Origin of the sequence: Brevibacterium sp. FME37 (genome assembly GCF_014897485.1) — a bacterium.
GTDB lineage: Bacteria > Actinomycetota > Actinomycetes > Actinomycetales > Brevibacteriaceae > Brevibacterium.
In genome coordinates, this window is record NZ_JABUYE010000023.1 from 1 (window position 1) to 42,295 (window position 42,295).

Genomic DNA, 42,295 nt, shown 5'->3' on the forward strand with positions numbered 1-42,295 from the left:
ACCGGTGGTCCCCTGAGGCAATATCGAGTGGCCTTCAAACCTCAAAATACTCAGTAACTAAACCTGCGCAAGTCACGTCCGAGATGGTACCGCCCCGACCGTATAGGAGCGCGGGAATGGTACTCAACGAAACATGGAAATCTTTCCGTGCGCCCCAGCACTTATACAGGGCGGCAGCGCGATCCTTGAGTCTCCGCTGCAAAGGTCGTGAGCTCGAAACTATTCGGCAGTGGAATCGTCGCCGGATTCGGCATTGATGCTCTCTGAATGGAACTTCTCAAGTTCGACAGCGCGGTTGGCGATCAGCTTGGTTACGGCCGCGGTGAACAGCGCGGTGGAGCTTCCTTTCTCACCTTCTCCGAAATAGTGACGTCTGAGGTCGTATCTGCGCCCAGCTGAGCCGTCTTCCGTGAGCATCTCGTTCAGCATCGACTTCAAGCCATCGATCGTCGATTCGTTGATGATGGGCGTCGCGCGGCTGATGGGTGCTTCGGCACTTAGCGTTGCCCTGTCATTTCGGCGGTCTGTCAGAGCCAGCGGTTTGTTCGGCTGAAGATAGAGGAAATCGAGTCCGACACTGGAGATATCGGTGACGAGGAGATCGACGGTGTCGAACATGGCGAGAATGTCCCCCTGCATGAGCTTCTGGTGCTGCAGAGCTTCGTCGGCGATGGATGCGTTACCTGCCGCGATGAGTTCGAGAATCCTGGCGTTCGCCTCGGACATTGCAGGGTCCTTGGACGATTCGACTCGGGGGTGGGGCTTATAGATCAATCGTGTGCTCGGGATCTGAAGCGCAGCCTCAACGATCTGTGGTCCAAAGAGATCGACCGAAGTGTAATTGTTCGACTCGTTCTCGCCCTCCCAGGTGGGCGCATACATGATGGTTCGCGCCGTCGAAGGTTCGAGTTCCAATGGCTTTTCGATGTCCAGCTGCGGCCGACCGATCTTGACCAGAGCCGCCTCGTCGAAATCGATGAGTGCTTTACGGTACCTTTCAACCGCAGCATCGCCGGCGACGAAAACCCTGTCATAGGATTTGGCTTGGTTGGACACCATGCTCAACTTGTCCGACTCACCATGATTGACATGAACATGAACCATCGGAGCGAAGGCCAGCGACTGGAAATTCGTCACTCCATTGTTGACATATAGAGCCAGTTTGAGGTCGTTGGCATGATAGAAGCTGTGTAACGGGTCGAAGCGACGCTTGAACACCACGGGCAGGCGGGTAATCTCCAAAGCTCGCACTAGGGCAGAGCCCTTACGCAACACCAGTGCGACTCGGTGTGTCTTGTGAAGTTCCTCGAGCACCGGAATCCACTGTTCGAGTTGGTAGAACTTGGAAACCCGATCGCCGAAGTAGACCACGATCTCAGCCTGGACATAGCTGCCATCGAATTCGTCCTCGAGGCGATTCCAACGTTCAGTGCCTCTGATCCACTTGCTTGTTGTCTTCCAAGCAGACGATCGCACAGCCATCAGTGCTGTCTTCCGGATCAGGTTCTTCACGATGTCCCTTTCAACGAGGAATCCGACTCATCTACAACGCTCAGAGAAGCGTTTCCGAATCCAATATTACGGGCAAACGCGCAATCGAGTACTCAAGCGGCGTGTTCGCCAGTAGTGAAGTTGGTGTCGGTGCCTGGGCGAGCAGATGTATTCGCCGCTCCTGTCTTGGCTGAAATTCCCGTCAGCTCAGCCCACGTGGCTGTGACCCGTTGCCGGTTTGCTTGGGCGCCCTGTGCCGTTCCTCACGATTCGACAGCGCGCCCGTAGGAGCCTGAACCCGGGCGCTGAGATTCCCGTGGGCAGTCGAGTATAGAGTCAGATGGTCGGAAGAATTTTTGATGCGTGAATCGTCGCTAGAGATACGGATGCGCTGGAAATCTCGCACGTTGACGAGATCAACTGAAATATCGATAAGACCCTGCGGAATCTCTGCGAAACGGGTGAGAGGTACTGTTGTGCTGAAGCGTGCCCCGTCGATTGAACCAGCGATTCTCCCGAAATGGCCCCCTTTGCGTGCCTTCCATACAAGATAGGCTGCCTCTGGACTGGGTAACAGAGGTGATTCAATTTTGATCTTAAAGTCGATGCTATCAGATGTTAAGGTCGCTTCGATTAACTCTGCCACTCCGCTGGAAATTGGTGTTAACGCATCAAAGGACTGTTCTGCGAACACGTTCCCCCAGCTCGACACAATTCTATGGGCAAAGAAGTCAGAAGCACGGCGAACCGCCGCCGCGCGCATAGTTCGTCGTTCGTTCTCCCTCATCGTTGTAAATCGAGAGATCGCTTCAGCTAAGGCATCCGTATCCCCGTCACGGATGAGGAAACCGTTGACGCCATCGGTGATAATGTCGGCCGGACCGTACGGAATTTCGTATGCGATCGGTATACAGCCTGCAGACATGCTTTCGAGAATGACAAGCCCTTGACCTTCCGAACGGCTTGTCAACAAGCTGAAGGAAGCATCTAAAAAATGTCGCCTAGCTCCCGGAGTATGGCCGTGGAAGGTAATCAGTCCCGCGGCACCGAGGTTTTCAGTCATAGTTTCTAGATCATCACGATTCTTACCATCTCCGTAAACGTCGAGGGTGATGCCCGGAACTATCTCTGATGCTTGATGTACTGCGCTGACGGCATCTGAGACCCGTTTGGCGTGCACGAGACGGGCGATCATCGCTCCCTTTCGGGGATCGCGTGGCGCATCCGGGCTTCCGTGGAGGTTAGAGGTGAAATTGGAGACTGTGCGCAAGTTGGAGGTGGCCAGTTGAGAGTGGGCCATGTCTTCGCGTTGCTGGTTCGTCAGACTTGCGACAAGGTCATATGAGTCTAAGTGGCTGAGGATCTCCAGCTTGTCCGGGGACAATTCGCCGTGAACGCCGCTAGCAGGGTCCCGCAGGAAATGACTATGTATGACCTGGCATAGAATCACATTGTCACGACGATAATCATGGACGAGCCCTCCGGCGAAAGACGAGTCGGAAATCAGGAAAGCCCTCTTGTCTGTAAACACGGAGTCGAACCATGAGTGGTAGAAGGCCCTCGCGGTTGACCACTGCCCAACGGGCTTTCGTTTTCTATTAAACAGTGTTATTCGTCGCCCACCGCGGCGACCACGTTTCCGCAGGTCCTGCCGGTCACTGACCAAGAGCGTTCCATCATCCCGGTATCGGTCAACTTGCAACACTGCACCGTCAGCGTCGGTCCTTGTTTCAGTCCAGGAATCGCTAGTACGTGGAAGCACATCGTCAAAAGGATTCTGGATTTCCTCGTGTTCGCCTATCAGGTCTGAGAGCTTGCGGTCTCTGCGGGTAAGGAGATCAGCCCAAACGTTGCGAATCTTGACTCGGCGATCGAGATGCCCCTTGGAACGCAGCTCTTTCTCGCGCGTCCCATCCTTCATTTCTGGGCTGAGGGTCAGAATCTCCACACGGCGATTGTCGACTTTGGCAAACGCCGAGCTACGTTCAAGAACGACAGTCGTCATTCCGCCAAATTCTTCGGCTATTCCCCAGGTGAAAGTGTAGTAATTTCCTTCTGGTAGTAATCCATTATGGGGGAGCCGATGCTGATAGATAGTTGGCGATGAGTAACGGCCGTGCGTCGCGTTCATATCCCCATACTATTGCTGTCGCGGTTGAAGGGGGGAAGCCCCGCGCCGGACAGGACTCATTTGTTCTCCCGGGACGATGCCTCACGCTCCGGGCGAGAAGCCACGTCGATGTGATCTCTGAACCTTGCGACAGCCCGATGGTGCGCGCGGAGGCATACCAATGCGTCTGCTGGGCAGGACGAGCTGGAACGAGGAGGCGAGTGCTGTCGTGGCTGATGTTGTCGGCATCAGCCTCTGCCCGGCCAGTACGTCTTGGCTTATCGTCATGCGTGCAGCGGCGTCTTTGCTTCGGGCATCGGGTGCATCAGTACAAATTACACAAACGAGCTCGCCTGTGAACCGCGACCGCAAGAGTTCTGAATAAGTCGTGGGGCATCCGGTCCAGATCACAATCGTGGTTCAGTCTTCTTTGCTGTCGCTTCACCTAAATCCAGTAAGGCATCGACAACGCGTTCGGTTGCGTGCCCGTCATCTGCGGAAGCGAAGCGATCGACGAAATCTGCAAGCGGAACAGAGCCCTCGAGTTGTCCTGTTTCGCGGGCAGTGTCGATTGCGTGGTATAGGTCCTCAGCGCTTTCCACGATGGGGCCGGGAAGCTCGGTGCTGTAGTCGAGATAGAATCCGCGCAACTCCTGCCTGTACTTCTCGAGGTCGTGAGCATAGAAGCAAATGGGCCTCTTCAGAAGGCTGTAGTCGAAGAACACAGAGGAATAGTCAGTAACGAGCATGTCGGAAGCGAGGTAGAGTTCCTGGATGTCGGGGAGCTTCGTGACATTGGTGATGGTCTCGGAGTCCTTTGGTACGCGAATCTTCGTGTTGATGAGTACGTGGGCTCTGACGAGCAACTTCACGTTCGTTGAGGCGAAGCGCGACTCGAATTCCTCGGGCGGGAACGGCCACTCGAAGGCGAAACGGCCACGAGTCGTGGGCTTATCATCTCTGAATGTCGGCGCGTAGAGAACGACGAAATCCGAATCGGCGAGTCCGAGCCGCTGTCGTACAGACTTCCGACGGTCGTCGGCGGCTTCATTGAGCAACACATCGTTTCGAGGATAGCCAAGTTCGACCGAGGGGCCACCGAAGGCATAGGCCGAACGCATGATGTCAGTGGTGTAGGGATTCGGTGAGACGAGTACTGTCCACTGCCGTGTGGCCTCGGTGACGCGGGCGACGTACCCTTCGTCACGACCGACGATCTGGTCGATGTCAAGGAACATCTTCTTCAGAGGTGTGCCGTGCCAGGTCTGAATGTAGACGCCTTGGCTGCGGCGATGGATGAAGTGGGGCATATTCTGATTGCTCACCCAGTACTTCGCTCGAGCGAGATACCAGAAGTACTCCGGGGAGTATTTTTTGACGATGATCGTTTGGTCGTCCCGGATGGGGAAGCGTTTGTTGTAGATCCAGACTTTCAGGCGGGTGTCGCCCCGATTGACAAGTTCGTCGTAGATGGCCCCGGGATTATCTCCGAGCTGCCGGCCCTGTCCACTCTCGAAGACGATGATGTTCGGATCAATAGGCAACATGCGAAAGAGCTTATAAATCTGCTTCATCACCGGTCGATACTGCTTGTGTTTGCGCAACAATCTACCCGCCGCAGAGATCTCCTCCGAGTGAATTGCCCGCGTCAATGGGGAATGCGATGATTGCACCGCGGTAATGGCCTCAAACGTTCGTGCGCTGGCACGGCGGTCCTGGTAGGTGATGAAGCGGCGTGATCTTTGTCTGTACTGGTCCGCGCTGTCGTCCCGACCCGTGAGCGCGTCCATCAGCCAGCTAGTTAGTTCGTCCTCGTCAACGAACGTCGGTCCGGGCAACTCTTCCTTTGCCGAAACATGCGGCTGGGCGAAGCGACGCGAGTCGAATTGGTAATATGCGACAGGCTTGTCGAGGAAGGAGAAGTCGAAAGCGACGCTCGAATAGTCAGTGATCATGACAGCGCTGCGTTTCATCAGGTATTGGACGTCGACCTCGCCCTGACTGACCACAGTGACCCCCGGACGGTCGAAATGACGAGTGAATTGCTGCATGTTGGGATGAAGGCAGAAGACCACTTCACACCCATGCTCCTCGACCAATCCGGTGATCACTTCGGCGGACAGAAGTGATGACCACCGCTCGAAGTACGCGGATTCCGTAAAAGTTTCGGGATCCTGTAGCCATGGGCGCCAGGTCGGAATTATGAGGATCTGACCTGGGCGGACGTCGACGTCGTCGGCTAGCAGTGCGTCGAAACGCGCTAGGCCTGTGACAGCCACCTCGTCGGCGGAATAGCCGAAGTCCTTGATAAAGATTTGTTTTTCCCGCTCGGAGCTGGTGATTACCAGGTCCGTCACGAAATCGCTGGACTTCTTTCCATAGTTGGGTACCATCCATTTGGCCCCCATAACTCCGTGCTGGAGGAAGATTTTCGGTACAGATGCGACTGCCGCGCCGAATCGAGGAGATCGGGTGGGGTAGAGATAGTCGGGATGGTGCGTACCGATGAATCGGTCTGCTGCCAAAGCGACGTCGACGTGCTGTTTGGAACGGAAGGCGATGACGTGGTCATATCCGGCAAGATTGGACTGTTCGGGGGAATCGGGCTCGATGACGTAGTAGGCATCGATTTCCGGATGGTTGTGCCGGAGGTACTTGAAGAAGTGGAGGCCGTTGTCCTGAGCCTTGTAAGGAAGCTCTCCGATGACCCACACGGGTTTGTCGACTCTTGGACGATGGTTGCGTGAACCTTTCCGCTCAGCGACCGATGAGCGCATATGTTCGAAGACCTGGGAATCGAAGACCTCAGAATAGATGGACGGGTTCTTCGCCTTGAACGTGTAATAGGGAGTGAGAAGGATCGTCTTCCCGCAATGGCCGACGCGGGTGGAGCGCGAATGACGACGGACCAGGTACCTCGAGCGTCCGAAGCGACGACGGACCGGCTCTTCGAGCTGAGGTCCATCGAACTCGACGTAGAGGTCGAGAGTGTCGTTGGGCAACTGGTCGGCGATCGCCTCAAGATCGCAATGAGCCGAGAACTTGTAAAGGCGTGAGCCAAATTTTCTCCGCGTCCTCGCATCATCGTAAGAGATGTCGGCAGGCACGTTCAGCTTAAACCCTGAGGTCCGTCCGACCACTGACAATTCCAGACGACTGATCGAGTTGCTGTGGACATTAATGCGGCCCTCCACGATCAGCTCGGCGTTCTCCAGAGTCATTCGTTCGTTAACCGGGCGCCCGCCGATCGAGGGGTTCCCGCCAACCACGAATGTGAGTATGCCGCGCCTGTTCGAGTACGGGGCGATGTAGGAGTTTCCGACGACGACGTTGCGTAACTCGTGGAGAAGAGTGTGCGAAGCCTTGCCCACTGGAAGGAGGAAGGTTGCGCCCACGCCGTCGTCTATAAAACCAAGATCGTCTGAGCCGTCGTTGTCATGGCCGGCAAACTCCGCTTCGCGAGCCATCGAAGGCACTTCGCTCGCCGAAGTAGCTCGAACGAACAGGGACGCCCGCTGTGGAGCAGTCGGTATAGTTGACTCCGCTCCGGTGAGACGCGCTTTTGACTGGATCATTCGTGCGAGTTTGGTCAGATCGATGGACGTAGCGTATACGCGTAGCTCGCCATTTGAGGGCAAATGGGACGGCACCTCGTGAAGCTCTTCCACAGGTGTCCATTCGCCGTCTATATTGATGACGATCTCGGTCAATGTCAGCAGTGGGTCGACTGCCAGCTCGACGTTCAGATTATGAGTTCGGTTGTCATCGTGTTCGACTGTGAGCTGTCGAATCGGTTTGGTTGTTGGCTCGTGGGCCCCTGACCCCCGGTTCTTCGCCAGTCGTCTGGTAGCTGACGCTGCGCGGCCAACCAATGAACTTGTGGAGAATCGTCTCACCGTGCTTGTCCTACTTCCCACGTCAATGCTTGCCGGAGTTCGCTGCTGTATTCGACTGCGTCCCGGATAGCGCGGGCGCGCGCTGGCGCAGTATCCTCTGCACCTACCGACACGATGTCGATGGTCTCGGGAAAATGGATGAGGGCCTCGCGAATCATCCTGTCGGGCAACTGTGGCGGCTGAATGATCAAGTCGAAGAGTCGCAATCGATTGTTGATCCATTCAAGGTTACGTAATGAGCCAACGTACACATGCCGCATCGTGTTGTGGCCCGCCTCCCGCAGATTTAGTTTCGCCTGGTCGAAATGAACGTCTAGCAGTGGTGCGAGCCCTGAATAGAAGGATTCAGTCACTGTGGCGTTGTTGCCGACAAGTATACGGAGGCGAGTACGTCGTCTGAGAAATCTGTATGCGTGGGGATTGCCGACAACGATCGTCACTCTCTCACTTCGGTTGGCGAGTTCGAGCGCAGGCAACCAATCCACCAATGGTGCTAGATCCTCGGGATTGCCCATTGCGGTAACGACGATCGGTGATTGCTGATGATACTCGGCAACGTTGGCTGAGCGGGCGACGAGCGACTGGGTGCGTGAGGTTAGTACCGTCGTCGTGAGAAGCCGACGGCCGACGCTTGAGACGCTCTTGATAACTGGCATTGTCTGGGCCTTTATCTGTTTGACTGCGGCTGTCAGTCTCGCTTTCGTTCCTCTCGTCCTGGACGGCGAGGCTGAGAAAGGGCGGGCAGGTGACACGCTGCTGAGTGCCCGATGCCTGCAGTCCCGAGTCGGCAAGCTTCGATCGTGTTCCTCGAGCACGTAGTCGATCGCGTCGGTGAATCTCTGCAACGAAGCTCCCGGACGGCGATCGCCGTAATAGTAGTCAGCCCCTTCGGAGAAGCTTTTGATCAAGACTTCGTCATGCAAAACGGATTCGATGATTGACACGATCGACGATGACGCACTGGCCTTGATTTTTGGGAGGATCGTCATTATTCCTTCGTGTGGCGTCGGAACTTGGGCCTCCAAGGGCTCGGTCACAAGAAGAGGCTTTCCGGTTGTCAACCAGTCATAGGCGACGGCAGAAATGTCTGTAATCATCAAATCGGCTGCAGTGAGTTGCCAGCCGAACGGCGTTTCGTCGACAAGGTGAGAGGCGTTTTCTTCGGTCTGATTGGCGGAAGCGATGATCCGGCGGATCTCAGCATCCGCGCTGAGGAAGTCGCCAGAATAGATTCCGGTTCTGGGGTGCGGGCGATAGATCACCCGCAGGTTCTTCTCGGATACCAGAGCCTGGACTATGGCGACACCGTGCGAGGCGACGGATCCGTACCGCATGGTCAGTCTCCCGCCTTCCCATGTGGGCGCATAGATGATGGTCGTACGCTCGTCGTCCCACAGGAACGGAGCAGGTTGGGGGATGTCGATCTGCGGTCGGCCGATCATGATGGTTCGATCGTCGACATCGTAGTTGCGCACATGACGAGTCAGTCGATCCCGTGAAGCCTGGCCAGCGATGAAGAAATAGTTGAAGATCTTGATCCAATTCGACGCCATATAGATCTTGTCGGACTCTCCGTGACAGATGAAGACATGCTCGGAGGACTCCAGTCCCAGAATTCGGTAGTTCGCGTAGTTCTGGTTCGGGTACAGGATCACTTTGGGCCGGAGCACATCCTCTACTTCGGACAGGTCTATATAGCCCGGGGTCAGAATGATTTTGAGACTGGTCTCTTCAGAGATCTGTCTGGCCGTTTCGGGGTGATAACAGAGAATCCCGACTTTCAACCGTTGTGCGAGATGTTCGAGGGGTCCGTACCATTGTCGAACCTGGTAGAGATTGATCGTGCTGTCAGGGAAGTTGAGTAAGACATCGAAAGGTCCGTCATACGGCGGAAGGAAGGCAGGTTCCTGACGGAGTTTCTTCCGGAGGGCCGCAATGTGCACCGCATCGTTCAGCTTCTGAGAGACGAACCGGCCGGTGCGTAACGGTGTGAGGAAAATGGACACAGTTACCTTTGCTCTTTGAACGTGTAAAACTCCGACGCCTGTGATCTTCTGGGTCGGTTATCGCCGACAATCCAGGTTACCGCAATCTTCATCAACTGTTCATCCGGGGTGGGGTCGAATGTGGGTGTCTGTCGGTTTGGGTGGAGTTCCTCGTCGAGAAATACTGCCCAAAGCCCCTGTAAGTCTTGCTGAAATCGCAACTTCTGTGCACACTGTAGTGGTGGTCACGACGAGCGAGGGTGCGCACAGCACACAGAGGGCCCTGGTGGCCCGTGTCCGCAGTGCCATCAAAGCGGCCGGGATCAACCACAGTGAGGTTGCCCGGCACATCGGGCTCGACGCGAGCAAACTCTCGAAATCCCTCGCCGGCATACGGAAGTTCCGGGTCGAAGAGATCTCACACATCGCGGAACTGACCGACGTCACCACCGATTGGCTCACGACCGGGCGAAAGACGCGGCCGCCTCGGCGAGATTTGGTCTCCGAAGCTCGACCGGCGGCAGCCAAAGCGGCGGAAGCTCTGACAGTGGACTCGGTGCCCGATGCCTGTGAGGAGACGTCTGCTCCCGCGGTCGAAAAGCCGTGGATGTCGAAGGGAACCCGCAACCGGGCGAAGATCATCGCAGCCGCATGGGAGCTCTACGCCGACCGTGGCATCGACAAGGTCCGTACCGAGGACGTCGCTCGCGCCAGCGGACTGACCGCCTCGGCGGTGAACTACCACTTCCGTGCGAAGAACCAGCTCCTGCAAGCGGCCCTGCGCCACTCGCTCGACGTCATCGGCCGGACCCGGGAACTCAACGAACCCTCCGACCCGGTCTCTGTGCTGCGCCGCTTCGCACGCATGCACGCGGGCGTCGATGTGCGCATCCGGCGTGTGTGGTCGATCTGGATGCAGAGCTGGGCGCTCGCCTCCACCGATGAGGACGCACGGGCCAACCTCGCCGGTGTCTACGGCGAATGGCTGGAGATGATGACCGGAGTCGTCTTCGCCGGCCAACGTGACGGCACGATCCGCACCGGCGACACCGCCCTCATCGTCAAATCCCTGTCGATCTTCATCGACGGACTCGGCGTGGCTCGCAGCACCGAGCAGATGCCGCTTACCGACGACGAAGCACTGTGCATGCTCGAGAACTACCTGAACGCCCACATCCTCGCCGATGACCTCCCACCCCAAACGCCAGGACGGGCCGCCGCAGTCGGACGTCCCGAAACGACACAGCAGGAAGAAGGCACATGAGCACACCGAATCGAAGACAAGCGTTGGGGGCTGGGCTGTCGATATCCGCACTGGCGGGCTTGAGCGCCTGTGGGGGCGGCAGCTCCGTCGGTGCCGCCGACGCAGGGAAACCAGTCAAGGGCGGAAGCCTGCGCGTGGGAGTCACCGGAGGCAACTCCGCGGACACCGTCGACGCCCACATCCCGGTCAACAACGGCGACATCGCCCGCGTGATCAACATGTACAACGCCCTCTATGGCTGGGACGACGATTCGAAGGTCGTCCCGCTGCTTGCCGAGTCCTTCGAATCCAACGGCGACGCCACCGTCTGGACCTGCACCCTCAAGAAGGGCGTCAAGTTCTCCAACGGCAATCCGATCACACCGGATGACGTGATCTTCACCTTCAAGAGGATCACTGACCCCGACGATCCCAAGACAGCAGCCGCGAACTTCACCATGCTCGACAAAGTCGTCGCCAAGGATGAACGGACCGTGGAATTCCACCTCTCCGAGCCCAACGGCCTATTCAACGACGCAGTAGCCGAATACACTGCGGCCATCGTGCCCGAAGGCTATGATCCTGCAGACCCGGTGTGCTCCGGTCCGTTCAAGCTCAAGTCGTTCACCGCGGCCCAGTCCTCGGTGCTCGTGCCCAACGAGCACTACTTCGACGCCGACAAGATCTACCTCGATGAGGTTCAGCTGCTGAACTTCAACGATTCGGACGCGCTCATCAACGCATTGCTCTCGTCCCAGGTCGACGCGATCGCACAGATCCCGTTGGCCCTCGTCGAGGTCATCGACGCCGATGAGCGCATGGCCATCCTCAATTCTGAGACCGGCATGTGGCTGCCGTTTACGATGCGTGTCGACAAGGCACCATTCGACGATGTCAAGGTGCGTCAGGCATTCCGCCTCGTCGTCGACCGGGAGCAGATGATCGAACAGGTCCTGTCTGGCTTCGGGACCATCGGCAACGACATGTTCGGCCCGCTGAGCGAGAACTACCCCGAGTTCCCGCAGCGCAAGCAGGACATTCCCAAAGCCAAAAAGCTCCTCGCCGAGGCGGGCTACCCCGATGGAATCGATGTCGAGCTGGTCACCGCGCCCATCCAATCCGGTGCCGTCGAGTCGGCCCAGGTCTTCGCTCAGCAGGCTGCTGAGGCCGGCATCCGAGTCAAAATCCGTCGAGTCGACGCAACGACGTTCTTCGGCGACGAATACCTCCAATGGGATTTCGCTCAGGATTTCTGGTACACCAGAGACTTCCTGCCGCAGGTCATCTCCTCCTGCATCGAGGAATCACCATTCAACGAGACCCACTGGGATCAGCCGGCCTTCAACAAGATCTTCGACAAGGTCCGCGCCATTCCCAAGGTCGAGAAGAGACGCGACCTCGAACACGAATTGCAGAAGATCCTCTACGACGAAGGCGGCTATATCATCTGGGGATTCGCCAACCAGGTCGATGCCTTCCAGAAGTACGTCGGCGGGCTGGTCAAGAACGCCACAGGACGTCCGCTGGGCGGCTGGCGATTCGACCGCGTATGGATAGGACAGGTGTGACATGTTCGGAAAAGTCATCGGACGCAGGCTGATCTTCTCCGCCTTCATCCTCATTGCAGTCTCCCTACTCGTCTTCGGCGCCACACTACTGCTGCCCGGCGACGCCGCCCGAGCCATCCTCGGCCAGCAGGCCACTCCGGAGCGCATCGCCGCCCTCAACGAACAGCTGGGCCTCAACCAACCCGCTTGGCAACGTTACTTCTCCTGGTTGGGTGGCCTCTTCGTCGGTGACTTCGGCACCTCGACTGCCAGCGGCGGTTCCGTCGCAGCATTGCTGGGCGACCGCGTGTGGGCCTCCTTCATCCTCATGGCCGCCGCTGCCGTGATCTCCGTGCCCCTTGGCATCGGCCTCGGCGTGTACTCAGCACTGCACCGCGGTGGCCGCCGCGATCAGGCCCTGACCGGAGTCAGCCTCGTCCTCGCGGCCATGCCCGAGTTCGTCATCGGCATCGGGCTCATCGCAATCTTCGCCACCTCGGTGTTCCAGATCCTGCCCGCCGTGACCCTGGCCCCGCCGGGCGAACCCGTGTGGAACAGGCCCGAGCAGCTGATCCTGCCTACGCTGACTCTCATCCTCGTCGTCACTCCCTACATTGTGCGGATGATGCGCGCGACGATGATCGAAGTTCTCGACTCCGGTTTTGTGGAGATGGCCCGCCTCAAAGGTGTTCCCGAAACACGTGTCATCATGCGCCATGCTGTGCCCCACGCTTTGGGACCTGTCGCGCAGGTCGTGGCGATCCAGTTGGCGTGGCTGGCCGGTGGCGTGGTCGTCGTCGAGTTCCTGTTCCGCTACCCAGGGCTCGGCCAAGCTCTCATCGACGCGGTGACCTACCGAGACGTGCAGGTCGTGCAGGCGATCTCCATGCTCGTCGCCGCTGTCTACGTCGTGGTGAACCTGGCGGCCGACGTCGTCGGCATCCTCACCAACCCGAAGCTGAGGAGTGCAGCATGAGCACGAACACGAATAACCTCGACGAGCTCAAAGGCAGCGTAGTCGACGGTGGTGAGGTGCCGAAGGAATCCCAGACCACCTACACCCCGTTCTTCAAACGCGTGTTGGCACAGAAGCAAGGCAAGATCGGTCTGACGCTGACCATCATCGTGCTGCTGCTGGCATTCTGCGGGCCGCTGTTGCTGCCCTGGGCGACGGGCAACACCGCGACCGAGTTCGTCGCCAAACCCTTCACCCCGCACGGGCTCTTCGGTTCGGACAACCTCGGTCGTGATGTGCTCTCCCGGTTCTTCGCCGGCGGGCTCACGCTCATCGTCTACTCGGTCCTCGCCACGGCACTGGGTATGATCGTTGGCGCGATCATCGGCATGCTCGCGGCCTACGTGGGTGGCGCCTTCGACGCGATCATCATGCGCCTCAACGATGTTATCCTCGCCATCCCGCAGCTCGTGTTCGCGCTGCTGGCGATCACAGTGCTGGGTCCACAGGGCTGGGTGCTCGTGACCGTCATCGGCATCACCCACGCCCCGCGCATCGCCCGCGTCGCGAGGTCGGCGACGCTGGGCGTCATCACCGAGGACTACATCCTCGCCGCAGAGATGTATGCGATGCCACGGTGGAAGGTCTTGCTGCGTGAGCTGTTGCCCAACATCACCGGTCCGCTCAGCGTTGAGGCCGGTCTGCGCCTGACCTATTCCATCGGCTACATCGCGTCCCTGTCATTCCTGGGGCTTGGTCTGCAGCCGCCCGCGGCTGACTGGGGGCTGATGATCAACGAAAACCGGATCGCGCTGAGCATCCAACCCTGGGGTGTGCTGCTGCCGGTGATTGCCATCGCGCTGCTGACCATCGGCACCAACCTGCTCGCGGACTCCTTCGCCAGGGCCACCGCATCGACTTCTGTGGAGGCATGATGACCACCGAGACAACCACCGTCCACCACGATGACGCCAACGTCCCCAACGAGAAGATCGTCCTGCGCGTCTCAGACCTGAAGATCGCCACGACTGCCGGCAGTGAGATCCTCCACGGAGTGAACTTCGCACTGAGCCGCGGCGAGATCCTGGGCCTCGTAGGGGAGTCGGGCTCGGGTAAGACCACAGCGGGCTTAGCCTGCATGGGACACTTCCGAGAAGGCCTGAAGTTCTCCTCCGGGTCCGTGAGCCTCTGGCCGCGCGGTGATGACACCGCCGTCGAGGTCGTCGAACTCGACGAGGTGGCCGTGCGGTCCCTGCGCGGGTCCCGAATCGCCTACATCCCACAGGATCCTGCGCTCTCATTGAACCCTGCAATGCGGGTGGGAGAGCAGATCCGTGAGGTCCTCGACATCCACGAGTTCGGTGCCAACGATGCCGAGCGCACAGAACGTGTGGCGGCGGTGCTCGTCGATGTCGGTCTCCCCGGTGACAAGGCCTATCAGAAGCGCTGGCCGCACCAGCTCTCCGGCGGTCAGCAGCAGCGCATCGGCATTGCCATGGCCTTTGCCATGTACCCCGATGTGCTCATCCTCGACGAACCCACGACCGGTCTCGACGTGTCCACGCAGGCCGTCGTCCTCGACACCATCCGCCAGATGACGGTGGCGAACAATGTCGCAGGCCTCTACATCACCCACGACCTCGCGGTGATCAAGGACATCTCCGATCGGGTGGCCGTGATGCTGCGCGGTGACCTCGTCGAAGAGGGCCCGGTGGCCGCTGTGCTGGAGAACCCTCAGCACGAGTACACGAAGATGCTCATGTCCGCTGTGCCAGACCTTGCCGGCCGCAAGACCATCGGCGAGGGTGCGGCAGCGGAACCAGAGCCCGATTCCAAAGCCACACATATTCTCGTTTCTCCAGGGAAGCCGGAATCGGAGGGCACAGCCACCTCGGCGACGGCACCGTTGCTGCAGACCACGGATGTGGCGCTGGCCTATGGGAAGGCGCAGATCCTCGACGGCATCAACCTCACCCTGGAACCAGGCGACTGTACGTTGCTGTTGGGCGAGTCAGGATCGGGCAAGACGACTCTGTCCCGCTGCATCGCCGGCCTCAACGATGACTACTCCGGTGCCGTGCGGCTGCGCGGCACGGAGCTGGCCAAGTCGACTCGGAAACGGACGAACGAGCAGCGAGTCGGCATCCAGTACGTGTTCCAGTCCCCGTTCTCCTCACTCAACCCACGCAGATCTATCGGCCAGTCACTGACCGTGCCGTTGGAGATGAGTGGTGAGGGCAGTGCTGCGACCCGGAAGGCACAAGTTGAAGAGGCCTTGGACTCGGTGCGTTTGGGGCGCAGCTTCTTCCACCGTCGACCCGGTGACCTGTCCGGCGGTGAGCGGCAGAGAGCCGCGATCGCCCGCGCACTGGTCAACCAGCCCTCGGTGCTGGTCTGTGACGAGATCACCTCAGCCCTCGACGTGAGTGTGCAGGCCTCGATCATCGGGCTGCTGCGAACCTTGCGGGAGGAACACCAGCTGGCGATGCTGTTCGTGACGCACAACATTGCGCTCTCACGCCATATCGCTGACAACCTAGCCGTACTCAACAAGGGCACAATTGTCGACTATGGGCCGACTGCTCAGGTCTTGGAGAACCCGAAGCATGAGTACACGCGGACGCTCATCGCCGACGTGCCGAAGTTCTGAGGGGGCTGCAGCCAACGGTATTCAGCTACGTCTGGGCGGCTTGGGCGAACGTGACTCGGAGCCCGTTCTTGTAAACTTCTCTCATGGTGAAAATTCTTACCCCAGAGCTAGTACACGACGGCGACGATGTCGTCGTAACAGCCCGTATCTCGGGGATCAGCCCTTCAGGAACTCTCCGCTTCCGGTTACCGGCAACCTACGCGCCCTCCCCAGAAGCGATGGCCGATGCGGTATTTCCTGTGGGCCTGTTGTTGGCTATGGCCAATGGACAGTCTCTCAAGCTTGAGGCACCAGTCTCCAGGCAGCTATTGGAAAATAGCACGGTCGTCCAGGACGTCTACTGTTCGTGGCATCCCAAGAAGATGCAGCGTGCCCAAATCCATGCCACAGCACGAGAATCGATACCACGACAAATTGAGCAACGCACGCTCTCTACTTTCACCGGTGGTGTCGACTCTTTCTACACTTTAGACAAACATGCCGACAAAATTTCCAGCATTCTCTTCGTTCATGGCTTTGACGTCCGTCTGAAAGATACTGAGCTCCGAGCCAGAATGAGTACCCACCTGGATTCGGCTTCGGCTGCTGCGGAAAAGACACTCATCGAAGGTGCGTCAAATATTCGACGTTTCCTCAACCCTCATCTCGTATGGTCAAAGATGTCCCACGGTGCGGCAATCACAGGCTTTGTGCTGTTGCTCAGCTCGCACCACAAGCGCTTCTACTTTCCTGCCTCATACTCCTATGCCGACCAGTATCCGTGGGGGAGTCATCCACTGATCGACCCGCTGTGGTCGACAGAATATTTGAAGGTAATTCATGACGGTGCGGAGGCCACACGGGTCGAGAAGACCCGAAAGATCTCCGATAACCCGTCGGCGCAAAAGCATCTCCGAATCTGTTTTCAGAAAAAAGGTGATTACAACTGCGGAGAATGCAGCAAATGCCTCCGCACCAAAATTGCTTTGGAACTGTCTGGAGTCCTGCACAAATTCGAGACGCTCGACAACACCATTGACCTCTCTCGTCTGGATTCACTGGGAATCAAGTCCCAGAGTGATCTCGTCTTCGCCACAGAGAATTTGAATTTCTCGCGCGAAAAGGGTCGAGAAGATATTGCCTCGACACTGGATAGCATGATCAGTCGGTATACAGCCAAGTAGAGAAGACCGGGTGATGCCGCCCTTGGGGCCAACGTAGCCGTCGGTGAGGTAACGCCCCAGGAATGGCCCGGTACTTCCGTGGGGAAAGTTCTCAGCGAGGTGCCGCGATCGTCAGCAGTGTGCCGGGAACGAGCGTGAGGTCATAGGCTTCGAGCTGCCTGGATTTGAGTCGACTGCCCGTGGCGAACTGTGGATCCAGGCTGATGGCCACCAGGTCAGTATTGGACAGCAGGATCGCGTCGGGACTGACGTCTTCGAGCAGCGATTCGATCTCTTCCTCAAGGCTGCGGACTGTCATGTCGATTCCTGCGACCCCGTAGAACTCGCCGGATATCTCCAAAGGGACGGTGAAGGTGAACGCGAACTGATCCGTGCACATGTAATCGACGAAGGGGCCAGTCATATGAGGGCGTCCCGTGGTTGCCGGTACCCGGTACCACTCGATGTCCTCGAGGCCGGCCTGATATGTGCCGAGCTCGGTCAGATCGGCATCAAGAGGCAGCGGTTCCACGCGACTGTTCTCGAGCTGCGTCACCCACCACAGCAGGGACCGTGAACGGGCCAGCACCGTGGGATGGACACTGACGATGCCGGCGCCGGCGAACTTACATGTGGAGTTGAGGACGTCGAAGACGACCTCCTCCACCTGTGCATCAAGTGACCGAGAATCGGTGGAGATTGCCGCGATTGCGACGCTTGAAATTCTCTCAATCGTCTCTGGAACTTGAGCATGCCAAGCGGTGATGACATCCATCAGCCTTGTCATTTCAGGTGTTTCAGCGATTGTTCTCACGTTCGTGCCTTTGTGCGTCATTGCGTCTGGACAACAGCCATCTCAGTGAGATGGTAACAGCTTCCCCACGGGCCGTTATCGCGGCGTCCGTGTGCCCTGAGATCATCTCATCAAGCATTGCCCTGTTGAGAGAGAAGATCGAACTGCGGAGGTCTGTGTCGTCCAATCCGACCCAGAGAAGTGCCCCGAAATCATTCTGGATTCGGATCTGTTCGTGAACCAAACGCACTGATTGGGACTCACCTGCCAAGCGAAGATCCAAACCACCTTGAACCGATCGAGCTTCAGCGCCGTCAGTAGGATCTGCACGCCGAAAGGTCTCGCGCACGGCGTCCAGATTCTGCTCGAGGCCCATGGCGGAAATCGTCCGCAACACACCATCGGCGATGGTTCGATAGTAGGTTGCCAGGTCGGTGATCTCTGCGCGTGACAGGGCTGCGATGCGTCGTTCAAGCAAAGCACTTGCATGGCTGGAATCGACTGCGACGAAGCTGCCGCCACCGCGTCCTTGCTTGGTGTAGAGCAGATTTGTGGCGCGCAGATGTTGGAGTGCTTCTCGGACGGTGACGAGTGAAACTCGAAACCGCGAGGCCAGAGCCGTCTCCCCGGGCAGTCGGTCACCTGGGGCGAGGACTCCCGTCGCAATGGCGTCTTCGAGGCGCTGCCGGATCCTGGAAACCAGCGCTTTCTCGCCGATCGGGGCGTAGATGGCCGCGGTGACCGCAGAGTGTGAACGGCTATCTTCCATATGTCCAGTATCCGAGTAGAAGCTGAAAAAACCTTGAAACATATGGTTTCATGTGTTTATATGATTCACGACACAATCACTTGGTTTGAGGAGCGAACGATGACAGCAACCGCGGCAGCCGCGATCTCCCTCCGGGGTGTTGAACGGCGGTTTGGTGATGTCGCCGCCGTCGACGGAGTCGATCTGGATATCGCAGAGGGAGAGTTCTTCTCGATGCTCGGTCCATCCGGTTCCGGAAAGACCACAGTGCTCAGGTTGATCGCCGGTTTCGATGAGCCGACAGCCGGCACGATTGAGCTTTCCGGCAAACCGGTTCAACGACTCGCCTCCTACGACCGAGACGTCAACACGGTGTTCCAGGACTATGCGCTCTTCCCACATCTCAACGTCATCGAAAACGTCGAGTTCGGTCTGCGCATCCGCAAGGTGGCCAAGTCTCGCCGCCGCAAACTGGCGCGAGAAGCGCTGGATCGGATGAGGCTGGGCGCGTTTGAACAGCGCAGGCCCAGTGAGCTCTCTGGCGGACAACGGCAGCGTGTTGCACTCGCCCGTGCCATTGTCGTGGATCCGAAGGTTCTCCTGCTGGATGAACCCTTGGGTGCACTCGATAAGAAGCTGCGCGAACAGATGCAGGTCGAACTCAAAGACCTGCAGCGTAACCTCGGCATCACTTTCGTCTTCGTCACCCACGATCAGGAAGAGGCACTGACCCTCTCTGACAGAATCGCCGTCTTCAGCGACGGACAGATCCAACAGATTGATACACCGGAGAATCTCTACCGTGCACCGGCGACGGAATTCGTCGCCTCATTCGTCGGAACATCCAACCTCTTCGACGAAGAGCACTCCCAGCGGTTGCTGGGACGAAGCGGAATGTTCACGATCCGACCAGAGAATCTACGCATCTCATCGGCAGGAAATGGACATGCCGGACGGCTGACGGGGACTGTTCGCAACCGGATGTTCATCGGTGCGAACCATCGGACGATCGTCGATATCGACGACATCGAAGTGTCCATTCTCGAACCTGCCGATTCACCCAGCCGCAGCCTCGGCGAGCAGGTGAACCTCGATTTCAACGACTCTGACGTTCGGAAACTCCGGACGGACGAACAATCAGCGGCACACGTCGCACTTGATTAAGGAGAACAGTGAAGATGGCACTGACAAAACGCGCCAAAGGAGGCGCGGCCCTCGTTACGGCGCTGGCCCTGACGTTCGCAATGAGCGGTTGCGGAACGTCCTCCGGGGACAAATCTGATGCCGAATCCACAGAGCTCAAAGAACTCGGCAAGGCCGAGGGAGAGGTCTCACTCCTGGCGTGGCCGGGATATGTGGAGGACGGATCGAATGACCCCGATGCGGATTGGGTGACTCCCTTCGAAAAGGAAACAGGCTGCAGTGTGAAAGCGCAGACCTACGGTACGAGTGATGAAGCGTTCAACCTCATGAAGCAGGGTGGGATCGATGTTGTCGCCGCCTCCGGTGACCTCTCTCTGCGACTCATCGCCGCAGGCGACGTGCAGCCGATCAACAACGAACTCGTTCCCAACTATGAGAATGTCTACGACTTCCTGAAGAACCGTGACTGGAACTCACTCGATGGCAAAAGTTACGGCGTTCCTCACGGTTATGGGGCGAACCTTCTGATGTACAACAAGAAGGAATTCAAGAAGGCCCCCACCTCGTGGGATGCCGTCTTCGATAAGGCGGACGAGAATAAGGGCAAGATCACGGCCTACGATTCGCCGATCTACATCGCCGATGCCGCGGTCTACCTGATGGATCACAATCCGGAGTTGGGGATCAAGAACCCGTATTCGCTCGATGAGAAGCAGCTGGATGCGGCCGTCGAACTGCTCAAGAAACAGAGCCCGAATGTGGCCGAGTACTGGTCGGATTATCTGAAGTCTCTGCAGGGCTTCGAAAACGGGTCGGTGGTGGCAGGCACCGGCTGGCAGGTGACGATGAACGAACTCGACCCGAAGAAGTTCGGTTCCGTCATCCCCGATGAGGGAACCACAGGCTGGAGCGATACCTGGATGGTCTCGTCGGATTCCGAGCACACCACCTGTTCGTACAAGTGGCTTGACTACATGTCGAGCCCTAAGGGTTCAGCAGCGGCAACAGAGTACTTCGGTGAAGCTCCGAACAACCCAGGTGCGTGCAAGGAAGCCGAAGATCCGGACTTCTGCGATACATACCATGCCGGAGACGAAAAGTACGCCGAAGGCATCTGGTACTGGACCACACCTATCACCGAGTGCCTTGACGGGCGCACCGACGTCGAATGCACCGATTACGCCGCGTGGACCAAAGCGTGGCAGCAGATCAAGGGGTGATCAAGAATGAGCCAGTCCAGTAGTACCGACAGCCGTATCCAACCTCCGCCGAGATCCGCCGGGCGACGTCTATCGAGCTTCTTCGGCTCGCATCGACGATTGTCGTTGACCGTGCTTCTCGCGGCGCCGCTGGCCTGGCTCATTCTCATCTACATCATTGCGCTGCTTTTACTGCTCGTCACAGCGTTCTGGTCGACCGACAGCTTCACCGGTCAGGTCGTTCAGGACTGGACGTTGGGCAACTTCAAAGAGGTATTCACCGAGGCCCTGTATCGGGCGGTGACCGTGCGGACCCTGATCATTGCCGTCTCGGTGACGGTCATCGATGTCCTCATCGCTCTTCCCGTCGGGTACTTCATGTCGAAGGTCGCCGGCCCACGGCTGCGAGGGGCGCTGGTTGTCGCATTCCTCATGCCGCTGTGGGCGGCGTACCTCGTCAAGGCCTACGCGTGGAGGACCATCGTCTCACCGCACGGTCTGCTCGACTCGATCGGAGTTTCGCCGGGGCTGGGAGTCATCGCGACAATCATTACGATGTCCTACATCTGGTTGCCCTACGTGGTGATGCCGGTCTATGCCGGTTTCGAAAAGATCCCTGACAGTCTCATCGAAGCGGCAGGCGACCTGGGGGCCAAGGGGTGGCGAACGTTCACTGCGGTGATCATCCCGCTCGTCTGGCCCTCGGTCATCGCCGGTTCCATATTCTCGTTCTCACTGACTCTGGGTGACTACATTGCGGTGCAGATCGTCGGTGGGTCGCAGCAGCTGTTGGGAACGTTGATCTACGCGAACGTCGGCACCGGTGGCAACATGCCATTGGCAGCGGCCACGGCATTCATTCCGATTGCGGTCATCCTGATCTATCTGACCGCTGTTCGCCGCACCGGCGCACTGAAGAACCTTTAGGACACACCATGAGAATTCCTCTACCGGTCAAAGCCGTTCTCAGCATCATCGTCTGTGCGGTCCTGGCCTTCGTCTACATTCCGTTGTTCATCGTCGTCATCAACTCGTTCAACTCCAGCCAGTCGCTGGGGTGGCCTCCGAAGTCCTTCACCTTCGAATGGTGGATCAGAGCATTCAGCGACAGCGGAGCGCTCTCGGCCTTGGGCACCAGCCTCCTGGTTGCCGCGTGTGCGACAGTCATCGCACTCATCCTCGGCACCCTGGCGTCCTTGGCCCTTGACCGGTTCGAGTTCTTCGGCAAGGAAGGCGTGAATCTCCTTGTCGTCTTGCCGATCGCTCTTCCTGGCATCATCACCGGTATCGCCTTGAACAATGCGTTCACGACGATGCTCGGCTGGAAATTGGGTCTTCTCACCGTGATCACGGCACATGCGACATTCTGTATCGTCACCATCTACAACAACGTGTTCGCTCGCATGCGCAGGCTCTCCGGAAACCTTCGGGATGCCGCAATGGATTTGGGGGCAGACGGCTTCACCACGTTCCGGCTGGTCACATTCCCGCAGTTGCGCAGTGCTCTGCTTGCCGGTGGTCTGCTGGCTTTCGGTCTGTCTTTCGACGAGATCATCGTCACACAGTTCACCGCCGGCACCGGGGTGCAGACACTGCCGATCTGGATCTTCGACAACATGTTCCGACCGAATCAGGCTCCGATCGTCAACGTCATCGCCACGTTCCTCGTGATCGTCTCGATCATCCCGATCATGTTGGCGAACAGGATTGGCGGAAAGACAGCGACAGGAGCCGCCTGAGCTCGAATCCATTCAGTGACGGCTCTCCACCGCCGCCGAGGTGGTGCTCTCGATATAGACAATGAACGGCCTTGCCCTATTTCACTAGGGCAAGGCCGTTCATTACTGTTCTACGCCGAGTTGCTCAGGAGTTGGACGAGTAGACCGCGCGTGAGCCTCCGGACACAGCTTGGCCCCGGTTGCGATTGCGAGTCTCAGGGCTCGTACCCCGATTCTCGGCGGCGCGACGGTTGCCACCGCCGGTGCGAGTGCTTTCATTGCGGTGACTGCCACGAGTGCTCTCGCTGCGACCACGAGGGCTCTCATTGCGACGTCCACCTTGGGTGCTCTCGGAAGAACGGCCGCCACGGGGACTCTGCCCATTGCGGGTGCTCTGTCCACCCTGGCCGCGCTGTCCACCGCGAGTGCTCTGCCCGCCACGGGTGCTGTCTCCGCCTCGGGTGCCCTCTCCACCTCGGCCGCCTTGACCGTTCGAACGCGAACGGCCTTCCTGGCTGCGGCCGCCGGTGCTGCCGCCGCCCGACTGGTTCGCGCTATTCGATTCGCCTCCGCGGCGGCTTCTGCCACTGCGACCTCCGCGACGACGCCCGGATGAGCGCTGACCGCCCTGTGTCTGCTCCGCCTTCTGCTTTTCTGCTGCGGCCTGGATGGCGATCTGTGGATCGACGAAGGCGGCTGCTTCACCCACCAGATCGGTCACGGCGGGGGAGTCCGAAGTGACCTTCTGCGGGCTGACCTTGATATCGGCCTTGCGCAGGAGCGTCTGAGTGTCTCTGCGCTGGTCTGGCAACATGATCGTCACGACCTCGCCTGAGCTGCCGGCGCGAGCCGTGCGACCGGAGCGGTGCAGGTAAGCCTTGTGTTCGGTCGGAGGATCCACGTGGACGACGAGTTCGACGGAGTCGACGTGGACACCGCGGGCGGCGACGTCTGTGGCCACGAGGACCTTCACGTCACCTTCACTGAAGGCCGCGAGGTTGCGGTCTCGTGCACCCTGGGACAGGTTGCCGTGCAGGTCGACGGCCGGAATTCCCTGGGCGGTGAGCTGACGGGCGAAGCGTTTTGCCCGGTGCTTGGTGCGGGTGAACATGATGCGTCGACCGGTGCCGGAAGCGAGGCGGTGAACCAGCTCGTTCTTGTTGTCATCGGGGACCTCGAACACGTGGTGTGTCATGTCGGAGACATGCGAGTTGGGGTCATCGACGGAGTGGAGCACCTCATTGTGAAGGAAGCGGCGCACCAACTTGTTCACATCGTTGTCCAGGGTGGCGGAGAAGAACATGCGCTGCCCGTTGGCCGGTGTCTTCTCAAGGATGCGGGTGACGGCGGGCAGGAAGCCCAGGTCCGCCATGTGATCGGCCTCGTCGAGGACGGTGACTTCGATCTGGTCCAAGGAGACCAGGCCCTGCTGGAGCAGGTCTTCGAGTCGGCCCGGGCAGGCGACGACGATATCGACTCCTGCATTCAGGGCGACTTCCTGACGCTTCTGCTTCACGCCGCCGAAGATGGTCGTGGTCGTCATGCCGTAGACGCGAGCCAGCGGATCGACCACGTTCGTGATCTGGGTGGCGAGCTCACGTGTGGGAGCCAAGATCAGGCCTCGAGGAGAGCGACCGCGTCGCGAGGCAGATGCCTCAGGGTCGGCCAGGCGCGTGACCATGGGGATTGCGAAGGCGAGAGTCTTGCCGGAGCCGGTCTTTCCGCGGCCCAGCACGTCGCGACCAGCGAGTGTGTCCGGAAGAGTGTCCTGCTGGATGGGGAAGGCGTTGGCCTTGCCCTCTGCACGCAGGCTTTCGGCCAGAACATCGGGAACGCCGAGTTCGGTGAAAGTCACTGGTGCGGTGTCTGTATGGGTGGAGCTGGAGTTCTGTGAGGGAGCTATGGGATTGGCCCTTCGACGTGCCGGAAGACGCACTGGCACCACAGAGTGGAGACAGGAGCCGCTTCCGGTCAAGGTGGGGGAACGCCGTTTGGCGTTCTCGTTCGCCGAGAGAAAACGGCTTCAGAATCATGCGACCGGAATTCTTCACGGTTGCAGAGACGAGGCGTCCTGACGACGCAGGGAACCCAGGATTCGGGTTCGCAGGTACTACCAGGATACATGTTGTCGAGCCTACGGCCGCATCGGCGGGTTTCAAGAGCGCCTGCGCACCGGTGGTTCAGCAGGTGATGTGACCCTGCTGGCCTCGTCGTATAGGCTTTGCGAGGTTTGCGGCCGGAACGGCGCAGCACCTAGTCGAAGAGCGGGGTTGAAAGTGATTATTCTGGGCGTAGCCCTGTTGTCGGGCAGCCTGCTGATCGGGACATGGATCGGCACCCTTCTGGGTGATCTGCTCGGAGTCGATGCGAATGTCGGCGGCGTCGGCATCGCCATGCTTCTGCTCATCCTGTCTACGAACCTCCTTGTTCGCAAAGGCCGGCTCAAGCCCGAGACATCCTCGGGGATCTCATTCTGGTCGGGGATGTACATTCCCATCGTCGTGGCGATGGCTGCCACGCAGAACGTCGTCGGTGCAGTCACGGCAGGACCCGTCGCCCTCGTGGCCGGCATCGCCGCCGTGATCGCCAGCTTCGCCCTGGTGCCGGTGCTCGCCCGTGTGAAGACGCCGGGCATTGATGAACCCGTCGAAGAGTTCGCCGAGGTGAAGTGATGGATTCCCTGCTCGCCACGCTGAAGGACAATGACCTCGTCGTTGCCTTCGCCCTTGTCGGACTTGTCATGGTCGTGGCCATCCTCATCTCCAAGGTGCTCACCCGCGGGAAGTTCCAGGCTTCTGCGATCGCCATCATCCTCGGCCTCGTCCTCGCCTACATCGGCGGTGTCGCCACCGGTGGTGAGAACGGTCTGGCCGACCTCAGTCTCTTCTCCGGGGTCGGACTCATGGGTGGCGGAATGCTCATCAACCTAGCGATTGTGGCCACCGGTTTCGGTGCCAGCTTCGATGAGATGAAGAAGTCGGGTCTGGGCGGAATCATCGCGCTTGTGCTCGGCGTTGTCCTGTCCTTCGTCATCGGTGCCGTGATCGCCTGGTTCTTCGGCTACCGCGACCCCGTTGACCTGACGACCATCGGCGCAGGCACGGCCACCTACATCGTGGGACCCGTCACCGGTGCAGCGCTTGGAGCCGGCAGCGGAGTGATTGCCCTCAGCGTCGGTGCGGGACTGGTGAAATCGGTTCTGACCATGGTCGCCACGCCCTTCGTAGCCAAGTACATCGGTCTGAACAATCCTCGTTCGGCCATCGTCTTCGGTGGCCTGCTCGGCACCACCAGCGGAGTCACCGCTGGTTTGGCCGCGACCGACAAGCGCCTGGTTCCTTACGGTGCCATGACCTCGACGTTCTACACCGGACTCGGCCTGCTCATGGCACCCTCGGTGCTGTTCTTCGCCGTCAAGGCTCTCGTAGGCTGAGCCGGTCGGCGGCGAATCGTGCGGCCTTAGTCAGCACGTCCGAGGTGTCGTCGAGGGTGCGGCCGAAATGCAGAAATGAATGCAGCACCTGCGAGTACTCCTCGTAGGCGACGTCATTGCCCGCTCGACGCAGTCGCGTTGCCAGGGCGCGACTGTCATCACGCAGCGGATCCAGTCCGGCCGCGACGACGAAGACCGGCGGCAGTCCTGAAAGATCGGCGTCGAGGTGGTGGTACAGGGGTGACTTCGCGTCCTTGGCTGAAGCGAAGTACTCGGACATTATGCTGCCGAGGTCGTCGGTGCCCATGCCGTCCCAGCTGCCGCCGAAATTCCGACGGCTGGCCGAATCGGTGAGTCCGTGGCCCCCATAGAACGACATCAGTGCCTTCACAGAGGAGAAGCTTTCAGGCTCTGCCCCAATGTCCTCGGGAACATCGCGCAGCAACAGCGCTGAACCTATCGTGAGCATGGCACCTGCCGAGTCCCCGGCAATCGCGAGGCGAGTGCCATCCACCCCAAAGTCCTTGCCGTTGCGAACAAGGTGATCGATGACACCGGCACTCTCATGAATCGCCTGTGGGAACTTCACTTCGGGGGAGAGCGAATAGTCGACGCCGACAACGGCTGCCCCGCTGGAGTCGGCGAGGACGCGCAAGATTCGATCGTGGGTGTCGAGGTCACCAACGGTGAACCCGCCACCGTGGAGAAACACGATTACCGGCAGGACCGCCTCGGCGCTGGGATAGTGGATCCGAACGGGCACGTCGACTCCGGCCGCGAGAATCGTGCTGTCGACGGTGCGGGCCATCGTCGGACCACCCACGTTCCAGTGGGAACGCTCGGCTCGGTACTCCGCCCGGGACTCAATGAAGCGGGTAGGTGTTGCCGATGTGTGCGTGATCGCACGCAGGGCATCCTCCCCAGCTCGGCGGCAAGCGTCGGCGCGCGTGGCTTGGACTGCGAGCACGGCCTTCATCTGGACGGACATCGCATCGACGATGTCCGAGGGGATCGTGGCCAGCATGGCCGCTGTAAGGTCGACGGCAGGGGTTGTACTTGAAATGGTCAGTGCCTTTCGTCGACAGAATCTCCCAGGTCCAGGCTACTCGGCGACGGCCCGGGCTGGATGGCCGTCTCGCCGGGAGGTGAGCAGACCTCGTTAGGATTGGCTCCATGACCGAGCACATGCGCCGACACGAATCCGACCATGAGATTCCGTGGTCCCTGCCGATCGTGGTCCGGCGCTCGAAGACGAACGTCGCCCGCCACATCGATGTCCTCGAAGCCGCTGCCCGAGCAGTCGTGACCTTCCTCGACGATCCGCGTTCACAGCCTGAAGGGCAGTGGCATGAAGCGGTCGAATACTGGCGTGACGGGGCGATCCGCAAGGTCGTCCGCCGAGGTGATGGGCAGAAGCTCGAGGACGCACGAGCCATGGGGTGCGTGGACGTGACCTTTGGAGGCACGGACGATTTCGGGCCAGCCGAAGCCCTCGTTTTCCCACCCGGGCCGGTCGAACCGTTGCCGAAGGAGCTGAAGAAGCTTCAGGTGGGTGGCACCGAGTTCCCCGACGAAGGTCACACCTCGATCCCCGCCGCCGAGGCGGTCGTGACGGTCGAGCTCTCTCCACTGGTGACGCTGACGACGGGGAAGGCTGCAGCTCAGTGCGGACATGGGGCACAGTTGGCCTACGAGCAGATGCCCGCTGAGGTTCGCGATCGGTGGCGAGCATCCGGTTTCAGCCTGCGCGTGGTGACTCCGACGAAGGCCGAGTGGGCAACAGCTCATCGGCCTGTGAGCGTCGTCGACGCGGGCTTCACCGAGGTGGACGGTCCCACAGAGACTGTTCGCGCCTGGTGGTGAGGGGCGGCTACTCCGCTGCTTCCTCTTTCTCGTCGTCGTAGAGGGGACGGGTCTTTGTGCCGTTTCCGAATTCGTCGAGGATGATCATGTGCTTGACCATCTCACCGGCCTCTTCATCCCAGACGTCGATGATGTCGCCCGGGTGCGTGCCGGGCTGATAGAAATCTTCGTTGACTCCAGTCACTGAACTCACCTCCTACTATGCTCATGATGCTACGCCACTGTGATGCAAGTCTCAAGGCTTTTCGGGGCGAACATCGGCCCCGGTCAGCCGCTATTATTGTCCAGGGTCGGTCGGCTGTGGGTCACTCAGCCGAGGCCCGCGGGGATGAGAGGATCGTGGTGCCCGGGTGACGTTCAAAGGCCAGATCGTCTGCATGTTCTACCCCGGGGCAATTCTCTTCATCCTCTGCGGAATGTTGCTCGACAATCTGCCCGGTCTCGCTCTGGGCGTGGGCATGCTCGGAGCGTTCCTGTTCATCGCGTGGCCGATCTTCACGATCGTCGTCCACGTTCGACACGAACGCAGGCTCAAAAGGTATCTGAAGGCGCTTGAGTCCGAGGCCGTGAGCATCACCGAGGCCCGCGACCCCTTGCACACCTTCGTCGCCAGCGTCGAGAGTTTCATCCTCACCATTGGCCTGCCGGTGCTCTTCCTCGGCGGACTCGGAATCTTCTGCCTGGTCACTGCCGATGACGACCCTGGCAAAGAGAGCTTCAAAGCCTTCGCCGGCGTCGGGTCGCTGGGCCTCCTCGGCGCCTATCTGCTCTTCCTTCTGTTCGGACGCAGCCAACGGACGCTGAGAATTGCCGGTGTGGCGCTCGCCGTCTTCGGTCTCGCCGGAGTATTCGCCGTCGCCTCGGTGCTGGGCAGCGAGGGCATCACCAATGTGGGCGACGTTGTCATGGCCGTCGCCAGCGTGGTCATGACCGTGCTGGGAATCTGGCTGGCGATCACCGGGCGAAACACCTTCAAGCGCGAGGACTGAAATTCACACGGTGGTGCGTGTTTTGTGCTCCTGTTCGAGCCAGTAGCAGAGTTCAGGCTTGGCCACGGCCAGACCGTTCGGTGCCCAGAGCACCTTCTCCTCGGTGCCGTCGTCCAGGGTGCGCTTGCCCACTCCCAGGCCCGCAGCTGCCTGACGATCAGCTTCCTGGGTGGTGATGACCATTTCGATGAACACGTTCGTGTTCTGCTTCACCGCGTCGGGTTCGCGATTCTGTAGGCTGGGGGCCATCATGACGGAGAGATTGAAACTTCACAACGACGGTGGACGGACCCGTGACGTCGCCGAGGCGGGTCAACCTGGCGAGGACGAGTTCCGTGTCGATATCGAACGGATCCGATTCTCTCCCTTCTTCTCACGGCTGGCCGCCGTCACCCAGGTCATCCCGCAGGCCGGTTCGGGCACGGTCATCCACAACCGGCTGACCCATTCGCTCAAGGTCTCGGCCGTGGCCAGGTCGATCGCCATCACCCTGAACAACTCCGATGAGCGTACCCGCTCGCTGCTGTCCGAGTTGGGTGGGTGCGATCCGGTGGTGGTCCAGGCTGCCGCCGCAGCCCACGATCTGGGCCACCCTCCGTTCGGCCACCTCGGCGAGAAGGAACTCGACCGGGTGGCACGCACGGTGCTGCACCTGCCCGATGGGTTCGAGGGCAATGCCCAGACCTTCCGCATCCTCACCGCGCTCGACAGCTGTGATGCCACGGCACGTGGGCTCAACCTCACCCGGGCGGTCAAGGCCGCAGTGCTCAAATACCCGTGGGCGCGCAGCGACTGGACAACGCAGCAGAGACTGAGTTCAGCCGAGATGCCCCGAGGTGTCGGTGATGAAACCTCGCAGGGAGCGATGAAGTTCTCCGCGTACATGCCCGAGATCGCGGAGATGCACGACGCGCTGTCTGCATTCCCGCGGATCGTGGCGCATCAGCAGACGCTTGAGTGTGCGGTGATGGATGTCGCCGATGACGTGGCCTACGCGGTGCATGATCTTGACGATTTCTACCGCTCCAACGTTCTTCAGTACACGAGTGTGTCGGCGGAGTTGAGCCGGTGGCTCAGCGACTGTCGCGAGCTCGGCGCACTTCACGACACGGAGTTGGATCGGCGCCGGCCAGGCCACGCTCTGGAGTCGATGTGGCGCCACATTCAGGCCAAGGACCCGTGGATTGCCGACGAGGACGCGTTCCGGCAGTCCGTCCAGCGCATCAACCGGGATCTGGTCGAGGGCTTGTTGGCTGTTCCCTATGACGGGGGACTGGAGGCTGATCGGGCTGTCACCGCCTTCACGCGCAGGTGGATCGACCGGCTCAAGGCCTCCATCGTCGTCGATTCCCAACCGCATGTGCGCAGTGGGCATGTGCGCCTGTCCGATGCCACCTGGCATGACGTGGTGGTGCTGAAGTTTGTTCATTCGAGGTTCGTTCTTGAACGCTCCGACTTGGCCGTCTACCAGCGTGGGCAGACCCGGATCATCGCATCCCTGGTCGAACGGTTCCACGAATGGCTGCGCGATCCCGACGAGGCGACCCGGATTCCGCGGCGCCTGCTCGATTCCGTGGAGGCGGCCACACAGGAATACCAGGAGCTCTACGACAGGGACCCGGACAGCCTCGGTGAGGAAGGTGCCACCGCGATCATCCGGCTGGGACGGGCGCGTGCGGTCGTGGACTACATTGCCTCCTTCACCGATGCGCAGGCCATGTCCGTCAATGCCTTGATCACCGGTTCCTCGGACGAGCCGTGGGAGGCTGGACGCGGGCTGTAAGCACGTAAGGCTGTGTCTGCGTGAGGGCAGATGCTCTGAGGGCCGATCCCAGCTTTCAGGCAGACGAAAGGCGGGGTCGGAGTTGAGGAGTCCGGCCCCGCCTTTCGAGCGGTTACAACCGTTCAGACGGTCACGAGACTAGGTCTCAGAGGCCTGCACGGTGACGGCGCGTCAGGTAGATCGCGACTCCACCACCGGCGATGAGCAGAGCGGCGAGCCCACCCATTGCCATGGTGCCGTTGGCACCGGTGCGGGGCAGATCGCTGCCGTCAGCAGCAGCCGATGAGTTTGCATCGTTGCTGGCGTTGGCATCATTGTTGGCATTCGCGTTGTTGGCAGCATTCGCCGAGGCGTTGGCCTCGTCGTTGTTGTCAGCAGCAGCATTGGCGTCATCCGTGGCAGCTGCGGAGTCATCCGCGTCTGCTGTGGCAGCAGCCGAGTTGTCTGCATCCGCCGTCGCCGAGGCGTTGGCATCGTTTGTTGCCGAAGCCGAATCATCTGCGTCCGCCGAAGCGTTCACATCAGTGTTGGCAGCAGCCGAGTCATCAGCATCTGCGGTGGCAGCTGCCGAGTCATCTGCGTCGGCCGTGGTCGAAGCGGAGTCGTCTGCGTCAGCCGAATCCGAATCATCGGCATCGGCGGAAGCGGAGTCATCAGCGTCTGCATCATCGGCTGGTGCCTCATCGGCATCTGTCGCGCGGACCGAGGAGGAAGCTAGGTTGATGTCAGCAAGTGCTCCTGCAGCCTGGGGTGCTGGTGCACCTGCGGCGGGTGCAGCTACGCCTGGCAGCAGTTCGAGGCTGACGGCGTTGACGGTGAAGCCGTCCTCTTCAGCGCCCTTGACGTTGCTGTCTTCGGCTGGATCGCGCTTCGTGGGCTGCTCATTGATCGTCAGGTCGACGATCGTGTTGAGGCCCTCGAAGACAGGGTCGAGACCGGAGAGGATCGGGTCGACGATGTCGGTGAGTCCGCCGGAGACCGAGTCGGCTGTGGAGTCGAGGACTCCGCCGATGATCGGTTCGGTGACAGCCAGGAGCTGCTTCAGCAGTGGATCGGTGATCGCATTGAGCAGGGTGCCGATGTCGATTCCGGCGAGCTTGAGGTCTGTTGTGATCTTCGGGTCGCCTTCGCCGCTGCCGGCGAGCTGTCCGAGGGTCGTGTCGATGTCGACCTTGCCATCGGCTGCGGGGATACCCGCTGCTGTGGCCTTGGCCGGCAGGGAGACCTCCACACGGACGTCGTTGAGCGCGTCCTTGACGGTGTCGTTGAACTTGCCGGAGAGTGCGCCGAGGGCATCGGCAACGGCGTCGGTGATCTTTCCGATGGTCTCGGAGGTCAGCACCTGAGTGTTGGGATCGAGGCCGTTGAGGTCCTCACCGTTTTCACCCTTGACCACCTTGGCGAGGTCGATCTTGATGTCGCCGCTCTTGAGGTCGATCGAGACGATTCCAGCCTCGTCTTCGAGCTTCTTGTTGACGAGGTTCTCAACGACGCCGTTGAGAGCGTCCTTGGTTTCGATGTTGACGGTGGTGTCTTCGCCGCCGAGGCTGATGTCGGCGACGCCTGTGTTGAGGTCGATGCCGGCCTTGCCCAGTTTGTCGGCGAGGCCTTCCTTGGCGATGGCGTCTTCGAGAGTGCCGCCGGCTCCGTCGACGATCTTGTTGAGGGAGTCGGAGAGTCCGCCAACTGCTGGGCTGGAGACGGTCATGACGCCATCGGCCACGACGTATTCCGAGGAGGGATCCTCGGAGCCGTTTGCCTCCGCCGTGGACGCTACTGCGCCCAGGGACAGCGAGAGCTCGTCAACGATGCTGTCGGTGACTCCGTCGAGGCCAGCCTGGCCCAGCACCTGAGTGAGGTCGACCTCGGCGTTGCCGTAGTCGCCGTTGTTGACGTCGTCGAGGTTGAGGGCGCCATCCTTGCCGACTGCGCCGGCACTGGCCTTGGCACTGTCAGCGGACGGCGCATTGCCGTAGGCGTTGAGCGCTCCTGCCTCGCCGAGCTTGAGGAGGCCTTCGCCGCCGGGCTGGCTGATGACTGGCAGTGAGACTCCGTCGCCCAGATCCAGATCAATGGCGTTCAGTGCTTCAGCATTGAGGGGAGTTTTGGCTTCCTTCGGGTTACTGGGGAAGCTGCTGTATGCGCCAGCGGCATCGACGAGCTGCTCGTCGAGGATGTCCGACTGGACCAGCTGGCCCAGAGCCTCAGCATCTTCGTTCGGATCCTGCTTGATGGCTGCGGCGCCGGGCGCTGTGACCATAACCGTGAGACCCAGTGCGGTGGCTGCGGCTACGCCACCGACCGCAACCTTACGTACGGGCGGCTGCCCGTTACGGAGCTTCTTCATACTTCTCCACTTCCATTTGTGAGGATCGGCCGACGGTAATTGCGTACAAGGTGCCATGATGATTTCCGGCCGAACGAACTTCACCCTACAAGATCATTGGAGAATAATGGAAAAGTAATGTGAAATATAACGGAAATGTAACACGGGCTTCCTGACCTCGGTCGATGGTGAACAAAATGAACAAAAAGCGAACCGTCCGTGAGCCTCGGTGGCTGTGATGTCCTGTGCTGGCACCGTCGTGGCCGGGCGATCCAGTGAAGTGGCTCCGCCTGGCCCTGTAGGCACAGGGGGCCTTCCATCTCAACATGCGAGAGTCAAAGTGGACGCACGAAGTCGCAGGCGTGAGGCAAAAGGGGCTGTCGCGGTTCGTAATATGAAGAAATTGTCACAAGGCGCGTGTCGGTAATTACCAGCGAGTAATGCCTGCGCGTTCAGGCTGGGAACATATCTCACCCGTTGCTATCGGTGGCGAGGACCAGTGGCAGGTCCGAGATGAATGGAAAACGGCGGGGCCGGAGCTTTCGCTCCGACCCCGCCGTTCAGACGCTCAGCTCAGTGGCTGAGTCTCCTGTGTATCAGTGCATACCTGCCGAGGCACGGTAGCGGCGAGTCGCGAAGACTGCTGCTGCGCCACCTGCGATGAGCAGCGCTGCGAAGCCGACCATGGTCAGAGCGCCGTCGGCGCCTGTCCGTGGGAGGTCTCCACCGTTGCTGCTGCCCGAGGCGTTCGTGCTCGCACCGGCACTGGCCGAGGCTGCCTGATCGGAATCCGCCGAAGCGGATGCCTTGTCAGCATCGTCGTCCGATGAAGCATTGGCTTCTGCACCATCAGCATTTGCCGATGCCGCACCTTCAGGGTCAGCGTCAGCGTTGGCTCCTGCTGCTGCCGAGGCTTCTGCTGAAGAGTCAGCATTGGCTGCGGCCGAAGCTGCTGCTGCCGGATCGGCGTCAGCGGCTGCGGTGGTGTCAGCGTTAGCAGAATCCTCATCGGTTGCATCGGCTGCGGCGGTGGCTGCCGCCTGTGCCGAAGCGTTGGTTTCCTTGGTCGCGTCGGTCGAGGCTTCCGAGGAGGCTTCTTCGTTGGCGGCGGATTCTGCGGCTGCTTCAGCGTTTTCGTCAGCTGCTGCCGATGCGGTGTTGTTTGCATCTTCGTCAGCTGCGGCCTGTGCGGCTGCCTGTGCTGATGGGTCACCATCGTCATCTGCAGAAGCAGAGGCAGAAGCGGATGCCGAGGCGTTCACATCGGCGGTCGTGTCATCGCTGGCGTCTGCGACTGTCGAGTCGTCAGCATTCGCAGCAGCCGAGGCCGATGCTTCGCTGGACGAATCTGCTGTCGCTGCAACGCTTGCGGATGCGGCCGGGTTGGCATCCGCCGCAGCTGAGGTGTCAGCGTTGGTGGAGTCCGAGTTGTCCGCGTTGGCGGCTGCGTTGGCGGCCTGCTGTGCCGAAGCGTTGGTTTCCGTGGTCGCGTCGGTCGAAGTCTCCGAGGAGGCTTCTTCGTTGGCGGCGGATTCTGCGGCTGCTTCAGCGTTTTCGTCAGCTGCTGCCGATGCGGTGTTGTTTGCATCTTCGTCAGCTGCTGCCTGAGCGGCTGCCTGTGCGACGGCATTGTTGTTGTCGTCAGCGTCGGCAGAAGCCGAGGCCGAAGCGGCAGCATTCACATTCGCATCAGCATCGTCTGCAGCTGCTGCATCCGGATCTGCAGCTGCGTCCGGGTCGGCTGCAGCGTCTGGATCTGCAGCTGCGTCCGGGTCGGCTGCAGCGTCTGGATCTGCAGCTGCATCTGGATCTGCTGCTGCGTCCGGGTCGGCTGCTGCATCTGGGTCTGCTGCGGCGTCAGGATCTGCCGCTGCGTCGGCACTTGCTGCTGCTTCAGCTGAAGCCTCGTTCGAGGAGTCAGCTGTCGAGGCTGCTTCAGAGGCCGCAGCTGGATCAGCATCGGCGGCAGCGGATGCTTCTGCATTCGTGTCGTCGGTGTTGTCAGCCTGTGCTGCCGCCTGTGACGCAGCTGTCGATGAGGCGTTCTCATCCGACGTCGAATCAGCGGACGCTTCCGAAGACGCGTCTTCGGTCGCTGCAGCTTCTGCGGCTGCTTCAGCATTCGCCTCGGCTGCTGCCGACGTCGTCGCGGTTGCGTCGTCGTTGGCTGCGGCCTCTGAGGCGGCCTGTGCGGCTGGGTTGGAATCGTCATCTGCGTCTGCCGAGGCAGCGGCGGATGCTGCTGCATTGGTGTTCGCATCGTCGTCGCCTGGTTCTTCAGGCGCTTCGTCGGTGGCGCGGACCGAGGAAGAGGCCAGATTGATGTCGATCGCATTAGCAGCCGGGAGGAGTTCCAGGCTGACTGCGTTGACAGTGAAGCCGGGGCCGTTGTTGCCCTTGACCTGGCTCTCCTGAGCAGGGTCCTTCAGCGTCGGCTGCTCGTTGATCGTCAGATCGACGACCTGGTTGAGCGCGTTGAAGACAGGGTCGAGGCTGTCCAGCAGAGGATCGACGATTCCGGTGACGGCGCCCGAGAGTTCGTCGACGGTTGCCGTGAGGATTCCGCCGATGAGCGGTTCGGTGATATTCAGCAGTGCGTTAATTAGCGGTGTAGTAACCGCATTGACGATTGCTCCGGCATCGACGTTGATGGGTCCGACGCTAATTTTGAGATCTGTAGTGATCGTCGGCTTAGTAGAGTCCGTGCCTGCAAGCTGACCCAGCGTGGCGTCTACAGTGACCTTTCCATTTACTGTTTGACCGAGTGCCGAGATGTTCGCCGGAAGTTCGATTACAAGACGAACGTCATTTAGCGCATCCGTCAAGGTCTCCGTGACTTTGCCGGTGAGCGCGCCCAGAGCATCCGACACGGCGGTTGTGATCTTCGAGATGGTGTCTGAAGTCAGAACCTGCGTGTTCGGATCGAGGCCGTTGAGGTCCTCGCCGTTTCCGCCTTCGACGACCTTTGCAAGATCGATCTGAATGTCACCATTTGCAAGGTCGACCGAAACGATGCCGGATTTGTCTTCAAGCTTTTCGTTGATGATGTTCTCAACAATGCCATTCAGTGCGTCACCGACTTCGACTGACACGGTGGTGTTCTCTCCACCGATTTCGACTGCCGCGAGTAGTACATCGATATCGATCCCGATGCCGGCAAGATCGTTTACAAGGCCTTCGTCCCCGATAATATCTTCGAGTGTCTGCCCTGTTCCGTCGACGAGTTCGGTGAGTCCGTCCGAAATATCGCCTACAGCTGGGCTGGAGACTGTCAGAATACCGTCGGCAACAACGTATTCGGAGTTGTCGGTTTCACCGTCGGTGTCAGCCGTCGAAGCGATCGCTCCGAGTTCGAGGCTGAGTTCATCGACGATCTGGTCGGTGATGCCGTCGAGTCCGAGCTGACCAAGTACACCTGTGAGATCAACCTTGGCATTGCCGAACTCACCGTTGTTGATGTCGTCAAGGTTGAGGGCGCCGTCAGAGCCGACGGCGCCCGCGCTGGCCTTGGCCTCGTTGTATGCCGGGGCATGACCGTAGGAGTTGAGGGCTCCGGCATTGCCGAGGTCCAGCAGGCCGTCTCCGCCTTCTTCGCCGATCAGGGGGATTCCCAATCCGGGCAGTTCAAGGCCGAGCGTCTGCAGCAATTCGAGGTTGAGAGGCGTGGAATCCGCCTCTTCACTCGAAGGTGAGCTGCTGTATGCAGACAGCGCTTCGACGGCTTCAGCGCTGAGCAGTGAGGCGTCGATGAGCTGGCCATAGGCCTCGGCGTCTTCGTTGGGGTTCTGTTCTTCGGCAGCACCCGGTGACGTTGTCATCAGGGTGAGCCCTATCGCTGTGGCGGCAGCAACGCTGCCCACAGCTATTTTGCGACCGGTCGTGCGCCGGCCTCGGAGCATCTTCATGGTTCTCCACTCGTTCGGAACTTGAACATCCGCTGGATGGAAACAGGCAGTCTCCTGGCAGATCCCTCACAACACTACGGAGTATCGAAAAAGTAATCACGAAAGTACTAGTAAAGTTACAATCTCGTTATACTTACGGAATGGTAGCTTGTTGAGAGATCGCGGTGTTTCTGTAGTCCAGAATGTCTCTTGTCCGAGCCGACATCCAGCTTTGGGGAGATGGGCGTTCGGGGGCGGGGGCTCTTAGTGTCGCTTAAAGATCATATTGCTCCAGGTCAGACGCGCTAGGTTGCAGATGGAGTAGCTGCGGGTGATTCCCTCCTGGCGGGGATATCGGCAAGTGCTAATTCTCGTGAAAACAGAGGATCGCGGTCATTGTGTGGTGACTAAAGATGGGCAACGAAGTATTTCGATCATGTCGAACTTGTTGTGATCGACACCGGACTGCGATGCACCTCTACGAAATGCGGCCATTTCTTGACCGAGTAGGACCGCCGCCGGCTGACAGAACGCTGGTAGCCGACTGATTGCTCAGTGCGCATGGCCGAAATAGGGTCACAGTAGCCGCAACAGCAGACGAAGAGGTTGAAGTGTGAGCGTGAAGAAGCGTTTCGCCGTGATCGGCGCGGGAATCATCGGCTCCGCCGTAGCTCGTGGGCTGGTACGTAGATACGAGGGTGCCGACGTCACTCTGTATGAGAAGGAGAACCATCCCGCTGCGCACCAGACTGGCCACAATTCTGGAGTCGTTCATGCCGGTCTTTATTACGAGCCCGGAAGTCTCAAGGCTCGGCTCTGCCGGTGAGGTGTCTCTCTGCTGCGCGACTTCGCCCATGAATACAACGTCGCCTTCGAAGAATGCGGAAAGGTCGTCGTCGCGACCAGTGACGTCGAAGTAAAGCGCCTGGGCGGAATCCACGATCGGGCGCGGGCGAACGGAGTCCCTGACGTTGAACTGCTCAATCGAGACGGTCTGGCCCAGGTAGAACCGAACGCTCAAGGTGTGGCAGCGCTGCACTCACCTCACACCGGCATCATCGACTACCGAAGTCTGACTGAGGCTCTCGTCGCCGACTTCCGTAAAAGCGGTGGCCGAGTTCGGTTCTCCACGGCAGTGAAGAAAGTCGAGCAGCGAAATGGTGTCGCGGGCAATACCGCGATCGTCCATGCGAACGTCGACTCACAGGAGTATGACCAGGTCATCGCTTGCGCTGGACTGCAAGCGGACCGACTGGCCGCACGTTCGGGCGAGGACAGGAATCCGTCCGTGGTGCCATTCTTCGGCCAGTACTTCATCCTCGAGCCGCGTTTCAATGATGTCGTCAACGGCCTCATCTACCCGGTCCCCGACCCGAAGTACCCATTCCTCGGCGTTCACGTGACCCGCCGCATCGACGGCGGACTGATGATCGGACCCAACGCTTTCCTCTCTTTCTCCCGGGAAGGCTACACGGGGCTCGGCCTCAATGTGCCCGACTCCCTAGCCGTAGCGACCGACTCAGGATTCTGGAGATTCGCTGCCGGCAACATGGCCACGGCCGCCCGTGAGATCGCAGGTGTGCTTTCGATTGAGAAGTTCGTCGCCGAGGCGGCCCGCTACGTCCCCGCACTCGACGGAGCCGACGGTCACCGAGCCACCCGTGGAATTCGAGCTCAGGCGATGAACCGGGACGGAACCCTGGTCGATGACTTCGTCATTGATCGTGCGGGAGCCACCATGTTCGTCCGGAATGCACCCTCGCCCGGGGCCACCTCGGCGCTGGCGATTGCCGAACATCTCATCGACACTGCTGCTCTTTCCTGACGCGGTTGTCGGGAGAGAGTGGTGCCCGAACGTTGAGAAGCCCCACCTGCTGGGTGAGCAGATGGGGCTGAGAGCCTAGCCAGTTCAAACTACCGGCCTATTGTGGTGTACGAGTCTCAGCACTGATGAACCATGCTTGCTGCTCGAGTTGCGCCATGTACTCATGGAAGAGGTCCGCTGTCGTCGGGTCGGTCGAGTCGACCTCATCGTGACAATTTCTCATCGTTGCGACCGTCGTCTCAACGGTCTTAACCATGTGGTCGATGGCGTCATGGGTGGTGATCTCACCCTCGGGGAATTGGGGCAGACGCGTCTGCTCGGCTACGACAGCCGGCCGACCGTCAGGCGAAGCGTGGAGAGCACGCATTCTCTCGGCCATGGTGTCGCTCCCGGCGCGGGCGATGCTCACCACCTCGTCGAGATTGAGATGGAGATCGCGGAAGTTCGGGCCGACGATATTCCAGTGCGCTTGTTTGGCGGTAAGGCTCAGGGCGATGAAATCGACCAGCACACTCTGCAGATTCTTTGTCAGATCAGCGGGAGCGACGAAACCCTGTTCAGCGTTTTCTCTCTGCGTCTTCTCTGATCCGTGGGGTTCGGGAACATTGACTGTTTTTGCCATGAACTTGCTCCAATCTCTCCGGATCCCGGAGTAGATGACCACCATAACGCTCTAAGTGGACATCCGTAAGCCCTCCTGGGTCACCCCTGAACCCCCTGGACGGATCAGGGGTGAAAGGAGCGACCATTAAGTAGGAGGGCAGGTTGCTCTCGCTTTCCGCGACATGTCAGGAGGCGGCAGACGCAGTCAGGAATCTGCGGCCACCGCGGGCGACGGGCAGAGACATTTTCGAAACCCCTTCGTCACATCGGATAAAGACTTTCTGCACGAACATTGCCGCGGTACGGTGTGCTCGTTTTCCGAACGAAGCGGCGTTTCGACGTCGACCCACCTTGGTCAAGGGCCCGATCACAGTTGTGCGTATGCGCACATAATGGGAGGTATCCGGTGAAGGGCAAGATGAGACTCACAAGCTTGATACTCGGCGGCTACATGCTGGACAGAGCAAAGAAGTTGGGGTTAGCGCTGACAATTGCTTCTGCCGTAGCTGGGTCAACGGCGGTGAGCAACCGTGACAAGCTGGCTGGCGGTCTCAGAGAGCTTGCGGATTCGTCTCCTGAGCTCAACAGCCTCCAAGATAAGATCACTGGCTGCCTGACTCCGGCAGAAATATAGCCAAAGCGATGGCAGCTGAAGTTGTTGACCAGTTGAGCAGCAAGCTCCAGGGTCACATTGACAAGATGAAGTCGACCCTCGACGACGCGGCAGAAGACTTGGATCCCGGTTCGGAAGAACCCGAGGAGGCCGACGGGGGAAAGCGCCGATGCATGCTTGTACCGATGTTACGTGGGTGACGCACCTCACGTGCGCATCCTGCTGCCCCGAAAGAGACACCGGGAGAAAAGCGAATTCAAGATGTGCGCAAGATCACGAAGCGGAGTTACTGCTCTTACCAGTTTCACCTAGCATTTTACTATAAGGAAATATACTTCCACATTGTGGAAGTATTGAAACCGATCCAACGCCTGCAGGCGACCATCCGGGCACGAGGCTCGAGGTTCTACCTCAGGAAAATACTCAACGGAGAGATAAATGTCGGTATCACAGCAATCACCCCAGAATCGAGGCGCACAGGAGCGCCAGCCGGACACGACCCGCCCAGAGGACGAGAAACTCCCAGTCGGCACCTCGTTCGCATACGGCCTTCAGCACATTTTGACCATGTACGGCGGCATCATCGCCGTCCCCCTCATCATCGGCAGGGCCGCCGGCCTCGACGGCAGCGGAATCAGCGTGCTCATCGCATCATGTCTCTTTATGGGCGGACTGGCCACCATCCTGCAGTCATTGGGCGTCCCCTTCTTCGGCTCGAAGCTGCCGCTGGTCCAAGGCGTGTCCTTCGCCGGCGTCGCCACCATGACGTCGATCCTCGCCGGAGGTGATGGACTCCCGGAAGTCTTCGGTGCCGTCCTCGTCTCCTCGGTCATCGGCCTCCTCGTCGCACCAGCCTTCGCCCTCATCGTGAAATTCTTCCCACCAGTCGTCACGGGTACGGTCATCACGACGATCGGACTGTCCCTCATGCCGGTCGCCGCCGGATGGGCGATGGGCGGAAACGCCGATGCAGCCGACTATGGCAGTGTCCGCAATATCCTTATTGCCGTCGGCACCCTCGCCATCGTCCTCGTCCTCAGCCGAATCCCAGTGGCAGCGATCTCCCGTCTTTCGATCCTCTTGGCGATCGTCCTGGGAACAATCATCTGTGCCATCTTCGGCTGGGTGGACTTCTCGAACGTCCTCGACAATGGCTTCTTCGCGTTCCCACAGCCCTTCGCCTTCGGTCTGCCCACCTTCTCTGTGCCAGCGATCGTCTCGATGTTCATCGTCACCATCGTCATCTTCGCAGAGACCACCGCAGACATCATTGCCGTAGGTGAGATCGTCGACTCCAAGGTCGATTCCAAGCGGATCGCCTCCGGCCTGCGCGCGGACATGCTCTCATCGGCAGTGTCACCGATCTTCAACTCCTTCACCCAGTCAGCCTTCGCCCAGAACGTCGGGCTCGTAGCGATCACCGGAGTCAAATCCCGGTACGTCGTCACCGCCGGTGGCGCCATCCTCGTCGCACTTGGGCTGCTGCCCGTCATGGGTGGAGTCGTCGCCGCGATTCCCTCCCCTGTTCTCGGCGGTGCGGGCATCGTCCTCTTCGGCACCGTCGCAGCCTCGGGCATCCGCACCCTGTCCAAGGTCGAATATGAGGGCAACCTCAACATGATCCTCGTCGCAGTGGCCCTGGCATTCGGCATCATCCCGATCGTCGAACCAGACTTCTACAATGACTTCCCATCATGGGTCGGCATTATCCTCCACTCGGGAATCTCCTCGGCCACACTCATGGCTGTGCTGCTCAACCTGGTCTTCAATCACATCGGTGTCAAGGGCAAGGACCGCACCGATCGCTCGGTGTTCGTCGCGGGCACCGGTCGAGTCATCCGCAAGGACGAGCTTGAGCGCCTTATCAACCATGAAGCGCTTCTTGCCGAGGGCGACACCGTTAAGGACGGGAAGATCGTCGACTGCAACGGTGAGGAGGTCCCCGTCGTCACAGAGCATCAGCACGAGAAGGTCGTGGAGGCGATCAGCAACGGAGACGCGCAAACCCATGAAGACGTCCAACGTCTGATCCGCGAGACCGAGATCGAGACCGAGGCTAAGACCGGGGCTGAGGCTGACACCGGATCGCTGACCCGGAAACACATGGATTGAGCCGCTGGCAGAGGGTACATACTCCCGCTTCACCGGCAGCTCTCAGCTCTGACAGAGGCTTCGTTGTCATTCGCGCTGGCCCGGCAGTTCTCTGAAGCATGGAGGAATTCCCGGGTGTGTCCGCTGAGTATGGGCCAGGCTGCGCCTGGCCCATACTGTGTCAGAGAATGTGGCTTTCCCAACATATCCGGCTCTTCGTAAACGAGAGTGTAGGCCGATGAATTTCAAACAAGGCGAGTCGCTA

The 42,295-nt window shown here is 59.7% G+C and carries 29 protein-coding genes and 1 pseudogene; 17 read left to right on the forward strand and 13 right to left on the reverse strand.

The window, feature by feature from the left end; all coding sequences use genetic code 11:
* Positions 1-219: 219 nt before the first annotated feature.
* From INT29_RS18605 to INT29_RS18620, 4 genes are all read right to left on the reverse strand, one after another.
* The gene (locus INT29_RS18605; protein WP_319020942.1) at positions 220-1,512 is read right to left on the reverse strand and encodes a CDP-glycerol glycerophosphotransferase family protein; all 1,293 of its coding nucleotides are present in this window, start codon (positions 1,510-1,512) and stop codon (positions 220-222) included.
* Between the two features lie 181 nt (positions 1,513-1,693).
* Positions 1,694-3,622, reverse strand: coding sequence for a glycosyltransferase (locus tag INT29_RS18610; RefSeq protein WP_193072944.1), 1,929 nt, complete (start codon positions 3,620-3,622; stop codon positions 1,694-1,696).
* A 386-nt stretch (positions 3,623-4,008) separates the two neighbouring features.
* A complete protein-coding gene (locus tag INT29_RS18615) occupies positions 4,009-7,068 on the reverse strand; it encodes a CDP-glycerol glycerophosphotransferase family protein (protein ID WP_226842218.1) in 3,060 nt (1,019 codons plus the stop codon).
* A 425-nt stretch (positions 7,069-7,493) separates the two neighbouring features.
* Entirely contained in the window at positions 7,494-9,503 is a 2,010-nt protein-coding gene (locus tag INT29_RS18620) for a CDP-glycerol glycerophosphotransferase family protein (protein ID WP_193072946.1), read from the reverse strand.
* 220 nt (positions 9,504-9,723) lie between these two features.
* Between INT29_RS18620 and INT29_RS18625 the strand changes: the two genes are divergently transcribed.
* The 6 genes from INT29_RS18625 to INT29_RS18650 all read left to right on the forward strand — a co-directional run bounded on the left by INT29_RS18625 (position 9,724) and on the right by INT29_RS18650 (position 17,040).
* Positions 9,724-10,746 (forward strand): TetR/AcrR family transcriptional regulator, encoded by a 1,023-nt coding sequence (locus tag INT29_RS18625; protein ID WP_319020943.1) that lies wholly within the window; start codon positions 9,724-9,726, stop codon positions 10,744-10,746.
* Positions 10,743-12,293, forward strand: coding sequence for an ABC transporter substrate-binding protein (locus INT29_RS18630; RefSeq protein ID WP_193072947.1), 1,551 nt, complete (start codon positions 10,743-10,745; stop codon positions 12,291-12,293). The genes INT29_RS18625 and INT29_RS18630 overlap by 4 nt, the downstream gene beginning before the upstream one ends.
* Before the next feature lies 1 nt (position 12,294).
* Entirely contained in the window at positions 12,295-13,248 is a 954-nt protein-coding gene (locus tag INT29_RS18635; protein ID WP_193072948.1) for an ABC transporter permease, read from the forward strand.
* Positions 13,245-14,162 carry an ABC transporter permease gene (locus INT29_RS18640; RefSeq protein ID WP_226831708.1) on the forward strand — a complete coding sequence of 306 codons (918 nt, stop codon included), beginning with the start codon at positions 13,245-13,247 and terminating at the stop codon, positions 14,160-14,162. The genes INT29_RS18635 and INT29_RS18640 overlap by 4 nt, the downstream gene beginning before the upstream one ends.
* Positions 14,162-15,877: an ABC transporter ATP-binding protein gene (locus INT29_RS18645; protein WP_226842220.1), complete on the forward strand. Its 1,716-nt coding sequence runs from the start codon at positions 14,162-14,164 to the stop codon at positions 15,875-15,877. The genes INT29_RS18640 and INT29_RS18645 overlap by 1 nt, the downstream gene beginning before the upstream one ends.
* A gap of 83 nt (positions 15,878-15,960) precedes the next feature.
* On the forward strand, positions 15,961-17,040 hold the full coding sequence (locus tag INT29_RS18650; RefSeq protein ID WP_193072949.1) for a hypothetical protein: 1,080 nt from the start codon (positions 15,961-15,963) through the stop codon (positions 17,038-17,040).
* Between the two features lie 91 nt (positions 17,041-17,131).
* On the opposite strand, the gene INT29_RS18655 is transcribed toward INT29_RS18650, so the two are convergent.
* Together INT29_RS18655 and INT29_RS18660 are read right to left on the reverse strand one after the other, a co-directional pair.
* On the reverse strand, positions 17,132-17,806 hold the full coding sequence (locus INT29_RS18655; protein ID WP_193072950.1) for a cache domain-containing protein: 675 nt from the start codon (positions 17,804-17,806) through the stop codon (positions 17,132-17,134).
* 10 nt (positions 17,807-17,816) lie between these two features.
* Entirely contained in the window at positions 17,817-18,581 is a 765-nt protein-coding gene (locus INT29_RS18660; RefSeq protein ID WP_193072951.1) for a GntR family transcriptional regulator, read from the reverse strand.
* Between the two features lie 99 nt (positions 18,582-18,680).
* Here INT29_RS18660 and INT29_RS18665 point away from each other — a divergent pair, with 99 nt between their 5' ends.
* From INT29_RS18665 to INT29_RS18680, 4 genes are all read left to right on the forward strand, one after another.
* The gene (locus tag INT29_RS18665; RefSeq protein ID WP_226842222.1) at positions 18,681-19,724 is read left to right on the forward strand and encodes an ABC transporter ATP-binding protein; all 1,044 of its coding nucleotides are present in this window, start codon (positions 18,681-18,683) and stop codon (positions 19,722-19,724) included.
* 14 nt (positions 19,725-19,738) lie between these two features.
* Complete coding sequence (locus INT29_RS18670; RefSeq protein ID WP_193072953.1) at positions 19,739-20,923, forward strand: ABC transporter substrate-binding protein; 1,185 nt, start codon at positions 19,739-19,741, stop codon at positions 20,921-20,923.
* A gap of 111 nt (positions 20,924-21,034) precedes the next feature.
* Positions 21,035-21,829, forward strand: a complete 795-nt coding sequence (locus tag INT29_RS18675; RefSeq protein WP_319020945.1) for an ABC transporter permease — start codon at positions 21,035-21,037, stop codon at positions 21,827-21,829.
* An 8-nt stretch (positions 21,830-21,837) separates the two neighbouring features.
* On the forward strand, positions 21,838-22,641 hold the full coding sequence (locus INT29_RS18680) for an ABC transporter permease (RefSeq protein WP_193072955.1): 804 nt from the start codon (positions 21,838-21,840) through the stop codon (positions 22,639-22,641).
* Between the two features lie 124 nt (positions 22,642-22,765).
* Here INT29_RS18680 and INT29_RS18685 read toward each other — a convergent pair whose 3' ends face one another.
* Complete coding sequence (locus tag INT29_RS18685) at positions 22,766-24,475, reverse strand: DEAD/DEAH box helicase (RefSeq protein WP_319020944.1); 1,710 nt, start codon at positions 24,473-24,475, stop codon at positions 22,766-22,768.
* A gap of 421 nt (positions 24,476-24,896) precedes the next feature.
* On the opposite strand from INT29_RS18685, the gene madL reads away from it, so the two are divergent.
* Entirely contained in the window at positions 24,897-25,292 is a 396-nt protein-coding gene (madL, locus tag INT29_RS18690; protein ID WP_193072976.1) for a malonate transporter subunit MadL, read from the forward strand.
* Positions 25,292-26,053, forward strand: coding sequence for a malonate transporter subunit MadM (madM, locus tag INT29_RS18695; RefSeq protein ID WP_193072957.1), 762 nt, complete (start codon positions 25,292-25,294; stop codon positions 26,051-26,053). Before madL ends, madM begins: the two co-directional genes overlap by 1 nt.
* Here madM and INT29_RS18700 read toward each other — a convergent pair.
* The gene (locus INT29_RS18700; protein ID WP_226842226.1) at positions 26,034-27,077 is read right to left on the reverse strand and encodes an alpha/beta hydrolase fold domain-containing protein; all 1,044 of its coding nucleotides are present in this window, start codon (positions 27,075-27,077) and stop codon (positions 26,034-26,036) included. The genes madM and INT29_RS18700 overlap by 20 nt on opposite strands.
* Before the next feature lie 149 nt (positions 27,078-27,226).
* On the opposite strand from INT29_RS18700, the gene INT29_RS18705 reads away from it, so the two are divergent.
* Positions 27,227-27,916 carry a peptidyl-tRNA hydrolase gene (locus INT29_RS18705; protein WP_193072958.1) on the forward strand — a complete coding sequence of 230 codons (690 nt, stop codon included), beginning with the start codon at positions 27,227-27,229 and terminating at the stop codon, positions 27,914-27,916.
* A 7-nt stretch (positions 27,917-27,923) separates the two neighbouring features.
* Here INT29_RS18705 and INT29_RS18710 read toward each other — a convergent pair whose 3' ends face one another.
* Entirely contained in the window at positions 27,924-28,100 is a 177-nt protein-coding gene (locus INT29_RS18710; protein ID WP_180959116.1) for a hypothetical protein, read from the reverse strand.
* 166 nt (positions 28,101-28,266) lie between these two features.
* Here INT29_RS18710 and INT29_RS18715 point away from each other — a divergent pair, with 166 nt between their 5' ends.
* Positions 28,267-28,905, forward strand: a complete 639-nt coding sequence (locus INT29_RS18715; RefSeq protein ID WP_193072959.1) for a hypothetical protein — start codon at positions 28,267-28,269, stop codon at positions 28,903-28,905.
* Between the two features lie 3 nt (positions 28,906-28,908).
* Here INT29_RS18715 and INT29_RS18720 read toward each other — a convergent pair whose 3' ends face one another.
* Positions 28,909-29,157, reverse strand: coding sequence for a hypothetical protein (locus INT29_RS18720; RefSeq protein ID WP_193072960.1), 249 nt, complete (start codon positions 29,155-29,157; stop codon positions 28,909-28,911).
* Here INT29_RS18720 and INT29_RS18725 point away from each other — a divergent pair.
* On the forward strand, positions 29,156-30,688 hold the full coding sequence (locus INT29_RS18725; protein WP_193072961.1) for a deoxyguanosinetriphosphate triphosphohydrolase family protein: 1,533 nt from the start codon (positions 29,156-29,158) through the stop codon (positions 30,686-30,688). The genes INT29_RS18720 and INT29_RS18725 overlap by 2 nt on opposite strands.
* Before the next feature lie 145 nt (positions 30,689-30,833).
* On the opposite strand, the gene INT29_RS18730 is transcribed toward INT29_RS18725, so the two are convergent.
* Together INT29_RS18730 and INT29_RS18735 are read right to left on the reverse strand one after the other, a co-directional pair.
* Positions 30,834-33,035: a choice-of-anchor G family protein gene (locus INT29_RS18730; protein WP_193072962.1), complete on the reverse strand. Its 2,202-nt coding sequence runs from the start codon at positions 33,033-33,035 to the stop codon at positions 30,834-30,836.
* A 575-nt stretch (positions 33,036-33,610) separates the two neighbouring features.
* Positions 33,611-36,919 carry a choice-of-anchor G family protein gene (locus INT29_RS18735; protein ID WP_193072963.1) on the reverse strand — a complete coding sequence of 1,103 codons (3,309 nt, stop codon included), beginning with the start codon at positions 36,917-36,919 and terminating at the stop codon, positions 33,611-33,613.
* Between the two features lie 616 nt (positions 36,920-37,535).
* On the opposite strand from INT29_RS18735, the pseudogene lhgO reads away from it, so the two are divergent.
* Positions 37,536-38,723: pseudogene (gene lhgO / locus INT29_RS18740) on the forward strand (L-2-hydroxyglutarate oxidase).
* 97 nt (positions 38,724-38,820) lie between these two features.
* Here lhgO and INT29_RS18745 read toward each other — a convergent pair.
* Positions 38,821-39,345, reverse strand: coding sequence for a Dps family protein (locus INT29_RS18745; RefSeq protein WP_101575021.1), 525 nt, complete (start codon positions 39,343-39,345; stop codon positions 38,821-38,823).
* A 1,032-nt stretch (positions 39,346-40,377) separates the two neighbouring features.
* Here INT29_RS18745 and INT29_RS18750 point away from each other — a divergent pair.
* Positions 40,378-42,051 (forward strand): nucleobase:cation symporter-2 family protein, encoded by a 1,674-nt coding sequence (locus INT29_RS18750; RefSeq protein WP_193072964.1) that lies wholly within the window; start codon positions 40,378-40,380, stop codon positions 42,049-42,051.
* Positions 42,052-42,295 lie beyond the last annotated feature (244 nt).

Bases quoted from the DNA above. Each gene is read 5' to 3' on its own strand.
- INT29_RS18610 (WP_193072944.1), bottom strand. From the start codon at position 3,622: ATGAACGCGACGCACGGCCGTTACTCATCGCCAACTATCTATCAGCAT.
- INT29_RS18615 (WP_226842218.1), bottom strand. From the start codon at position 7,068: ATGGCTCGCGAAGCGGAGTTTGCCGGCCATGACAACGACGGCTCAGAC.
- INT29_RS18630 (WP_193072947.1), top strand. From the start codon at position 10,743: ATGAGCACACCGAATCGAAGACAAGCGTTGGGGGCTGGGCTGTCGATA.
- INT29_RS18635 (WP_193072948.1), top strand. From the start codon at position 12,295: ATGTTCGGAAAAGTCATCGGACGCAGGCTGATCTTCTCCGCCTTCATC.
- INT29_RS18640 (WP_226831708.1), top strand. From the start codon at position 13,245: ATGAGCACGAACACGAATAACCTCGACGAGCTCAAAGGCAGCGTAGTC.
- INT29_RS18645 (WP_226842220.1), top strand. From the start codon at position 14,162: ATGACCACCGAGACAACCACCGTCCACCACGATGACGCCAACGTCCCC.
- INT29_RS18650 (WP_193072949.1), top strand. From the start codon at position 15,961: ATGGTGAAAATTCTTACCCCAGAGCTAGTACACGACGGCGACGATGTC.
- INT29_RS18655 (WP_193072950.1), bottom strand. From the start codon at position 17,806: ATGACAAGGCTGATGGATGTCATCACCGCTTGGCATGCTCAAGTTCCA.
- INT29_RS18660 (WP_193072951.1), bottom strand. From the start codon at position 18,581: ATGGAAGATAGCCGTTCACACTCTGCGGTCACCGCGGCCATCTACGCC.
- INT29_RS18665 (WP_226842222.1), top strand. From the start codon at position 18,681: ATGACAGCAACCGCGGCAGCCGCGATCTCCCTCCGGGGTGTTGAACGG.
- INT29_RS18670 (WP_193072953.1), top strand. From the start codon at position 19,739: ATGGCACTGACAAAACGCGCCAAAGGAGGCGCGGCCCTCGTTACGGCG.
- INT29_RS18680 (WP_193072955.1), top strand. From the start codon at position 21,838: ATGAGAATTCCTCTACCGGTCAAAGCCGTTCTCAGCATCATCGTCTGT.
- madM (WP_193072957.1), top strand. From the start codon at position 25,292: ATGGATTCCCTGCTCGCCACGCTGAAGGACAATGACCTCGTCGTTGCC.
- INT29_RS18700 (WP_226842226.1), bottom strand. From the start codon at position 27,077: ATGCTGGCCACGATCCCCTCGGACATCGTCGATGCGATGTCCGTCCAG.
- INT29_RS18705 (WP_193072958.1), top strand. From the start codon at position 27,227: ATGACCGAGCACATGCGCCGACACGAATCCGACCATGAGATTCCGTGG.
- INT29_RS18725 (WP_193072961.1), top strand. From the start codon at position 29,156: ATGACGGAGAGATTGAAACTTCACAACGACGGTGGACGGACCCGTGAC.
- INT29_RS18720 (WP_193072960.1), bottom strand. From the start codon at position 29,157: ATGATGGCCCCCAGCCTACAGAATCGCGAACCCGACGCGGTGAAGCAG.
- INT29_RS18730 (WP_193072962.1), bottom strand. From the start codon at position 33,035: ATGAAGAAGCTCCGTAACGGGCAGCCGCCCGTACGTAAGGTTGCGGTC.
- INT29_RS18735 (WP_193072963.1), bottom strand. From the start codon at position 36,919: ATGAAGATGCTCCGAGGCCGGCGCACGACCGGTCGCAAAATAGCTGTG.
- INT29_RS18745 (WP_101575021.1), bottom strand. From the start codon at position 39,345: ATGGCAAAAACAGTCAATGTTCCCGAACCCCACGGATCAGAGAAGACG.
- INT29_RS18750 (WP_193072964.1), top strand. From the start codon at position 40,378: ATGTCGGTATCACAGCAATCACCCCAGAATCGAGGCGCACAGGAGCGC.